Origin of the sequence: Polyangium fumosum (assembly GCF_005144585.1) — a bacterium.
Lineage (GTDB): Bacteria > Myxococcota_A > Polyangia > Polyangiales > Polyangiaceae > Polyangium > Polyangium fumosum.
The window spans coordinates 1-57251 of the sequence record NZ_SSMQ01000008.1 but is presented as its reverse complement, the minus strand read 5'-3'; the positions used below and the strand labels follow the sequence as shown (position 1 = coordinate 57251).

Annotated in this window: 48 protein-coding genes; 27 read left to right on the top strand and 21 right to left on the bottom strand. The window is 68.4% G+C overall.

The window, feature by feature from the left end; genetic code table 11:
• Positions 1–39: 39 nt before the first annotated feature.
• Both E8A74_RS09980 and E8A74_RS09975 read left to right on the top strand, forming a co-directional pair.
• Entirely contained in the window at positions 40–987 is a 948-nt protein-coding gene (locus E8A74_RS09980; protein ID WP_170229011.1) for a formylglycine-generating enzyme family protein, read from the top strand.
• 151 nt (positions 988–1138) lie between these two features.
• On the top strand, positions 1139–6139 hold the full coding sequence (locus tag E8A74_RS09975; RefSeq protein WP_136928725.1) for an AAA family ATPase: 5001 nt from the start codon (positions 1139–1141) through the stop codon (positions 6137–6139).
• Positions 6140–6145: 6 nt separating this feature from the next.
• On the opposite strand, the gene E8A74_RS09970 is transcribed toward E8A74_RS09975, so the two are convergent.
• On the bottom strand, positions 6146–7573 hold the full coding sequence (locus tag E8A74_RS09970) for an SLC13 family permease (protein ID WP_136928724.1): 1428 nt from the start codon (positions 7571–7573) through the stop codon (positions 6146–6148).
• Positions 7574–7659: 86 nt separating this feature from the next.
• On the opposite strand from E8A74_RS09970, the gene E8A74_RS09965 reads away from it, so the two are divergent.
• Positions 7660–8706 carry a hypothetical protein gene (locus E8A74_RS09965; protein WP_136928723.1) on the top strand — a complete coding sequence of 349 codons (1047 nt, stop codon included), beginning with the start codon at positions 7660–7662 and terminating at the stop codon, positions 8704–8706.
• 482 nt (positions 8707–9188) lie between these two features.
• On the opposite strand, the gene E8A74_RS09955 is transcribed toward E8A74_RS09965, so the two are convergent.
• Together E8A74_RS09955 and E8A74_RS09950 are read right to left on the bottom strand one after the other, a co-directional pair.
• Positions 9189–9866 carry a hypothetical protein gene (locus E8A74_RS09955; RefSeq protein WP_136928722.1) on the bottom strand — a complete coding sequence of 226 codons (678 nt, stop codon included), beginning with the start codon at positions 9864–9866 and terminating at the stop codon, positions 9189–9191.
• Positions 9863–10321, bottom strand: a complete 459-nt coding sequence (locus tag E8A74_RS09950) for a hypothetical protein (protein ID WP_136928721.1) — start codon at positions 10319–10321, stop codon at positions 9863–9865. Before E8A74_RS09950 ends, E8A74_RS09955 begins: the two co-directional genes overlap by 4 nt.
• Positions 10322–10973: 652 nt before the next feature.
• Between E8A74_RS09950 and parA the strand changes: the two genes are divergently transcribed.
• The 4 genes from parA to E8A74_RS09930 all read left to right on the top strand — a co-directional run bounded on the left by parA (position 10974) and on the right by E8A74_RS09930 (position 14520).
• The gene (gene parA / locus E8A74_RS09945) at positions 10974–11657 is read left to right on the top strand and encodes a ParA family partition ATPase (RefSeq protein ID WP_136928720.1); all 684 of its coding nucleotides are present in this window, start codon (positions 10974–10976) and stop codon (positions 11655–11657) included.
• Positions 11608–12303, top strand: coding sequence for a hypothetical protein (locus E8A74_RS09940; protein ID WP_136928719.1), 696 nt, complete (start codon positions 11608–11610; stop codon positions 12301–12303). The genes parA and E8A74_RS09940 overlap by 50 nt, the downstream gene beginning before the upstream one ends.
• A gap of 215 nt (positions 12304–12518) precedes the next feature.
• Entirely contained in the window at positions 12519–13910 is a 1392-nt protein-coding gene (locus tag E8A74_RS09935) for a hypothetical protein (RefSeq protein WP_136928718.1), read from the top strand.
• A gap of 148 nt (positions 13911–14058) precedes the next feature.
• Positions 14059–14520 (top strand): VOC family protein, encoded by a 462-nt coding sequence (locus E8A74_RS09930; protein ID WP_136928717.1) that lies wholly within the window; start codon positions 14059–14061, stop codon positions 14518–14520.
• A 3-nt stretch (positions 14521–14523) separates the two neighbouring features.
• Here E8A74_RS09930 and E8A74_RS09925 read toward each other — a convergent pair whose 3' ends face one another.
• Complete coding sequence (locus E8A74_RS09925) at positions 14524–16353, bottom strand: TIM-barrel domain-containing protein (protein ID WP_136928716.1); 1830 nt, start codon at positions 16351–16353, stop codon at positions 14524–14526.
• A 681-nt stretch (positions 16354–17034) separates the two neighbouring features.
• Here E8A74_RS09925 and E8A74_RS09920 point away from each other — a divergent pair.
• The 4 genes from E8A74_RS09920 to E8A74_RS09905 all read left to right on the top strand — a co-directional run bounded on the left by E8A74_RS09920 (position 17035) and on the right by E8A74_RS09905 (position 21021).
• Positions 17035–17952, top strand: a complete 918-nt coding sequence (locus tag E8A74_RS09920) for an RNA polymerase sigma factor (RefSeq protein WP_170229010.1) — start codon at positions 17035–17037, stop codon at positions 17950–17952.
• Positions 17953–18014: 62 nt separating this feature from the next.
• A complete protein-coding gene (locus E8A74_RS09915; RefSeq protein WP_136928714.1) occupies positions 18015–19244 on the top strand; it encodes a hypothetical protein in 1230 nt (409 codons plus the stop codon).
• 2 nt (positions 19245–19246) lie between these two features.
• Positions 19247–20467: a hypothetical protein gene (locus E8A74_RS09910; RefSeq protein WP_136928713.1), complete on the top strand. Its 1221-nt coding sequence runs from the start codon at positions 19247–19249 to the stop codon at positions 20465–20467.
• Between the two features lie 158 nt (positions 20468–20625).
• Positions 20626–21021, top strand: coding sequence for a hypothetical protein (locus E8A74_RS09905; protein WP_136928712.1), 396 nt, complete (start codon positions 20626–20628; stop codon positions 21019–21021).
• A 59-nt stretch (positions 21022–21080) separates the two neighbouring features.
• On the opposite strand, the gene E8A74_RS09900 is transcribed toward E8A74_RS09905, so the two are convergent.
• From E8A74_RS09900 to E8A74_RS09880, 5 genes are all read right to left on the bottom strand, one after another.
• The gene (locus E8A74_RS09900) at positions 21081–21296 is read right to left on the bottom strand and encodes a hypothetical protein (protein ID WP_136928711.1); all 216 of its coding nucleotides are present in this window, start codon (positions 21294–21296) and stop codon (positions 21081–21083) included.
• A gap of 68 nt (positions 21297–21364) precedes the next feature.
• The gene (locus E8A74_RS09895) at positions 21365–21814 is read right to left on the bottom strand and encodes a hypothetical protein (protein WP_136928710.1); all 450 of its coding nucleotides are present in this window, start codon (positions 21812–21814) and stop codon (positions 21365–21367) included.
• A 223-nt stretch (positions 21815–22037) separates the two neighbouring features.
• Positions 22038–22484, bottom strand: a complete 447-nt coding sequence (locus E8A74_RS09890) for a hypothetical protein (RefSeq protein WP_136928709.1) — start codon at positions 22482–22484, stop codon at positions 22038–22040.
• A gap of 20 nt (positions 22485–22504) precedes the next feature.
• Positions 22505–23146: a hypothetical protein gene (locus E8A74_RS09885; protein WP_136928708.1), complete on the bottom strand. Its 642-nt coding sequence runs from the start codon at positions 23144–23146 to the stop codon at positions 22505–22507.
• A 328-nt stretch (positions 23147–23474) separates the two neighbouring features.
• Positions 23475–24278, bottom strand: coding sequence for a hypothetical protein (locus tag E8A74_RS09880; RefSeq protein WP_136928707.1), 804 nt, complete (start codon positions 24276–24278; stop codon positions 23475–23477).
• A gap of 175 nt (positions 24279–24453) precedes the next feature.
• Between E8A74_RS09880 and E8A74_RS09875 the strand changes: the two genes are divergently transcribed.
• From E8A74_RS09875 to E8A74_RS09855, 5 genes are all read left to right on the top strand, one after another.
• Positions 24454–25110, top strand: a complete 657-nt coding sequence (locus tag E8A74_RS09875) for a hypothetical protein (protein ID WP_170229009.1) — start codon at positions 24454–24456, stop codon at positions 25108–25110.
• Positions 25107–25700 (top strand): hypothetical protein, encoded by a 594-nt coding sequence (locus E8A74_RS09870; protein ID WP_136928705.1) that lies wholly within the window; start codon positions 25107–25109, stop codon positions 25698–25700. The genes E8A74_RS09875 and E8A74_RS09870 overlap by 4 nt, the downstream gene beginning before the upstream one ends.
• Before the next feature lie 183 nt (positions 25701–25883).
• On the top strand, positions 25884–26507 hold the full coding sequence (locus E8A74_RS09865) for a hypothetical protein (protein WP_136928704.1): 624 nt from the start codon (positions 25884–25886) through the stop codon (positions 26505–26507).
• 7 nt (positions 26508–26514) lie between these two features.
• The gene (locus tag E8A74_RS09860; RefSeq protein ID WP_136928703.1) at positions 26515–27078 is read left to right on the top strand and encodes a hypothetical protein; all 564 of its coding nucleotides are present in this window, start codon (positions 26515–26517) and stop codon (positions 27076–27078) included.
• Between the two features lie 119 nt (positions 27079–27197).
• Positions 27198–28409 carry a cytochrome P450 family protein gene (locus E8A74_RS09855; RefSeq protein WP_136928702.1) on the top strand — a complete coding sequence of 404 codons (1212 nt, stop codon included), beginning with the start codon at positions 27198–27200 and terminating at the stop codon, positions 28407–28409.
• A gap of 63 nt (positions 28410–28472) precedes the next feature.
• Here E8A74_RS09855 and E8A74_RS09850 read toward each other — a convergent pair whose 3' ends face one another.
• A complete protein-coding gene (locus tag E8A74_RS09850; RefSeq protein WP_136928701.1) occupies positions 28473–31244 on the bottom strand; it encodes a HEAT repeat domain-containing protein in 2772 nt (923 codons plus the stop codon).
• A gap of 119 nt (positions 31245–31363) precedes the next feature.
• Here E8A74_RS09850 and E8A74_RS09845 point away from each other — a divergent pair, with 119 nt between their 5' ends.
• Positions 31364–31915, top strand: a complete 552-nt coding sequence (locus tag E8A74_RS09845) for a TlpA family protein disulfide reductase (RefSeq protein ID WP_232379470.1) — start codon at positions 31364–31366, stop codon at positions 31913–31915.
• Position 31916: 1 nt separating this feature from the next.
• On the opposite strand, the gene E8A74_RS09840 is transcribed toward E8A74_RS09845, so the two are convergent.
• Together E8A74_RS09840 and E8A74_RS09835 are read right to left on the bottom strand one after the other, a co-directional pair.
• Positions 31917–33260 carry an alpha/beta hydrolase fold domain-containing protein gene (locus E8A74_RS09840; RefSeq protein ID WP_136928700.1) on the bottom strand — a complete coding sequence of 448 codons (1344 nt, stop codon included), beginning with the start codon at positions 33258–33260 and terminating at the stop codon, positions 31917–31919.
• Positions 33261–33422: 162 nt separating this feature from the next.
• Entirely contained in the window at positions 33423–34277 is an 855-nt protein-coding gene (locus E8A74_RS09835) for a class I SAM-dependent methyltransferase (RefSeq protein ID WP_170229008.1), read from the bottom strand.
• A 199-nt stretch (positions 34278–34476) separates the two neighbouring features.
• Here E8A74_RS09835 and E8A74_RS09830 point away from each other — a divergent pair, with 199 nt between their 5' ends.
• Positions 34477–35442, top strand: a complete 966-nt coding sequence (locus E8A74_RS09830) for a tetratricopeptide repeat protein (protein ID WP_136928698.1) — start codon at positions 34477–34479, stop codon at positions 35440–35442.
• 6 nt (positions 35443–35448) lie between these two features.
• Here E8A74_RS09830 and E8A74_RS09825 read toward each other — a convergent pair whose 3' ends face one another.
• Entirely contained in the window at positions 35449–36588 is a 1140-nt protein-coding gene (locus E8A74_RS09825; RefSeq protein WP_136928697.1) for a cysteine desulfurase family protein, read from the bottom strand.
• Positions 36589–36737: 149 nt separating this feature from the next.
• Here E8A74_RS09825 and E8A74_RS09820 point away from each other — a divergent pair, with 149 nt between their 5' ends.
• The 3 genes from E8A74_RS09820 (at position 36738) to E8A74_RS09810 (ending at position 39576) form a co-directional block, all read left to right on the top strand.
• Positions 36738–37334: a hypothetical protein gene (locus E8A74_RS09820; RefSeq protein WP_136928696.1), complete on the top strand. Its 597-nt coding sequence runs from the start codon at positions 36738–36740 to the stop codon at positions 37332–37334.
• Between the two features lie 70 nt (positions 37335–37404).
• Positions 37405–38331: a DHH family phosphoesterase gene (locus tag E8A74_RS09815; protein WP_136928695.1), complete on the top strand. Its 927-nt coding sequence runs from the start codon at positions 37405–37407 to the stop codon at positions 38329–38331.
• Between the two features lie 57 nt (positions 38332–38388).
• Positions 38389–39576 carry an NAD-dependent epimerase/dehydratase family protein gene (locus E8A74_RS09810; RefSeq protein ID WP_136928694.1) on the top strand — a complete coding sequence of 396 codons (1188 nt, stop codon included), beginning with the start codon at positions 38389–38391 and terminating at the stop codon, positions 39574–39576.
• Between the two features lie 6 nt (positions 39577–39582).
• Here the strand turns inward: E8A74_RS09810 and E8A74_RS09805 are convergent, their stop codons facing one another.
• Genes E8A74_RS09805 through E8A74_RS52075 form a run of 4 tightly spaced genes read right to left on the bottom strand, consistent with a single transcriptional unit; the run spans position 39583 to position 45097 of the window.
• Entirely contained in the window at positions 39583–41442 is a 1860-nt protein-coding gene (locus E8A74_RS09805) for a hypothetical protein (protein ID WP_136928693.1), read from the bottom strand.
• A complete protein-coding gene (locus tag E8A74_RS09800) occupies positions 41406–43289 on the bottom strand; it encodes an acyltransferase family protein (protein ID WP_136928692.1) in 1884 nt (627 codons plus the stop codon). Before E8A74_RS09800 ends, E8A74_RS09805 begins: the two co-directional genes overlap by 37 nt.
• Positions 43290–43349: 60 nt before the next feature.
• Positions 43350–44399 carry an aromatic ring-hydroxylating oxygenase subunit alpha gene (locus E8A74_RS09795; RefSeq protein WP_170229007.1) on the bottom strand — a complete coding sequence of 350 codons (1050 nt, stop codon included), beginning with the start codon at positions 44397–44399 and terminating at the stop codon, positions 43350–43352.
• Between the two features lie 17 nt (positions 44400–44416).
• Positions 44417–45097, bottom strand: a complete 681-nt coding sequence (locus E8A74_RS52075; RefSeq protein WP_170229006.1) for a hypothetical protein — start codon at positions 45095–45097, stop codon at positions 44417–44419.
• Positions 45098–45233: 136 nt separating this feature from the next.
• Between E8A74_RS52075 and E8A74_RS09785 the strand changes: the two genes are divergently transcribed.
• Entirely contained in the window at positions 45234–45950 is a 717-nt protein-coding gene (locus E8A74_RS09785) for a TetR/AcrR family transcriptional regulator (RefSeq protein WP_136928689.1), read from the top strand.
• Positions 45951–45954: 4 nt separating this feature from the next.
• Here E8A74_RS09785 and E8A74_RS09780 read toward each other — a convergent pair whose 3' ends face one another.
• From E8A74_RS09780 to E8A74_RS09770, 3 genes are read right to left on the bottom strand one after another with little or no spacing between them, the layout of a single operon-like run.
• On the bottom strand, positions 45955–49434 hold the full coding sequence (locus E8A74_RS09780) for a WD40 repeat domain-containing serine/threonine protein kinase (RefSeq protein ID WP_136928688.1): 3480 nt from the start codon (positions 49432–49434) through the stop codon (positions 45955–45957).
• A complete protein-coding gene (locus E8A74_RS09775) occupies positions 49431–49799 on the bottom strand; it encodes a hypothetical protein (RefSeq protein WP_136928687.1) in 369 nt (122 codons plus the stop codon). The genes E8A74_RS09780 and E8A74_RS09775 overlap by 4 nt, the downstream gene beginning before the upstream one ends.
• Positions 49800–49802: 3 nt before the next feature.
• The gene (locus E8A74_RS09770; protein WP_136928686.1) at positions 49803–50276 is read right to left on the bottom strand and encodes a hypothetical protein; all 474 of its coding nucleotides are present in this window, start codon (positions 50274–50276) and stop codon (positions 49803–49805) included.
• Positions 50277–50423: 147 nt separating this feature from the next.
• On the opposite strand from E8A74_RS09770, the gene E8A74_RS09765 reads away from it, so the two are divergent.
• The 5 genes from E8A74_RS09765 (at position 50424) to E8A74_RS09745 (ending at position 56687) form a co-directional block, all read left to right on the top strand.
• Complete coding sequence (locus E8A74_RS09765) at positions 50424–51407, top strand: peptidase associated/transthyretin-like domain-containing protein (protein ID WP_136928685.1); 984 nt, start codon at positions 50424–50426, stop codon at positions 51405–51407.
• Entirely contained in the window at positions 51407–53467 is a 2061-nt protein-coding gene (locus tag E8A74_RS09760; RefSeq protein ID WP_136928684.1) for an RCC1 domain-containing protein, read from the top strand. Before E8A74_RS09765 ends, E8A74_RS09760 begins: the two co-directional genes overlap by 1 nt.
• A gap of 2 nt (positions 53468–53469) precedes the next feature.
• The gene (locus tag E8A74_RS09755; RefSeq protein WP_232379484.1) at positions 53470–54864 is read left to right on the top strand and encodes a serine/threonine-protein kinase; all 1395 of its coding nucleotides are present in this window, start codon (positions 53470–53472) and stop codon (positions 54862–54864) included.
• A 6-nt stretch (positions 54865–54870) separates the two neighbouring features.
• A complete protein-coding gene (locus tag E8A74_RS09750; protein WP_211365327.1) occupies positions 54871–55365 on the top strand; it encodes an MmcQ/YjbR family DNA-binding protein in 495 nt (164 codons plus the stop codon).
• A gap of 152 nt (positions 55366–55517) precedes the next feature.
• Positions 55518–56687, top strand: coding sequence for an STAS domain-containing protein (locus tag E8A74_RS09745; protein WP_136928682.1), 1170 nt, complete (start codon positions 55518–55520; stop codon positions 56685–56687).
• On the opposite strand, the gene E8A74_RS09740 is transcribed toward E8A74_RS09745, so the two are convergent.
• On the bottom strand, positions 56681–57019 hold the full coding sequence (locus tag E8A74_RS09740) for a hypothetical protein (RefSeq protein WP_136928681.1): 339 nt from the start codon (positions 57017–57019) through the stop codon (positions 56681–56683). The two genes, E8A74_RS09745 and E8A74_RS09740, sit on opposite strands and share 7 nt — an antisense overlap.
• Positions 57020–57251: the final 232 nt, after the last annotated feature.

Here is a 57251-nt window from a genome sequence, read left to right as displayed (position 1 = left end):
GGTCCAACGGAGTTCCCAAAAGGAGCGAACGCGACGGGCGTGCCGAGCCCAACGCCGAGCGCGCCCCCGGCGGAGCTCGTTCCCACGGCGAAAACGGCCGCTCCTTCCACGAGCGCGAGCGCGGAGCTGATGTCCGCGGCGCCGGCGAGTGAGGCGAAAGCGAAGTCGCCTTGCCCGGAGGGCATGGCGTTCGTCGACACGACGTATTGCCCTGACGTCGAGCTCGAGTGCTTGAAAAAAGAGCACAACAAGCCGAACAAGATCATCATCTGCCACGAGTTCGCCGAGCAGGCGCAGAAGTGCAAGACGGAGCTCCGGCGCCAGCGATACTGCATCGACAAATACGAGTACCCGAACCAGGCGGGCGCGCACCCGCCCGTCATGGTCGACTGGTACGACTCGCTGCAGATGTGCCAGGAGCAGGGAAAACGACTCTGCTGGGAGAGCGAGTGGGTCGCGGCCTGTGAAGGGCCGAAAAAGACGCCATTCCCTTATGGGTACAAGCGCGACCCCAAAACCTGCAACATCGACAACCCCTGGTACCAACCCGTCCTCAAGAACATTTATTCGCGTGAGGCCTGGCTCCAGGATCAGGAGCTTTTTCGCCTCGACCAGAGCGTGTCGAGCGGCGAGATGCCCGGCTGCACGAGCGGGTTCGACGTCCACGATCAAACCGGAAACGTGGACGAGTGGGTCAACGCGGAGAAGAACTACGAAAAGTCGAAGTGGGCCGGGCTGAAAGGCGGCGCCTGGGGCCACGTGCGGAACGCCTGCCGGCCCATGACCGTCAGCCACGAGCCGGAGTTCACCTATTACTTCGTCTCCTTCCGTTGCTGCGCCGACGCCACGCCCGACCCTGCCGCCGACGCCGATCCGACGCTCTGGCGCCCGCCCCCCCAGCCCACGCCGAAGAAACACGGCGCGTACTCCAAGGGATGGACGCCGAAGACGCGCGCCCCCCACCAGCCCTCGCCGCCGAAGCCGTAACCGGGCCCAAGGTCGACCGGAGCCCCCAACGTCGACCAAGAGGGTTTTCCCCGGCGCGAGCAAGATCCCGGACCCTTCGCCCCTTCCATCCGCGCCCGAACCCGCCGTATCGTGCGGTCGAAACTCCACCTCCGGCGGAGGCTCCCCCCGCATGGTCCCCGAGTTCCCCGGCTGCACCATCATCGCAACCCTCGCTGAGGACGCGCGCTTCGCTCTGCACCGCGGCCAGCTCGAGGACGGCACGCCCGTGCTCGTCGAGACGGCCCGTGCCCGCGCCCGCGGGGAAGAACGCGCGCGCATCCGCCGCGCCCACGCCATCGCCAAGGACCTCGGCGAGACCATCGTCCCGCGCACGCTCGGCCTCGTCGAGCACGGCGACGTGTTCGCGTTGCTCCGCGCCGACCCCGGCGGATGCACGCTCGCCGAGCTGCTCACCTTGCGCCGGCTGCGCATCGAGACCGCGCTGGAGATCTCGATCGCGCTCGGGCGGGCGCTCTCCACGCTCGCGGCGCACGGCATCGTCCACCGCGACATCGCGCCGAAGAACGTCCTCTTCCGCGAGGACGACGGCGCCGTCTGGCTCCTCCACTTCACCTCGGCCGCGCGCGTCGGCGAGGAGTCGCTGCGCACGCCGAACCCGCAAGCGCCCGAGGGCACGCTCGCGTACATGCCGCCCGAGCAGACGGGCCGCACGAACCGCCCGGTCGACCACCGCGCCGACCTCTACGGGCTCGGCGCCGTGCTCTACGAGATGCTCACGGGCTCGCCGCCCTTCACCACGCAGGACCCGGTCACGCTCGTGCACGCGCACCTCGCGCGCACGCCGAAGCCGCCCCACGAGCTCGAACCGAACGTGCCGCCGGCCGTGTCGCGCCTCGTGCTCAAGCTGCTCGCGAAGGGCGCCGACGATCGGTACCAGAGCGCGCGCGGCCTCGTGGCCGACCTCGAGACGTGTCTCACGCGGCTGCGCAAATCGGGCCGCATCGATCCCTTCCCGCTCGGTGGTCAGGACCGGCCGACGATGCTGGCGTCAGCGGTCCGTCTCTACGGCCGCGACGCGGAGCGCGAGGCGTTCGCCTCGGCGATCGAGCGAGCGCGGCGTGGCGGGCGGGAGCTCTTCGCCATCCAGGGCGCCCCCGGGATGGGCAAGACCGCGCTCGTCCTCGACGCGGCCACGCGCATCGGCCCCGACGACGCCTACATCGTCACGGGCAAGTTCGATCCGATCGGGCAAGGCCTGCCGTTCTCGGGCTTTGGCCATGCGCTCGGCGAGCTCGTGCGCGCGGCGCTCGCCGAGAGCGAGTCCGAGCTCGCGCGCATCCGCAGCGAGATCGACGTCGCGCTCGGGCCGAACGCCGAGCTCGTCACGCGTGTGGTCCCCGAGGTCGGCCTGCTCTTCGGGCCTGCGGAGGCCGCGCCGGACCTCGGCCCGATCGAGTCGCAGAACCGCTTCGCGCTCGTCGTGCAGCGCTTCCTGTCGGTGTTCACGCGGCGCCGGCCGGTGCTGCTCTTCCTCGACGATCTCCAGTGGGCCGACCCCGCCTCGCTCAAGCTCCTGCGCGACCTGCTCTCGGATCCGCAGTCGAGTTACCTGCTCGTCGTCGTGGCGTTCCGCGGCCGCGAGGACGGAGACGGGTTCCGGGCCGTCGGGCGCGTGATCGACGAGGTCGAGTGGCAAGGCGTGCCCGTCTCGAAGGTCGAACTCCGGCCGCTGCGCCCGTCGGACGTGCGCGCGCTCGTCGCGGGGCTGCTCGGCTGCGACCTCGCGGACGTGGAGTCGCTCGGCGTGCTCCTCTGGAGCAAGACGAGCGGCAATCCGCTCTTCATCCGGCAGCTCCTCGGCACGCTCGTGCGCGAGGGCCTCGTCGAGGTCGATCCCGCGACGGGCACGGTGATCTCGGACGAGGCGCGGATCGAGGAGACGGTCACCGACGACATCGTGACGCTCCTGCTCGACAAGATCGGCGACCTCTCGCCCGCGGCGCAGCGGACGCTCGAGCTCGCGTCGGTCTTCGGGCACGAGTTCCAGATCGACGCGCTCGTGGCGCTCGCCGACAGGCCGGAGACCGAGGTGCGCGCGGACCTCGCCGCGGCGCTGAGCGAGGGGCTCGTGATCCCCGTGCGCGTGCGGCCTTCGACGTCGCGCGGCTCGGGCAAGTCGACCCCGCCCCGTCCGATCGCGCCGCGCGCGTTCCGGTTCTCGCACGACAAGGTGCAGCAGGCGGCCTACTCGCTCTTGCGCCCGGAGGAGGTGCCCGCGCTGCACCTCGCGATCGGGCGGCGGCTGCGCGACGAGATCGGCATGGAGGGCGAAGGGCTCTTCGAGCTGCTCTTGCACATGAGCCGCGGCATCGCGGTGATGAACGATCCGGCCGAGCGGCTGGAGGTCGCGCGGCTCGCGCTCGACGGCGGGCAACAGGCGAAGGGCGCGGCCGCGTACGAGGCGGCGATCGGCTACCTCGCGACGGGCATGGAGCTGCTCGGCGAGCGCGGCTGGGAGGAGCAAACGTTCCTCACGTTCGCGCTCACGCGGGACCGCGCGGCGTGCGCCTACCTGACGGGCCAGTTCCACGAGGCCGAGCAGCTCTTCGCGCTCCTCCTCTCGCATGCGAACTCGGCCCTCGATCGCGCGGGCGTGCACGACCTCTTGGTGGTGCTCTACGTGACGCAGGGCAGGTTCGTGGACGCGGTGCGCGTGGGCCGCGAGGCCCTCGCGCTGCTCGGCGAGGCGCTGCCGGACGAGGCGGAGCTCGAAGCGGCGCTCGCGAAGGAACAAGCCGAGCTCGTGGTCGAGCTCGAAGCCCGCTCGATCGATTCGATCACCTCGGCCCCGCCGCTCGACGACGCGCGGAAGCGCGCGACCTTGCGCACGTGGATGCACCTCGTGTCGGCGGCGTACGGCTCCTCGCCGTCGCTCATGTTTTTCGTGTGCGCGCGGATGGTGCGCGCGACGCTCGCGTGGGGGCCGACGGAGCTCTCGGCGTACGGCTTCTCCGCGTACGGCATGAGCCTCGTCGCGCAGCGGCGGTACGAAGAGGCGTACCGGATGGGCGAGATCGCGTTGCGCCTGCACGACCGGCTGCCGAGCCCGAACATCGCCTGCAAGGTCTACCTGAACCACGGCGTGACGCTGCACCCGTTCCGCCGCCCGCTCGCGGCGTGCCTGCCCTTCCTCGAACGCGCGCAACGCGAAGGGCTCGCGACGGGCGACTTCTCGTTCCTGTCGTATGCGTGTTTCTCGACGACGATCGTGCGGCTCGGGATCGGCGAGGACCTCGCCGTCGTCGAGCAGGAGGCCGAGGGCTTCCTCACGCTGATGCAGAAGACGCGGGACGCGGCGTCGGAGGCGTACCTGCGGATCACCTACCAGCTCATCCGTTGCCTGCGCGGCCGGACGCGGGGTCGGATCTCGCTCTCGGATCGCGAGTTCGACGAGGTGTCGTTCGTCGCCTCGCTGGTCGAGAAGAAGCTCCAGTTCATCGCGTGCCGCTACCACGCGGCGCGGCTCGAGCTCGGCCTGCTCTTCCACGACCTCGAGCTCGCGGAGAAGGCGGCCGCGGAGGCCGAGGCGCTTTTGCCCACGGTCATCGCGCAGTACTTCGCGACGGAGGTCCACTTCCACGGCGCGCTCGTCGCGGCGGCGCTGCTCCACGCGGGCACGCCTGCGGATCAGGCGCGCCGGAGGGCGGACCTCGATCGGCGCGAGGCCGAGCTCGTCGCCCTCGCCCGGAGCTGCCCCGAGACGTACCAGCACCGGCTCGACCTCGTCCGCGCGGAGCGCGCGCGCGCGGAGGGGCTCGACGCCGAGGCGATCGACCTCTTCGAGACCGCGATCTCGGGCGCGTGCGAGCACGGCTTGATCAAGGACGAGGCGCTCGCGAGCGAGCGCGCGGCCGTGCATCACATCCACCGGGGCCGAAAGCGCCTCGCGCGCGCCTACGTGCTCGACGCGCGCAAGGCCTACCTGCGCTGGGGCGCGCGCGCGAAGGTGGAGAACATCGCGGCGCGGTACGAGGACCTCTGGGAGAACGAGACGCCGCCCTGGGACATGCCGGCGAACTCGAGCCCCGGCGAGCGTTCGTTCGCGACGCTCGACACGGCCACGGTGATCCGCGCGGCGCAGGCGATCGCGGGCGAGATCCTCCTCGAACGTGTGCTCTTGCGCGTCGTGCGCGCGGTGATCGAGAGCGCGGGCGCGGACCGGGGGATGCTGCTCATCGAGCGGGGCGGCCGCCTCTGGGTCGAGGCGACGATGGTCGTGGATCCGGAGCGGCTGACGGCGGGCCCGAGCGTGCTCGCGGAGGAGACGGAGGAGCTGCCGCTCTCGGTGGTGGAGTACGTGCGGCGCACGCGCGAGCCGCTCTTGCTCGGCGACGCGCGCTCGGATCGTCGCTTCGCGAAGGATCGGTACATGGTGGCGCGCGCGCCGCGCTCGATCCTGTGCACGCCGATGCTGCACAAGGGCCGGCTCGTGGGGATCATCTACCTGGAGCACGCGCTCGCGACGGAGGCGTTCGTGCCGGCGCGGCTCGTGCTGGTGGACTTCCTGGCCTCGCAAGCGGCCGCCGCGGTGGAGAGCGCGTTGCTCTACACGGAGGTGCAGCGCGTGACGGAGGAGCTGCTGCGCACGAACGAGGGCCTCGAAGAGGAGGTCGCGCGGCGGACGCGGGAGTCGAACGAGACGGCGGAGCAGCTCCGGGTCGAGCTCGAACAACGCATGCTCGCGGAGCTCGAGCGCGAGTCGCTGCAAGCGCACATCATCGAGGTGCAGCGCGAGCGCCTGGCGGAGCTGTCGACGCCGATCATCCCGATCACGGACGACGTGGTGGTGATGCCGCTCATCGGGGCGATGGACCGGGCGCGCTCGGAAGAGGTGATGGGCGCGGCGCTGCGCGGCGCGTCAGAGCGGAGCGCGCGCGCGGTGATCCTGGACGTGACGGGCGTGAAGGGCGGCGACATCTACATCGCGGAGGCGCTCGTCCGAACGGCGGCGGCGCTGAAGCTGCTCGGGACGCAGGCGATCCTGACGGGCGTGCGCGCGGACGTGGCGCGGTCGCTCGTGGGAAGCTCGGCGGAGCTTCAGGGGATCGTGACGAAGGGGAGCTTGCAGGCGGGGATCGCGTTTGCGATGGGGGCGCGGAAGCGCGGCTAGGTCGCGTCAGAACACCAAAAACCGCGGAAACCAGAGCTTCGTGAACGCGGCCAGCGCCCCGAGGCCGACGATCGTGAGGAACGTACCCGGGACGATCATATCCCGCGCCGTGAACTCGCCCCGCCCGGCAGGGTCCACGCTGAACCCGTACGCCATCGCGTTCGGCGGCGTGCTCACCGGCAGCGGCATCGAGAGCGTGCACGCGAACGCCGCGACGAGCAGCAGGGGCGCGGAGGGCACGCCTTCGAGCCCGACCACCACGGGCGCGAGCAGGTTGACCGCGGCCGTGTTGCTCATGACCGACGAGACCACCACCGCGAAGACCGCCACGACGCCCATCACGACGAAGGGCGGCAGCCCCGTGGTCGGGAGCCTTTGTGTCGCCCACGCGGCGAGCCCCGATTGCTCGACGGCCGCGCCGAGCGCGAGCCCGCCGCCGATCAGGAGGATCACGTCCCACGGCAGGGCGCGCAGGTCCGGCGCGCGCAGGAGGTGCGTGCCGAAGAAGACCACGACCGGCAGGAGCGCGACCGTGCCCGAGCTGATCGAGAGCGCGCCGCCGAAGATCCAGCCCGCCACCGTCAACACGAACACGCCGAGCACGAGCGCCTGCGGACGTCCGAACGGAAGGGGCGGCTCGTCGTCGAGCGTGATCGCCTTCACGCCGCTCGGGTAACGACGCCCGAGGTAAACGAGCAGGACGAGCTGCAGCACCACCTGCAGCGGCACGGCGAGCGCCATCCACACCGCGAAGCTCGGCGCCTCGGCGCCGAGGTACCGGATCACGATCGCGTTGGGCGGTGAGCTGATCGGCGTGGCGAGGCCGCCGAGGTTCGCCGAGAACGCGATGCCGAGCAGGAGCGCCTTGCGGAACCCGTCGCCCGGCGGGACCCGCGCGAGCATCGACGCCGCTGGGCCGAGCATCAGCGCGCACGCGGCCGTGTTGCTCATCCACACGCCGATCACGCTCGTCGCGATCATCATGGCGAGCAGCACGCGTTGCGGGGACGTGCCTGCGCGGCGGAGCAGCGCGCGCGAAATGCGCCGGTCGAGCTGGGTGCGCTCGATGGCGACGCTGAGCACGAAGCCGCCGAGGAAGAGGAGCGTCACGTCCGAGAAAAACGCGTTCAGGAAGAGCGTCGGGCCATGGTGCGCGGGGTCGAGGGCGGGCGAGAGCCAGACGAGCTCGAGCGCGAGGATGACGAGGCTCGTGACGAAGAGCGGCACGGCCTCGGTGAGCCAGAGCGTGGCCGCGACCGTGACGATCCCGAGCGTGATCTCGGCCGGCCGCGTGAGCCCGAGCGACACGCAGAGCCAGCCGCGGTGCGTCACGAAGGCCGCGACGACCGCCAGGGTGACTCCGAGGATCGCGCGCGGATCGAGCCGCAACACGAGGGGCGCGAGGCTCGATTCCTTCGCCGGCTCAGGCGACATGGCCTGCTTATAGCCCGAGGGTCGGCCTCGACGCACGCGCCGTTGCCCTTTGCGCAGCGTGAGAATCAGCGCATTCTCTCGCCCTCGTGACCGACGCCCGCCCCGCCCACGACGCCCGGATCTGGCTCTACGCGTTCGGCTATTTCGCCTGCTATTGGCCCTACAGCGCGCTCACCAAGCTCGCGTCGCAGGGCCGGATCGCCGGCATGACGCGCGCCGTCTCGGGCTTCGAACTCTTGCCCGTCACCACGATCGCCTCGCTCGTGGGCATGCTCGTCTTCCTCTCGTGGCGTGGCCTCTTTCGGTACGCGACGCATCGCACCGTGCTCGGCCGCGTGATCCCCGTCCCCACGCGCTGGACCTTCCTTTCGGGCGTGGCCACGGCGGTCATCATCGCGACGACCACGCTCGCGTACACCTTCGACGGCGTATCGATCGTCCTCATGATGCTCCTCATGCGCGGCGGCGTGCTCGTCCTCGCGCCGTTCGTCGACGCGGGGAGCGGGCGCCGCGTCCGCATGGTCTCGTGGATCGCGCTCGGGCTCAGCCTCGCCTCGCTCGCCGTGACGCTCGCCGATGGGGCGAGGTACGACATGACGTGGGTGGCCTCGGTCGACGTCGCCGCGTACCTCGCCAGTTATTTCGTGCGGCTGCGCTTCATGAGCCATCTGGCGAAATCGGAGGACCCGCGCGACACGTATCGATATTTCGTCGAAGAGCAAATGGTCGCGACGCCGGTGGTGGTGTTTTTGCTGGTGGTGGGCGCGGTGATCGGAAAGGGCGCGGCGCTCGAAGAGCTGCGGGCCGGGTTCCTTTCGCTCGGGGGGACGGGCGCGCTGCTGCCGGCGATCGCCATTGGCTTGCTCTCGCAGGGCACGGGTGTCTTCGGCGCGCTCATTCTGCTCGATGGGCGCGAAAATGCGTTTTGCGTGCCGGTGAACCGCGCGTCGAGCGTGCTCGCCGGGGTGCTCGCCTCGGCCACGCTCGCGCTCCTCGGGCTCGGCCAGGCCACGCCGATGAGCGAGGTCGCGGGGGCTGGGCTCGTGCTTTCGGCGATCGTGGTGCTGGCTTGGCCGACGTTGACCGCGCGGCGGCGTGCAGGGCCCGCGTCCACGGCGCGGCCTGCGGGCTGATGTGGCGCGGTCGCTCGTTCCAGTGCCGCCGACGGTGCGATCCGCGAGATCGCCGATCCCCATCCACGCGGCCGCTCCGCGCAGCGCATCGTACGATCCGAGTGCGTGAATGCCCGCGCTTGAGCGACTCGTGTAGGGGGGACCGACTCCCGCTTCGAGGAGATCGCCGACCTTGTGGAGGAGGTCGCCGACCTCTGGTCGGAGGTCGCCGACCTCTGGTCGGAGGTCGCCAACCTCTGGTCGGAGGTCGCCGACCTTGCGTAGGAGGTCGCCAACCTCTGGTCGGAGGTCGTTGGACCTCTGGTCGGAGGTCGCCAACCTCTGGTCGGAGGTCGTTGGACCTCTGGTCGGAGGTCGCCGACCTTGCGTAGGAGGTCGCCGACCTTGCGTAGGAGGTCGCCAAACTCTGGTCGGAGGTCGCCGACCTTGCGTAGGAGGTCGCCGACCTCTGGTCGGAGGTCCTTGGACCTCTCGTACGAGGTCTACTCCCGCGGAGCCACGAGCGGCTCGCAGCAAAAGACGCTCGCATCCGTGGCGACCGCCTCGCCGATCGCCTCGCCGCGCGCCGCCACCGCCCACTGGGCCGGCCATGCCGTGGCAAACTGCGGTGTCGGCAGGGGATCCTCGACGACCTCGCAGCCCGCCGTGCCCACGGCGCCGACGTGCACCGAGCTGAACGCCCCAGGCCCGAGCGGCGGGCCCGCGAGGCACCCGCCTTCCCACGACGACGGCGGCTCGACCGCGCCGACGACACTCCCGCCACACGCGTCCCCCGCCGTCGCGCGCACCGAAGGCAAGGTGCACGAGGGCTCGGAGCATCGGCACGGCGCGCATGTCGGAGGCGCCGTGAGCCCTGCATACCCGTTGAAGACCGCCTTGGGCGCCTGCTTCGGGCATGCCGGCTCCTTGCCCTCGGGGCCCACCCACAAAGCGACGATCGTCTGCTCGAACGAAAGCGAAATCTCCTCGCAGCCCCCCATGCAAAGGGACTGCGGCTTCCCCTTCTCCTCCAGATGGCACGGGTCGGGTTTTCCCTTGGAATCGAAGTGGCCGATGTCCGGGTTGTCGCAGGAGTAAACGACGTCCTCGGTTTCCTCCTCGCAACCAAGGACGAACGTCGACATCGAGAGCAACACGAGGGCAAACCGTAACGTCTTCATTCCAGGGGTTCCTTCACATCATATTGCATGATGTCGTAAATGATCTGCACCGAGAGGACGCCGAACACAGGAAAAGGCGGGCCCCAGATCTGGTCGAACCTCGCGTCCACGCGGAGCGTGGGTTTGGCGAAGGTGTACCCCCCTTCGGCGAGCACACGAAAAGCGAGCTTGGGCGCGAACCGCCAGAAAAACTCGGCGCCGAGGAGCCCCGCCCCGGTCGCCCCCTTGGACTCCAGGGGGCCACTCGGCGTCTCGTTCCAGCCGTACCAGTCGCCGACCCGCGCGCCGGCAAAGACCCCGAAAAACGCCCAGGGTCGGACGCCGATGTGCGTGAAGATGGAGACGTCGTATCCACGCATCGGCGCGCGGAAGCGTTCCTCGGGGACCACGGCCACGGCGAACGTGGTGCCGACGTCCCACAGCCACAACGGGCTCCGGATGCTCAGGTTCAGCATGCCCCCCGCGTGGTAGAGGCTGGGGACAGGGCCGCCGATCTGCGCGAGCGGGCCAGCGGCGATGGCGAACGACTTGAGGCCCCGCGGGGTGGATGAGGATGAGGAGGGGGCCGGTGGCGAGGTGGGTCGGGGAGGGGCGCTGGGGGTTGTGTTCGCGGCGGAGGAAGCGAGGGCCCCGAGAAAGACGGCTCCTCCTGCGCCCAAGGCCAGACGTCGACAAACCCGCATCCTCCGGCCTTACCGGGGGTTTTTCCGGGGGTCAAGAGATGTTTGTCCCGTTCCTCGGCGCGGCGCTATCGGTCATTCGGACGGCGACGTCGCGTGGTCTCGACCTATCGACGCCCGTATTCATGCAGCGATCGGCGATCGGCGCGATTCGTGGGGAACGGTGGTCGGCGCAATCGTGGCGCGTGTATCGCGCAGAGCCCGGACGTTGCTGGACGTCCGGGCTGTGGCGCCGATGTCCCTTTACCGTCGCCGCGTTTTGTGCCCTACCGCCGCCAGCGTGCCCTTCGTGGTCGTCCCTCGCATCTCCACCCCGAGGTCGACCCGCGTCCGCGTGCGCGTACGCCCGTCCGGCATGGCGCGGCGCGTCCGAGGTGCGTCACCAAAAATTGGGCCCGGCGGCGTCGCTTCCGGTAGGGGGGGCTTCATGATCATCGCGCTCACCGGACAGAAGGGTGGGATCGGCAAGAGCACCACGGCGGTGAGCCTCGCCGTGGCGGCGCTCGCGCGGGGGCAGCGCGTGCTCCTCGTGGACGCCGATCCACAAGGCACAACGCGCACGTGGGGCGAGGTCGCGAGCGAAGCGGGGCACAAGGCGCCGACGATCGTGGCCATGGGCGCGCAGATGCATCGCCCCGGCCAGCTCGACAGCGTCTCGCACGCGTATGACCTGACGATCATCGACTGCCCGCCGCGCCACGGAGAGATCTCCCGATCGGCGCTCATGGTCGCGGACGTCGCCGTCTTCCCCTGCGGCCCGACCGCGGCGGATGCCTGGGCGCTGACGGCCGCGATCGAGGTGTTCCAGGAGGCGCGCGCGCTGCGGGACAAACTCGCCGGCTGCGTGCTGATCACGCGCAAGCAAGGCCGCACGGCGCTCGCCAAGAGCGCGCGCACCGCGCTCGAGACCTCGGGCCTGCCGGTCCTCGGCACCGAGCTCGGGTTTCGTGTGGCGTACCAGGAGGCGATCGCCGTGGGGAAGGGCGTCACCACGTACGCCCCGCGCGACGCCTCCGCGAAAGAGATTCACCAATTGCTCGACGAGCTCACGAGGTTCCACCATGGCCAAGAAGCAAGTCGCGGTTTCGCTCCGCAAGCCGCCGTCGCCTGAATCGATCGACGCATTTGTCAGCGGAGACGAGCCGCCCGCCGCCGCAGCAGCAGCGCCGAAGCGCGCGCGCCGCGCCCCGGCGAAAGCGGAGCGTGGGGGTTTGGGGGCGCAGCTCGGCTCGTCCGAGCGGAGCGAGGCCACGCCCGTCCCGGAGGACGTCACGCCCGTCCCGGAGGGCGTCACGCCCGTCCCGGAGAGCGCCGTCGTCGCCGTCGAGGCCCGTGTCGAAGCGCCGGCCGCGCCCGCGGCTGCGCCTGTCGAGCCCGTCGCCGCGCCCGAGCCTGCTGCGCCTTCGCCGCTGCCCGAGCCGACGGTCGTGGGCGGCGTGCCGCTGCGCCCCGTCACGATTTACCTGACGCCGGAGCTCGCCGAGCGCCTCACGATTCATTGCATTCAGCACGATCGGGACCTCAGCAACGTCATCGGCGAGGCCCTCACGAATCACCTCGCGCCGCGCCTCGGCGCCGGCACGGCCGAAGCCGCCGCCGCGCCCGGGGACGCCCCGCCACCGCGTCCCTCGCCGTTCTGGGGCCAGGCGCCCTTCCCGCACGTGGAATGGCCTCCCCGCCGCTTCGGGCAGATCGTGGAGATCGGCCGTATCCTGCTCGACGTCGTGCGTCGGCGCGGCTACGCCGCGACCGCGTAGTCCCGCGTGCTACGAAATTCCGTCCCTCGCGGGGGCTCCCCGCCAGCCGGGGAAATCTTGCACAGCGGTTGAAAGCGCCCCCCTTTGCGCCGAACATGACCGCTCGGCGGCGGCCCCCGTCGCCGTGACTTCGTTACCGACTCTCAACCCTTGGTGGCTCGACCTCGGACGTGCCGAGCGACGCCCCAAATCCCCTTCCTGAGGAGCTTTTTCCCATGCGAATGAGCCGAGTGGGTCTTCTGTCGTTGTCTCTCGTCACGCTGTTTGCGCTCGGTTGCTCCGGGGATGCCGGTCCGCAGGGGCCCGCGGGACAGCCGGGTGAGGAGGGGCCGAGCGCGGACCCGAGCATCAGCGCGATCACGCCGGGCAAGGCGTTCATCTCGCGCCGCGCGGACGTCACGATCAGCGGCTTCAACACGAGCTGGACCGACGGCGCGTCGATCGACTTCGGGCCGGGCATCACGATCGTCGAAAAGAAGATCGCGAGCCCCACGGCGATCGTCGCGACGATCGAGATCGACGCCTCGGCCGCGGTCGGCCCGCGCGACGTGAACGTCACCGAGGGCGACACGAAGGTCACCTACGCGGGCGCGTTCTCCCTCGATGCGCCGCTCGAAGTGTCGTTCCAAGGCACGCAGGCGCAGGGCTCGATCCTCGTCGGGACCGCCAAGCAGCGGGACCTCTCGACGCCGTTCGACCTGACGTACACCGGCGACGGGTTCTTCACGCCGATCGTCTACACGAACCTCGCGGTCTCCGGCTCGGCCGGCGTCTCCGGCGGCGTCGACGACGCGCAGCTCTACGGCGCCGATCTCACGGTCTTCACCGACGTGACCGCGGCCGCCGGAACGGCGGACATCACGCTCGCCAGCGGCCTGCCCGGCGAGGAGATCCTCTCGCCCGCGAAGGGGAGCTTGCAGATCGAGGCGCGCCAGCCGACCGCGCTCACGCCGGCCATGATCCTCACCAGCACGATCGATCAGCCGTTCGCCACGGTGCTCTACCAGTACACGCCCACGAGCGCAGGGAAGGTCATCACCGTCGAGGCGCTGGCCGACTCGCCCGACGCGTCGCCCCGCTTCGCGGTGCTGCCGGCGAGCGGCAAGTTCGCCGACCTGATCACGTTCGCAGCGGCGCCCACGGTCGAGGCCGGCGCGGATCCGATCTACTTCATCTACTGGGACAACACGGGCACGTCGGGCTACAGCATCAACGTGTCGGTCACGGAGATCGTCCCGGCGGAGACCGAGCCGAACAACACCTGCGGTGAGGCGCAGCAGGTGGCGTCGCTGCCGGCGGAGCTCGAGGCGTTCAAGCTGTCGGACAAGGACGACCAGGACTGGCTCGTCATCGACGCCGTGGAGGCGGACGTGGGCAAGGTCATCCACGTCGTCACGTCGCCGGGCGAGGCGCAGACGGACACGGTCGTCGAGGTCCTGGGCTCGGACTGCACCACGTCGCTCGGCGGCGAGAGCGAGGATTCGGACTACCACGAGGACTTCACGAGCGACCCGATCCCGGCGCCCGGGAAGTACTTCATCAAGGTCACGAACTCGACGTACGGCTACTCCGGCGCGCTCTACAACGTCTCGATCACGATCGAGTGATCCGAGGCTCCGGGGAGCGCGCGGCGCGCCCGCGTGCTCCCCGCCGTCCCGCCCATTTCCCGGAAAAACCTCCTCTGCGAGCCTTCGGCCTTGACGCATGTGCGGGCCTTGGGAAAGCTCTCGCGCGCTCCAAAGGAGGAGGGAACAGATGACCACGCAAGAACCGTCGAAGCCGGCCCCGGCGAACTGGCCCCGCATTTCGTGCTCGCTGTACTACGAGGATTCGAGGGCCGCGATCGACTGGCTCTGCCGCGCCTTCGGCTTCCAGGTGCGGCTGCTCGTCGAGGGGAAAAACGGGTCGGTCGAGCATTCGGAGCTCGTGTACGGCGAGGGGCTCATCATGGTGGGCCATCCCAAACCGGAGAAGTTTCCGTACATGAGGGCCCCGAGCCAGATCGGCGGCGCGAACACGCAGAACATCCTGGTGTACGTCGACGACGTGGAGGCCCACTGCGCGCGGGCCCGGGCCGCGGGCGCGAGGATCGTCAAGGAGCCCGAGACCGTCGATTACGGCGAGGAATACTGGTCGGATCGCGGATACGAGTGTGTGGACCTCGGCGGCCACCACTGGTGGTTTTACCAGCGGCTCCGCGACCCGAAGACGACCTGATCGTCAGGGGTTTTTCAGCTCGATCGCGCTCTCCCCGGCGCCCGCCGGGACCTTGACCCACGCCGAGCGCGTCTCCGCCTCGTAATAATAGCCCGAGGGGGCCGCATCGAACGCGGCCCGCGTGGCGTGTTTCGTCGCCGCGCTGCCGGCGACCGTGACACTCCCCGGCTCCTCTTCCACGCGGACACGGAGGAGCGTCTCCACGAGCGTACGTGAAATCGACACGGACGCGGCATTCGCGGTCGCGGACGCCTTCACGACGGTGACCACGTCATCGGTGTCGTGCAGGGAAAAGCTCGTCGACGTCGCGTCCGGGAACACGAGCACCGTCAGCTTGCCCGCGGACGCGGCATTGCCGAGCCCGGTGACGTCGTCGGCGACGTGCATCGGCACGATCGCGCCGGACCGGAAATAGAGCGGCACCTTCTGCAGATCGGTCGAGAAGTCGACGGGCACCGTCGTCCCGCCTTCGATCGGCGCGGCCGAGGGCGACCAGAAATCATAATAACGTACCCCCGCCGGGAGCACGACGTCCCGCTTGCCCGTGCCGTCGAGCAGCGGCGCGACGAAGAGGGCGTCGCCGATCGCATACCGATAATCCCCGGCCCAGCTCGCCTCTTCGCCCACGGGCCGCACGGGGACCGCGGCCCCGGCATACGCCTCCTCGGAGAGGCTGTACCAGAAGGGGACGAGCTCGTGGTGGAGCTTCGACCAGAATCGATAGATGTCCACGATCTCGGTCCCATTTTGCGGCACGGTCCAGGGCGTGATGTTCGCGCGGCCGTGGAGCTGCATGAACGGCGAGAGCGCGCCGATCGCGGTCCAGCGCGCGAAATTCACGGGGTCGAGCGGGATCTGCTCGCCGAGGAGGTCCTTGTCGTCCCGATCGAGATAGCCGCCGATGTCGGACCCGAGGACGACGTACCCCGCGGCGGCCGAGCGGAACGTGTGATCGAGCGCGTCCTCGAGGCCCACCCAATCGCGGCGGTTGTCGCCCATCCACGCGACGGGCGCGTGCTCCTTGCGGGCGAAGAACCGGCCCTTGAAATCGTACGACTCGTCCCAGGCGCGGACCATCGTGACGAACTCGGGCCCGCGCCGCGAAACGCCGTAGGCCAGGAAATCCTGGTAATAGGCCTCCGAGTATTCCTGGTGCGGGACGGGCCCCGCGGCCGTCGTGACCGTGTCGAGGCGGACGTAGCTGTCGCCGAAATCGATCTTCCAGCCGTCGATGCCCATGTCGAGCACGGCATTCTGCTGCTCGTGCCACCACGCCCGCGCCGACGGGTTCATGAAATCGACCGCCGCGCCCGTGCCTTTCCACCACGCCCATCGCAACGAGTCCTCGACGAAATATCCGCACGTTTCACCTTCCGCGAGGTTCGGCGAGGCGCCCACGTACCCGTCGCCCCCCTCTTCGAGGTCGTACGAGACGGCGTTCACGAGGTTCGTGATCCACAGGACGACGCGCACGCCGTCCGCGTGCATGTCCGCCACCATCTTGCCGAAATCGGGGTACCGCGTGGGATTGGGGATGAACGTGTTGTAATGGGTCTCCCACGGGCTATCGAGGACCACGGCGCCGACGGGGATGTCGCGCTCGCGAAAGCCCGCGACGAAGGCATACGTGTCCGGCCCGTCCGAGATGTCCTTCGAGATCCAGGGCTCGAAGGCCCAGCGCGGCGTGTGGGGCGTGGGCTCGGGCAGATTCTCGGCGGGCCGGAAGCAAGGGTCGACCGGGCCCGTGGGCGGTGGATCCAGATCCTCCGGGCACCCGAGGAGCGCGAGGAGCGACAACGGCAGAACACGGAGCGGGCGCGAAAGCATTCTCATTCTGCGAACCTATCGCGGCTCGTCCGCCCCTGTCACGCTCGTCTCGAAGAGGACGTCCGGCATCCACGGAGCGTATGCGGTTCCCCTCTTCCGCCCCACCTCGACCGCCGGATGCCCTCCACAAGCCAGGAGGTGAGCACATGGGGAAGGGGCGGCTTGCCGGGGCGACGTTGCTCGCTACGTGCATGGCGGTGTCCACGGTGCCGATGGGATGCGGGGCGGGCGACGCGTACGCCGCCGTGCCCAAGGCCCCGACCGGCTCGCGCGTGGTGGATGGAGCGCTCGGACGCAAGGGACCCCCCGGCGTTCGTCCCAGGGACCAGGGGAAAACCTACCGGTTTGGAAATCTGTAACTTTGTGCATTTATCGCTTGACGCGGCGCCTCGGTTTGGCAAGGATATTTGCAGTGGAGGATGTCCCCGCGCTCCGTGCGCAAACGCCTCGCGAGCACCCACCCGGCAGCACCGGGAGACGGGACCGGGGAAAAAAACACAGCCGGACCTCGCGGGGACCTCTCCTCCACGCTTTTTCCTGTGACTCGCTCTCATGGACCCACCTTCCAGGGACGCACCGTCCGTCCGTCGAAATCGTCACATCGAGCGAAGTTTTTACGTCACGAAATCTCGCCTCCGGTGAATACAGGTCATGAGCGCTGGTTCTGCCCCCCGCCATTCTGACCTCTTGGCTCGCGTCGTGGAGCTGCGTCCCGACGTCGAGCGCTTCCTCGCCAGCCGCCGGAAGGGCCGCGAGAACGACGACAGCCTCGAAGACGAGGTGCAGGTCGTGATGACGGAGGCCATCGCGAGCGTGCCGAGTTATCGCGAGGACGAAGGCGATCTGAAGTCATGGGTCCTCGGCATCGCCGCGAACATCGCGAAGCGCGCGGAACGGACGCGGCAGCGGGACGCCGTCCTCACGACGGAGGACGGCGCCGTTTCGGTGCTCTCGCCGCTCGCTTCCCCGGAGCGCCTCGCCCGGATGCATGAGCTGCGACGAAAGGTCGGGCTCGTGCTCCAGGCGATGCCGGAGCCGCTGTTCATCGTGCTCTACCTCGTTTGCATCGATGAAAAGTCACACCAGGAGGCGGCCGAGCTGCTCGAGATCACCGAAGAAGCCTCCCGCAAGCGCCTCCAGGACGCGCGCGCGTACGTCGAGAGGGAGAGCGGGATCAGCCGTGACGAGCTGCGCGTCGTGTTTCCGTTCTGCGTTGCGAGCGAAGAGGACGAGCTACGGGAGGGCGCCGCGGCGCTGGACAAGCTCTTCCCCTTCTTTTGGCGTGGCGGGGAGTTCCTGGTGGTGTGGATCATCGCGGCGCTCTCGTGGCCTTCGCCGTCGTTGCACACCGCGCGGGCGGGGCTCTCCGTGCCCGCGGTCCATGTGGCGACCGCCGCGAGTGCTCCCGCCGTCATCGAGATCGCGCCTGCGCCGCCTGTTGATGTCCCCGCGCACGCGCCCTCCTCCGCAAAGGAGAGCGCAAAGCCGCCCGCGGCTCGCCCGAAGCCCGCGGGGCCGGTCGAGACGGCACGTGGCGCCGCAGCCGCGACGACGGAGAAGCCCTTCCTCGACAAGGTCACGGACCTCGAATTCCGGCGTCGTTAGGGGTTCGTCGCATGGCCGCTCGGCCTCCTCAACGCCGCGCCGGCGGAGTACCCTGGCGCGGGATGCGTCCCCTCGTCGTCGTGGCCATCGCGCTTGTCGGCATCGCATCCCCCGCGGCCGCCGACGAGCCACGCGCCGCGCCTCCCGTTCCGCCGGACGCTCTCGCGGACGCAGCGACCCACGCGACGTTCGCGGCCCACGTCATCGATGGAGACGACGCGCGCGTAGCCGGCCGCAAGACGGCAGCCGCGAGGTCCTACGCCGCGGCGCTCGCGGTCCGTCATGACCCGTTGATCGCAGGCCGGCTCGGCGTGCTGCTCGTCGAGCTGGGTCGCCCCGTCGATGCGGCCGACCTCTTGCTCGACGCGATCCAGCGCGCATCGAGCGCGAGCTCCGACGAGCGACAGGGGTTCTTGAAGGCGTACGACGCGGCGCGCGCCGAGGTCGCGTGGATCGACGTCACGATCTCGCATGTCGGCGCCAAGCTCACGCTCGACAGCGAGCCGCGAAACAAGAGCGGGTTTTCAGCGCTCTCGATGTTCGTCACGCCGGGCGAGCACGAACTCCGCGCGACGCTCGACGGGTACGAGCCTGCGGTGGTGATCTTCACGGCGCGCAAGGGGGAGCAGAGGACGATCACGCTGACGCTGCGCGAGCTTCCGAAGCCGTTGCCGCCGCCGGAGCGGCTCTTGCGTCGGCGAGACGTCGATCGGGCCTACACCGTGGAGGAGCCGCGGGAGGACGAGCCTGCGCGGCGCGAGCCGATCGTCGGCGGCGTGGTCGGGCAGGAGAAGAAGCCCGGCTTGCGAGGGACGATCGGGGCGGGCCCCGTCGTCGTGTTCGGCGTCGCGTCGTGGAGCCCGGCGGTGGGCGGCGTGCTCGCGGGTAGTTTGAGGCCCAATGAGTACGTGTCGATCGGCGTGGAAGGACGCGCCGCGTGGCTGACGTCGGGCGTGCAAGGCGGGCAGATCAACGCGATGACGGCGGGCGGACTGCTCAGCGCGTGTGGACACTACCGCTGGTTCTACGGTTGCGTGCTCGGACATCTCGGCGTGATGAGCATCTCTGCGGAGTCTGCGAGTTACGAGGAGAAGTTGACCTTGTCGCTCCTCCCCGGAGCAGGTGCACGTCTTGGCGCAACGTGGAACGTCGCCGATCGCTTCGTGCTCACGGCAAGCGTCGACGCACTCGGGCTCACGCAAGGAAAGAAGATTGTTGTAGGTCAAACGGTTCTTGTCGATCAGCCGCCGGTGATGCTGGGTGCCCAGGTAGTTGGCGGATGGGAGTTCTGATCATGCGTGTCTTCGTTACAGCAACGGCCGCCCTCACCATCGGAGCGCTTGTTGCCGCATGCGGTAGGCCGGACGATGTGGACGAGTTCGTCTGCAAGGCTGACGCCCTCTGGCCCGATCCATGGTGCATCCCCGACGCCGGCCCCGACGCCGCCGACGCCGGAACCGACGCCGATCAACTCATCGATCCCGGCACCCCAGCGCCGCAATCCTACTGCTCCGGCCGTTGCCTCCCCGAGCCGAGCGACGACTTCGCGGGGAGCTGGCCTCGCACGCCGATGCTCCTGTGGGTCGGCCCTCGCGCCCTCGCGCCGACGAGCTGCGACGAGGCGCGCAAGGCCGCGGGCCTCCCCGAGGACGTCGTCTTCTTCGAGAAGTACCGCCGCTTCGCGGGCCTCATCGCTCCGCCCGCGGCGTGCGAGGCCTGCACGTGCGCCATGTCGGAAGGCACATGCACCGGGCTGCCCGCGGACCTCGAGGTCCGCGCGGGCACGTGCGCCGAGGGCGACGCGTCGTCGCTCCCGTTCGGCGGACCCGACGGCTGGGAGGGCGCGTGCACGAGCGCGAACGCGCTGCCTTCGGGCGCGCAGTGCGGCGGCGAGCCGTGCGCGCAGTCCGTCTACGCCTCGCCGCTCCCCGGGCCGACGAGCGAGGCTTGCCCGATCAGCTCGACGCTGCCCGCGTTCACGAAGACGACGGACTGGGAGACCGCCGGCGTCGCGTGCGAGGCGAAGGAGATCGACGAGCCCTGCGACCCGTCGTTCTACCCATCCACGTACCGCTGCATGCACAACGCGCCGCTGCCGTGGCTCCAGTGCGTCGCCCTTGACGGCAACCACGAGATGTGCCCTGGCAACTACACGTTCGCGCGGTACGAGCTTTACGGCGAGCAGCCGAGCGACACGCGTGGCTGCACGGCCTGCGAGTGCGGCGGGACGCCGGTGGGGAGCGCGTGCTTGGGTACACTGCGTCTGTTCCAGGACGGCGCGTGTGGATCGCAGTTCGCGGAGGTTCCGCTCTCCTCGACGGGCGAGCAGTGCACGAACGTCCTGCCTGCCGGCCGTGCCCTCGGCGGCAAAGCCATCACGGACCTCGCGTACAGTCCCGGCATCTGCGCCTCCACGGGCGGCGATCCGACCGGGTCTGCCGAGCGTGACCCCGCGCAGGCCGTGACCTTCTGCTGCCGGTCGCCGTTCGACGACGAGCCCCCGCCGCCCAAGTAGCCGCGGGCCCGGCCCTCCCTCCCGCCGGGAAAAATCGACCCGACACACCTCACGAAATGGTTCCTCCTGCGAATATAGGGGGAGGACGAACCCATGGTCGCGCTGCCCTTCTCGCGCGTCGGGTCGATCGAGAGGTGATGATGACAAGACGTATTGCCATGCCCGAGCCGAGATTGCCGACGGCGTATGCGCGCCGGAGCGACGGGAGGATCTACGTCAACAGCTTTTACCTTCGCGAGGGGGAGAACGGGGAGGCCGTGGGTTCCTGGTATGCGCTGACCCGTCGAGAATCGGAGCGATTCCTCGGAGACCTCGCAGAGCAGAAGCGGGTCGGTCTTCACCTCGTGGGCAGCGATCATCGTATCTATGTCCCCGAGGACAAGGTGGGCAATCGCCAACGTCGACGCGTCTTCCACGGAGCGCCGGCCGGCGACGAGCTGACAGCGCTGCTCATCGAGGAGATCCACAGGGTGGCCTCCGAGGTGGTCAGCCTCGCGCTGCGAGAAGTGCGGGCGCTCGGGCGCGGCGTGCTCCCTATTCGACTTCTGCCATGAGGAGGGCGACTCTCGCGCGGCACAAGCTGACCGAGATCGGAGGGATCCCCGTTCCCCGGTCACGCGATGTTGTCGGGCTTGAGATCTGGATACTCTTTGTAGAGTGGACACAGAACGTCCGTATAAAGATACCCGAGCGCTCTGCCGAACCCCATGATGTATTCTTTTCTTTCGGGTGCTGAGCTGCTCGCGTGCACGAGGGCGACGGCGTCGTGGAGCTTGAAATAGGCGTCGAGGGTCATCTGGTTCAGCTTTTCAGCCGTGTCTCGGTCCATTGTCTTCTCCCGCTACTGGCGATGGGTTTCGTGGGGGGGCGACCCTCGCCATTGCGTCGCCCTCGACATTACCCTTCCTTCTCCTCGATGTCAGCAGCCAGCACACATGCCATTGCATCCGCGACGTGAACGAGCACTTCGTGGGTCCTGCTACGGTACATCGCAGCCTCTACCTTATCGCAGTTCTCACGCACGATGCCCGCCATCGTCTCGATCTGCTCATAGAGCCGGTTCAGCAGCGCAAGCAGATCGTCCTGGCTCTCCTTCGTGAGTCGGAGTCTCGGCCGCTCGGTGTGCTGCATCGGCTTGAAATCCGGCGGCGCGAGTTCGAGGTGCTCGCTTTGAATCGGCGCAATGACCTCGGTAAAGAGGTAGCCCATGATCTTTCCGCCGTGCCCGCGATATATCTTGAACGTCCCTTCGTCGCAACATTCCATGACTCGCTTGATCGACTCGTTGGTGTCGCGCGAGCAATCCATCGATATTGCAAGCAGCTTCTCGGCGGTCTCCTTGTTCATTGCTCGTTCCTTGTGCGGCGTATTCGTCGCTCGCCCCGCATCCCATCGGTACCCAACACGCTGCCATGCACGTAGCGAACAACGCCGCCCCGGCAAGCCGCCCCTTCCCCATGAGCGCACTCCCTCGCTGGCGAAGCAGCGTATCGGACCGTCCGCGCGGGGTGGAAGCAGAAAGGGGGTTTCGGAGCCCCGGCGCGCCTGTGCATGACCAAGGGAGCGACCCCTATTCGACGTCTGCCATGAGGAGGGTGACCCTCGCGCGGCACAAGCTGACCGAGACCTGATGGATCCCCTGGGCGTACAGGGCGACTTCCAGGGGATCTGGAAGCTGGGACAAGCGGTGTCCGGCTGCTTGTACCTTTTCGTAGGCGGTCTCGAATGCGTCGAGCAGCGCCTGCCGAGCCTTCAGGGGTAGCTTCAAGGGTGTTATTGCCGGCCTTCCCCGTGGCGGTCCCTCGCGATACCAATCTGGCGCGAGGTCTGGGTGCTCGTCGTACATGGGCGCCATCACATTGTCGAACATGTCGGACATCACGTACGCCAGGAGCATGGCGCAAGCGTGGAAGGGCTCCTCTGGGCACGCACCCTTCAGTTCACCAAGGATCTTGTCGACGACGTAAGAGGATTCGTGGAGCGTGGCCAGGATCTCGTTCGCGATGATTTTTTCCATGGGGCGTGGGGCCTCGTCATTCAATGTAGTTTCATTCCCCAGCAATTTCCTGCTTCGAGGCAATCTCTGCGACATTTGAAGAACGGGTCGCCGCTCGGCGAACCTGAGGGTATGGCTTCCCTTGTACATTTCTCGATGCAACCCTCGAGCACCTTCTTGCACCGCTCCTTCTCGGCATCCTCGTCGGCGGCATCCTTCAACGAAACGGCCGCGGCCACGACCAGGACCGCGACGCCCACGACGATCGTCACGCCGGACGCCGAGACGATCAGCGGGGCGAGTCGGATCAACTGGGAGATCACCGACACGTTCGCCAGGAGGCCCCGCGAAGGCAAGAGGCCGCCATGCGAGATCAGCTCGTCGGGGTTTGGCGTGTAGCCCGCGTCCGCCATCGTCCGCAGCACATCGAGCATGCACCCTTCGAGGCCGGCATCGTCGAGCCGCGGCCCCTTGGGCGTCACCTTGGAGACCCGGTTGTCCGTCAGCTCGACTTGAAAGTCGACCTCGTATGCATGGCGCCCGAGCCGCCCCGCGTGTTTCTCCGCGCATGCTTGAAGCGCGTGGACGGTGCTCGCCGGGAGCGCCCCCTCGGTCGGGGGCGCGGGCACGGCGGCGTACTCGTCGCTCGCCCCGCATCCCATCGGCACCCAACACGCTGCCATGCACGTAGCGAACAACGCCGCCCCGGCAAGCCGCCCCTTCCCCATGAGCGCACCCCTCGCTGCCGAAGCAGTGTATCGGACCGTCCGCGCGGGGTGGAAGCAGAATGGGGGTTTCGGAGCCCTCGGGCGCCTGTGTACGACCCTGGGAGGGGGGTTTCGGAGCCTTGGGCGCCTGTGTACGACCCTGGGAGGGGGGGTTTCGGAGCCTCGGCGCGCCTGTGTACGACCCTGGGAGGGGGGTTTCGGAGCCCTCCGGCACCTGTGTACGACCCTGGGAGGGGGTTTCGGAGCCCTCCGGCGCCTGTCCGCGCCCTCCGGGAGGGGTTTTTCAGCCTCCGGTGGATGCTGCCGGGGCGGACTCGGGCTTTTTCTTGCTTCGGCCGCCTGCGCGGGCGCGAACGACGGTGAAGAGCGAGGGGAAGGTCTTTTCCGGCGTGGGCTCGTGACGCAGGAGCCACCGGCCGGCGGCGGCGACTTCCTCGTAGGTATCGAGCAAGAGCGTGAACGCGCGGGCGAGGTGATCGGCGGCCGCGCGCGCCTCCGGGCCGAGCCGCGCGCCCAGCGTGGCGAGGATCTCCTCCGCGACCTTCACGGCGTCGTCGGCGTCGGTCGAACGGAAGTGTTTTGTATCGGCGGAGAGCGCGTCATAATGGTCTCGATAGACGCTGGCATAACCGAGCAGATCCGCGGCGAGGTCGCGGTGGCCCGTGCCCCCGCGCAGCATGGCGAGGTAGGGGCCGACCTCGGGGTGATCGTTCAAATGGTACTCGCAGCAGGCCTGCATGCGCGCCTCGATGGCGATGGCCTTTTGCACGAACTCGACCGGGAGCTTTGCGTCCGTGGACAGGGCGCGCGCCTTTTGATCCTCGGTCGCGGCATACCAGCACGCCCAGGCGGCCGTGGGGAGCAGCTCGACGAGGTTCGCGTCGAATTCGCTCACGGGCAGGCTCTTGAAGCGCGCGAGGAGCTTCGGCTCGTTCGCCCGCGCGGAGAGTCCGAGCGCCGCGACCGCGACGAGGCCCGCGTCGGCATTGACGACGGAGAGGGCCTCCACCGGCATCACCTTGTAGTGAGGGAGGAGCGTGTCGAAGGCTTGTTTCCCCTGGATAGGATCGAATGAAGGGCTGGTCATGCGCGGCATGGGAGCACAGGAGGAGAAGCGGGCGCAAGGGGAGAAGGGTGTGGCCGCACTGTATGGGTAGGAACGACCTGCGTTGACGGAAGCCGGGGTTCTTGGTCGCATGGTCGCCATGAGGGTCCCGCGTGTACGAACCTTCCTGTCCTTTGGGCTCCTCGGCTGCGCGTCATTGGCGCTCTTGCCGCTCGGCTGCGGGGCGAAGATCACGTACCCGGAAGCGAGCGAGGGCCCGCGCGTGCCGGACGCGACGGCGGAGCGGCTGCGAGAATGCGTGGATGCGTTTGTCGGTGACCTTCCCCGAGTGCAATTTACGTTTGACGTCGTGTTGACGGTCGACGAAGACGGACACGTCGAGGGTGTCAAGAGCAAAGGCGTGCCCCATGAAGAGCTCGCGATATGCATGCGGATCGCGCTACGAAACATGACCGTGCCGGAGCAGCTCCTCAGGCTGTCCAAGGTGCGCGTGTCCGCATCGCCCGCGCCAGCGAACGGGCAGGCGGCGGCCGAGCGTGCGCTCGTCGGCAACCCCGGGTTGCTCGTGGCCGTGGCGATCACGCTGGCCGACCTCATCATCGAGGCGGGCCCCGTTGTCATCGTGATCGCCGCGTCGGTGGAGCTTGGCAAGTCGGATATTGCGAAGAGGTATCGGCAGAAGGAGGACGACCCGTGTCAAGAGCCCCTGAACGACTGCCTTGACTCGGCGCGACAAAGCAAACAAGGAAGTTATTGGAGACATTCGATCTGCGTGGCGTGCCACGCAAGATGTAAGAGGAACGGCGAATGGCCCGACAAGATCATGATGTCCAAATGGGAGACGTGTAAATGAGCTATGAGCGGGAATCCGGCGGAGAGATGGAGGGGGAGGAGCTGGCTTTCTGCAACGCCAGCGGCCGCCTCTTGGTCAAGTCTCTGGATAAGGAGCGAAGCTTCGCCGAGGCCGTGGATGATTTCCGTCGGCTCGAGGAGGAGTTCGTGGTGCGCGGATGCGACAGTGACTTTCACGTGCTCGAGACGAGGCGACGCATCGCCGAGCTGATCCTCACGCTCGCGCAATCGAAGCGCCCCCCCCTCGAGGTTTGCCGCGAGGCCTGGGAGGACATCGTTCGCCTCGGCTTCTCGGGCAGGGAACGAGAATATACCATGACCTGGTTTTTCGCGGATTGCTGTCGCTACGACGAGAACCCCGAGGAGGGGCTCGCCGTGCTTTTGCCGCTCGTCGCCGAGCTCGAGCGAGGGCTCGAAGAAGCGAGGGCGACGCAGAGCGACACGGATTTTTACGAATACCACCTCGAACCTCTGCTGAAGCAGCGTGACGAGCTCCTGGCCCAACAAAGGGGCGAACAGATCCCCGGGAAGAGGACACGTCGGATCGACGAGGCGCGCGACAGCGACCCGGATGAAGACGGAACGCCGTGAGCGCCGCTCGACGCATTCTCTGCGTTGACGGAAACCGGTGTTCCTGGTCGCATCTTGGCCATGGCGGTCCCGCGTGTACGAACCTTCCTGTCCCTCGGGCTCCTCGGCTGCGCGTCATTGGCGCTCTTGCCGCTCGGCTGCGGGGCGAAGATCACGTACCCGGAAGCGAGCGAGGGCCCGCGCGTGCCGGACGCGACGGCGGAGCGGCTGCGAGAATGCGTGGATGAGTTTGTCGGTGACCTTCCCCGAGGGCAATTTACGTTTGACGTCGTGTTGACGGTCGACGAAGACGGACACGTCGAGGGTGTCAAGAGCAAAGGCGTGCCCCATGAAGAGCTCGCGATATGCATGCGGATCGCGCTACGAAACATGACGGTGCCGGAGCAGCTCCTCAGGCTGTCCAAGGTGCGCGTGTCCGCATCGCCCGCGCCAGCGAACGGGCAGGCGGCGGCCGAGCGTGCGCTCGTCGGAAACCCCGGCGTGCTCGTGGCTGTGGCGGTCGTGCTTGCCGACCTCATCATCGAGGCGGCCCCCATCGTCATCGTGATCGCCGCGTCGGTGGAGCTTGGCAAGTCGGATATTGCGACGAAGTATCGGCAGGAGGACGATGACGACGACCCGTGTCAAGAGCATCTGAACGCTTGCCTGAACAAGCGCCTGGCGGACAGACCGGGTAGCGTCATTGGAGAAACGAGATGCAAGATGTGCTTCGACAGGTGTCGAGGGGAGAAAGAGTGGCCCAAATTTATTCCGCTGACGCGCGGCAAGGGATCCTGCGAGTATTGGTTGCCCGGATGGCCGCGGTAGGAAGAGCATGACGACAGAAGACGAAAGAATTGAATGTATTTTCCAGGATTTTGCAGAAGTGAGCGGCGCTCTCTTGGTTAAATCTTTGAAGCGAACTCGTAGCTTCGCCGAGGCCGTTGACGATTACTGTCGGCTCGAGGCGGAGTTCGTGGCGCGCATGGGCGACAGTGAGTTCGGCGTGCTCGAAACAAGGCGCCGCATCGCCGAAGATATCATCAGGCTGACAGAATCAAAGCACCCCCCCTTCCAGACCTGTCGGGACGCTTGGAACGCACGCGTTCTCCTCGGTTTCACGGACATTGATATCGAATGCAGGATGACGTGGTTCTTCGCGGAGTGCTGTCGCTACGACGAGAACCCCGAGGAGGGGCTCGCCGTGCTTATGCCGCTCATCGCCGAGCTCGAGCGAGGGCTCGAAGAAGCGAGGGCGACGCAGAGCGACACGGATTTTTACGAATACCACCTCGAACCTCTGCGGAAGCTCCGTGACGTGCTCCTGGCCCAACAAAGGGGCGAACAGATCCCGGGGAAGAGGACGCGTCGGATCGACGAGGAAGATCAAACCCCGTGAGCGCCCCTCCGCGCATCCGCCCCTCCTGAGCGGCGAGCCCGAAATGCGGCCCGTCCGCCCCTGTCGCTCGCTCCGGCGCCCACAGCCTTGTTCCTGCGTGCATGGTATGCTGGGGACCGATGCCTCCCCCCGCGTCGATCGACATCCTCGCCCCCGGATTCAAGGCGAATCCATTTCCGTTCTACGCCCGCCTCCGGGCCGAGGCGCCCGTCTTTCCCACGAAGCTCAAGGACGGCCGCACGGCCTTTCTCGTCACCCGATACGACGACGTCGTGGCCGTCCTCAAGGATCCGCGCTTCGCCAAGGACCGCAGCGCCGTCCTCACCCCGGATCAGCAGGCAAAGCAGCCGTGGGTCCCCGACTTCGTGAAGCCCCTCGAGCGCAACATGCTCGACGTCGACGAGCCCGATCACCGTCGCCTGCGGAACCTCGTCCACCAGGTGTTCACCCCGCGCATGGTCGAGGACATGCGCGAGCGCGTGCAGCGAATCGCCGACGATCTCCTCGCGAAGGTCGCGGCGCGCGGCCGCATGGACCTCGTGCGTGATTACGCGCTCCCGCTGCCGCTCACCGTGATCGCCGAGATGCTCGGCATCCCCTCCGAGGCTCGTTCGAGGTTTCATCGCTTCTCGAAGGCGCTGATGGAGACGACCTCGAACGTGAAGATGCTGCTCGCGCTCCCGCACTTTTACTTCATGGTGCGATACCTCCGCGCGCTCATCGCCGAGAAACGCGCGCGGCCCCGGGACGATCTCCTGAGCGCCCTCGCGCAGGCGGAGGAGGAAGGCAGCCACCTCAGCGAGAACGAGCTGCTCGCGATGATCATCCTTTTGACCGTCGCCGGGCACGAGACCACGGTGAACCTCATCGCGTCCGGCACGCTCGCGCTCTTGCAACACCCGGGCGAGCTCGATCGGCTCCGCCAGAATCCATCGCTGATCAAATCGGCCATCGAGGAGCTGCTCCGGTTCACGAGCCCCGTCGAGATGGCGACCGAGCGATATACCCGCGAGGACGTCGAGTTCGCCGGCGTCAGGCTCCCCCGCGGCTCGCTCGTGCTCGTGGTCCTCGCGTCCGCGAACCGCGACGCCTCGCAGTTCGTGAACCCGGACCAACTCGACCTCACGCGCGACCCGAACCGCCACGTCGCCTTCGGCCAGGGCATCCATTATTGCCTCGGCGCGCCGCTCGCGCGGCTCGAAGGCCAGATCGCGCTCGCCACGCTCTTGCGCACGCTGCCCGATCTCCGCCTCGCCGCGGCTCCGCACACCCTGCGCTGGCGCCCCACGTACATCGTGCGTGGGCTCGAAGCGCTCCCCGTCGCGTTCTGAAACACGAAACCCCCTCCCATCACGCGGATGAGAGGGGGTTTCGAGGTCACGCGCGGGCGCGTTTTACTGCTTGTCGCCCTTGGTGGGTTTGTTGTCCTTCGGCTGCGCCGCCGAGCGGTCCTCGGCTGCGATCGCCTTCGGGTTCATGAGCTCGAAGAAGGCGCGCTTCGCCATCGCGCCCGTATCGCCCTGCTCCTGACGGAGCGCCATCAGGACGCCACGCTCCTTCATGAACTTGAGCGTCTCGATCGCGCCCTTCTTCCGCGCCGCGTCGCCCGCCTTCGCGTCCTGCCAGAGGCGGTAACGCAAGACCACGCGCGTCTCGGAGTGCGGGCCATTGTCGAACTTGAGGTTGTCGAACTGCCCCTGCAGCTTCTGCCGCGACCACTCCTGCGGGACGTCGGCCACCTTGATGCGCGCGATCGCCTCGGCGTTCGCGACCCAGCGGTAGATGTTGCCGCGCTTGAAGTCCTCGTCCGACCAGTAGCCGAACGCCCGCTCGTAGTGGTCCTTCAGGTCGTTCAGCGCGTCCGGACCGAAGTCGCCGTACATCGCGACCGTGCGGGCCGCCGTCTCCGTCGTGCCGCCGAGGATGAGCGCGAGCGCCGCGGCGTTGCGGATCTCCGGGTTCTGCAGCTTCTCGAAGAGCTTCGCCTCGGTCGCCTGATCGAAGCCGCTGACCCCGATCGCGCGGGCGTAGGCCATGCGCAGGCCGATGTCGAGCTCGGGCGTGAGCAGGTCCGCGAGCTCGGGCGTGATCGCCGGCACGGGCTTGAGCGAGAGCGTCGAGGCGTAACAAGCGCCGATGAGCTGCTTGCGCGGCTCCTTCTTCGCCCCGTACTCCTTCGCCTTCTTCGCGACCTCGCTCATCGTCTTGTCGTCGGCGCACCACGCGAGCGCGTCACAGGCTGCCGTGCGCGCCTCCTCGTGCCACGACTCGTCCTCGATGAGCTCCATGAGCGGCTTCGAGGCGCGGTTGTCGCCCCACTGCCCGAGGCCCTGCGCGGCGCCGTAGCCCACCGCGCGGAGCGCCATGCCGAGCATCGCCAGGCCGGCGCCGTTCAGCGCCTCCTGCGTGATGTCCATCTTCTTGTCGGGCTTGCGCTTGAACTGCTCGAGCAGCTTCGGGAACGACGGCTCGTCCTTGATGAAACCGACGTAACGGAGCGCGCTCTGCGCCGTCTCGAATTCCGTGGGGAAGGGAGGCTGCGCGCCCTCCTTCGGCAGCGGAACCTTCGGGAACGCCCAGTCGCGCAGGTCGTTCTTGATCTTCTCGCTCTGCACGGCCGCGAGGAACCGGAAGGCGTTTGCGTGCGGCTGCGGGCGGTTCTTGAGCCAGAAGATCACGCCGTCCTCGGCCCCGGCCTTGAGCTCGTCGCGCTTGTCGGGGTGGATCATCGCGAGGTCCGCGAGCATGCGCGTCGCCACGATGCGCGGGTTGTCCGTGCGCGAGAGGTGGCCGCCCTCGTCGGCCTCCCAGAACCGCTCCTGCGCGTAGAGCTTGTCGGGATCGACGCGCATGCGTTCGCCGAGGAGCTTCGCAGCGCGGACGTCGCCGACCTCGGCGAGCCGCGTGCCGGCCTCGCCTTGCCAGTGCAGCGTGGGCTTCGACGTCTCGACCCACTTCACGAGCGAGTCACCGAGGCGCGGATCGGCGACGTTCTTCATCATCTCGAAGAGCTGCTTCGTCTGGAACCACTCGGTCTCGGGCGGATCCTTCTTCACGCTGGCGAGCGCGAGCACGAGGCCCTCGCCGCCGATGCCGTCGCGCAGCGCCTCCAGGAACTTCTGCCGGTTCTCCGAGTTCGAGCTGCTGAGCGCCGAGAGCAAGGGAGCGCGCGCGGTCTCGTCACCGATCTTGCCGAGGCCCGTGGCGGCCTCGCGGCCGACCTCGGAGTCGGGATCCTTCACGAGCGTGATGAGCGTCTGCGTCCACTTCGCGTTCGCGTCGCGCGAGAGCAGCGTGGCCACGAGCTGGCGCACCGACGGGCTCTGATCGTTCGCGAGCTTGGCGAACTCGTCGAGCGGCACGAGGGCCGCGAGCCGCTCCGGATCAAACGCGGCGCCGCCGCCGAGGCGCTCGACCTTCGACAGGAAGCCCTTCCTGTACTGGTCCATCGCGTCCTTGAAGACCTGCGGCTCCTTCAGCATGACGAGGGCCCACACGATCTGCGGCTTGTCGCTGTCGTCGGCCTCCTGCAGCGCCTTGAGCAGCGCCGCCTTGCCGGCGTCGCCCTTCGGCGATCCGTAGTAGGCGAGCACCTGCGCGGAGACGCCCTTCACGCGGTGATCGGGCTGTTCGAGCGCCTTGATCGCGTTCGTCACGCCCTCGGGATCCTCGGCGTAGGCGAGCTGGATCAGCGCCTCTTGCTGGAGGGACCACTCGTTCGGGTTCGCGGCCCACGTGCGCCAGCGCGGGATCTGGTCCTTCACGGGCAGGACGAAGATGTTCTTCTTCTCCTTGACGACCTGCTCGACCGTCATCTTCTCCTGGCCCTGCTTGATGCCGAAGAAGAGCGCGGCCGCGCCGCCGGCGACGATGAGCAGCGCCACGATGATCGTGACGGGATTGAAGCGGCCCTTCTTGAAGTCGCCGTCGCCGAAGTCGGCACCGCCGCCGCCGCCGCCGGTGGGCGCGGGGGGCACGGCGCCGCCGTCGGGCGTGCCGCCGGGCAGATCGGCGTCGTCCGGCGGCCACTTGGCGAGGTCGAGCCGATCGGGCGTTCGGAGCCTTCGCTTGATGGGTTTCGCTGTGCCCCCGAGGCCCTGGGGAGGAGGCTTTGGTCCGTTGGGAAGAGGAGACGGTTCGGGCTGTGGATTCGGACGATCGAGCATGGTTCCTCCCCGCGTCGCTCTCGTGCGACCGGCGGAGCGGCGGCGCCGCTTTGCGGGGAGCGAACATACCAGGGGACGCCTTTCGGGCGCAGCCGCAAAGAACTTGCTAAGGAGAACGGGTGCCGACGCCCGCCTCCGCCTCTTCCGACGGCAAAGTTCGCTCCTGGGTGTTCGCGGGCCTCCTCGGCCTGGGCGCGCTCGGGGTGCTTTCTCTGCTGCCGCGCGTTGTTGGCGGGGGGAGCCCGTTCGAGGGCAAGCCGGCGCCCGACGCGGTCTTCGCGGTCGCGGCGAACGGCGATCCCGGGGCGCGCATGCAGATCGAGAGCCTCAAGGGCCACCCGGTGGTCCTGGACTTCTGGGCGACCTGGTGTGGCCCGTGCGCCGCGCAGGCCCCGATCCTCGACCGCATCGCGCGGAGGTACGAGAAGCAGGGCCTCATCGTGCTCGGCGTGAACGCGCACGACCCGCCCGCGAAGGCGAAGAGTTATGCGGAGAAGAAGGGACTCTCGTATCCCATCGTGATCGACGCGGGCCAGGAGGCGGCGCAAGCGTACGACGTGCAGAACCTGCCGAGCCTCGTGGTGATCGATCGCGAGGGCCGCGTCGTTCGGTACATGACGGGCCTCGTGGACGAGGCTTCGCTCGACGAGATCGTCGCGGCGACGCTGTAGCTCAAGCGGCCGACGTCGCGTCCGCGGCCTCGCCGAGCACGCCCGCCGGGCGCTTCTCCTCGGCGCCCTCGGCATGCGCGACCTCGCGGCGATGTTGCGCCCACTGGTGCGCGAGGAACCGCTCCACCGCGGCGAGCGCGTGTCCCGTGCGCTCCGAGGGGAACACCTCGAAGGCGTGCTGCGCGCCCGGCAGCTCCGCGTAGAGCACCGGCGCGCGGCTGTGGGCGCGCAAGAGCTCCACGAAGAGCCGCGCCTCCTGCACGGGCACGAGCGAGTCGCGATCGCCGTGCACCACGAAGAAGGGCGGCGCGTCCTCGTGCACCAGGCTCATCGGCGAGGCCGCCTCGAACGCCGCGTGATCGTCGTCGAGCCGCTTCTTCATCACGCTCTTTTCGAGGATCGTCCGCAGCAGCGTGCCCCGCCAGATCCCGCGCCGGTCCGTGAAATCGTAGACGCCGTAGAACGGCACGCAGGCCTGTACGCGCGTGTCCACGTCTTCGAAGCCCGGCTGGTAGCGTGGATCGTTCGGCGTGAGCGTGGCGAGCGCCGCGAGGTGACCCCCCGCCGAGCCGCCCGTGATCACGAGGAAGCTCGGGTCGGCCCCGTACGCCTTGCCGTGCTCGCGGATCCAGCGGATCGCGCTCTTCACGTCGATCAGGTGATCCGGGAACGTGAAGCGCGGCGAGAGCCGGTAGTTCGCCGACACCACGACCCACCCGTGCGCGGCGAGCCGGTACGCGAGGGGTTTGCCCTGGTCGTCCTTGCTGCCGATCACCCACGCCCCGCCGTGCACGAACAGGACCGTCGGGCGTGGCTTCGTGTTGCCGCGCGGCCGGTAGACGTCGAGCCGCAGGTTCACGCCGCCTGCGCGCGAGAAGACGATGTCGCGCACGACCTCCACGCGGCCGTCGAGCACCGGCAGCGGGAAGAGGCGCTGCCGCAGCGAGAAGTGATCGTCGACGTGCGCGCCGATCTCCTCGGGGATCACGCTTCGATACTCCGTGCCGAGCCCCTCGCGCAGCGCCGATTCCGTCACGTCGCGCGCCTTGCGTGCGTCGAACACGATCCGCACGAGCCCGATCCACGACAGCGACACGATGAGCAGCGCGACCCAGCCGGGCCAGCCGTCGAGCCCGCCGGCCCACACGAAGAGCGCCGTCGCGACGACCTGCCAGAACAGGTGGTGCGCCGCGAGCTCGCCGGTCAGCCACGACGCGAAAAAACCTGCGCCGACCAGCGGCCAGAACTTCCGGGCGGGCCGGAGCGCGTTGAGCGTGAACATCGCTCCGACGGCCGCGGCCATCAGGAAGAGCACCGGCGGGGGGAGCAGGAAGGGCAGGGGCACGTCGCGTGGAAAATAACCGAGGCGCGTGGTGTTGTCCCGCGCCGAGACGGAAGGAAATGCGCCGTCGGGCGAGCGAGATGCCGCGTGGTATCCAAGCGCGAGCCCGAGATCGTTCGCTGCATCGAGCAGCTCAAGGCCGCGATCGAGAACAGCGGCGGATCCTCACGCCCACACGTCTTCGGCCACGCTCGCCACGACCGCGTGCTGGAACCGGAACGTCCGCGCCCGGTCGTACGTCCCCGTCAGGTTCAGCGCGATCTCGTCGAACGACGCGCAGCGCGCGCGCCGAAACCCTTCCTCGTAGAGCATCGGCAGCACGTGATCGACGCCGAAGACCACGGGCTCGCCCATCTCCGCGACGTTGTCGCGCGCCGCGATCGCCGACGCGTCGCGCACGTTTCCTTGGCCCATGCGTTTGCCCACGTGGTCGAAGAGGATCACCGAGCTCGGGTGGAGCTTTTCGGCGATGCGCCGCAGCGTCGCTCGGACGGCGGGTTCTTCCAGGTAATAGGTCACGCCTTCCCAGATCAGGAGGGCCGGCTGCTCTGCGAGAAAACCGCTCGAATCAAGCCGCTCCACGAAATCGTTCACCGCGAAATCGCAGGGCACGTACGTCGCATTCTCGAACGGATAGCCGGGCAGCGCGGAGAGACGCGCGAGTTTGTCCGCCTGCGTCGTCGGGTGATCCACCTCGAAGAACCGCACGCCCTTCTGCCCGAGCCGCGCCGCGCGGGTATCGAGCCCGGCGCCGAGCAGCACCACCTGGGTACACCCTCGCGCGAGCCAGCGCCGTGTCTCCTGATCGAACAGCGCCGTGCGCAGCGCCACGAAGAGCTCGATGTGCGGGTAGCCTTGCTCGTAACGCGCCGCGTCCTCGAACCCGCGGGGGCCTGCGAGCGCGCGGGCGAACGGATCGTCGCAGAGCGGCGTTTCTCGCTCCGTTGCTCGTGCTCGGAGGGCCGCCACCATCCTCGCCGTTCGGCTCGGCTGCTGCATCGCCTCAGAATGACAGGGCATGCCGCAGCGCGCAACGTTCACGTTCAACCAGGACGGACCACATACCGCGGAGATCCCTGTCGTGTAGGGATCCGACCGTGACAACCCTGCGCTGCGTCGGTTTTTGGGGACGACGTCCACGCCGAGGACGAACGGCTGGCGCGGGCCCTCGCCGTCCTCGAAGCCCCACGCCCTTCGAGATGCCGTAGGCTCGGACTTCATGCGCGCCGTCGCCTCGCCCCTCCTCCCGCTTTTCGTTCTTCTTTCCGCGTGTGGCGGCGGGCCTTCCGCGCAGCAGGAGCCGGCGAAGGCGCCCGTCGTCGAGGTCGGCGCGGGCCACGAGGCGCCGCCCGTGTCTGCGCAGGGACCCGAGGAGGACGGGGACGCCGAGTCGCGGGCCACGAACGACGTCGAGGCGCTTGATACCTGTATCGAGCACATGCGGGAGGGCCGGGGTTTGCCCGAGCGCGTGAAGGCCTCGCCCGAAGCGTCGCAATATGCCCAGACCCTCGCCGCCGAGCGAGCGGGCAACTTGGACCAGGCGAAGGAAGGGTACCTGAAGATCGTCCAGCAATACCCGGACTCGCCCTACATCCCGCTCGTTTATTTCGCGTTCGGCGAGCTCTTCTTCAAGGACGGCCAGAAGGACCCCATCAAGCTCGATTTCGCGGAGCAGTCGTACGACGAAGTGCTCAAATTCCCCATGCCGAACAACACCGCCTGGATCGCGGCGAACTTGCGGCTCGCCGAGGTCTACCGGCAAAATGGCGACCCTCCGAAGGCGCTCTCCTCGCTGAAGAAGGTCGCCGAGGCCGCGGCGAAAGAGCCGGGCGCGTCCTGTGCAGCCTCGCTCGTCCCTCCTGCCCGCGCGCGCCTCGTCGCCGTGTACGCCGACGTGGGCCGGCCAAGCGCCGCGTTCGATTTTTTCAAGACGGCGAGCGGAAGCAACAAGGGCGACGAACGCACGACGGCCCTCGCCATGGTCGCTTCCCTCGCGGAGCTTTACGTCCAGCAGCAGAAGCACGACGACGCGGCGACGGCGTTGATCTCCGCGCATGCGAGGTTTTACGACACGGCGTATTGCCAGCGGGAGGGCCAGCTCGTCACGAAGCTCGGGCCCTCGCTCACGGCCACGCGCCGGGACCAGCTTGCCAGCGCGCACTCGGTCCATTGTATCGCGCAGTGAGAGGTTTTACCGCGAAAGCTTCACCCACGCCGCCGCCAGCACCTCGGCCGCCCGCGTGATCTCCGCCTCCGTCGTCCCTCGCCCGAGCGTCAATCGCACCGAGCCGATCGCCTCCTCCGGCTTCACGCCCATCGCGAGGATCACGCTCGACGCCGACGCGTGTCCGTCGTGGCAAGCCGAACCCGTCGACGCCGCCACCTCCTCCGCCTGCGCGAGCAGCGCCGTCCCGCTCACCCGTGGGAAACGCACGTTCAACGTGTTCGGCAATCGCTTCTCGGGGTGCCCATTCAGCGCGAGCCCCGGCACCCGTTCGCGCAGCAGGACAAACAGATTGTCCCGTAAAACGCGCACCCGCGCGCCCTCCGCCGCGAGGTCCCGTTTTGCCGCCTTCGCCGCGACCCCGAGCCCCACGATCGATGGCACATTCTCTGTCCCGGGCCGGATCCCCCGCTCGTGCCCTGCGCCGAGCATGAACGGCGCGATCGGCATGTCTTTCCGGATGAAGAGCGCGCCCACGCCCTTCGGCGCATAGAGCTTGTGCCCTGCGATCGACAGGAGATCCGCGCCGAGCTCGCCCACGTCGATCGGCACCTTGCCCACCGATTGCGCCGCGTCCGTGTGCACGACCGCGCCCGCGCGCCAGGCGGCCCGCGTGATCTCTTCGATCGGCTGGAGCACGCCCGTCTCGTTGTTCGCGTGCATCACCGTGATCACGCCCGTCTCGTCCCCGAGCTTTGCGGCGACCTCCTCCGCGCGCACGCGCCCCTCCGCGTCGACGCCCACCACATCGACGCGATGCCCGTGCCGCGCGAGCCACGCGCAGAGCTTCGACGTCGCGGGGTGCTCGATCGACGACGTGATCAGGTGCGTTCGATCGGGCAGCGCGTCGGCCACGCCTCGGATCGCCAGGTTGTTCGCCTCGGTCCCGCCCGAGGTGAAGACGAGCTCTTCCGGCGTGCAACCGATCAGCGCCGCCACCTCTGCGCGCGCCGACTCGATCGCGGCCCGCGCGCGCCGCCCGTACACGTGGCTGCTCGAAGGATTGCCGAATCCGCCGCGCAGCCAGGGCAACATGGCGTCGACCACCTCGGGCAGGAGCGGCGTCGATGCGTTGTAGTCGAGGTAGATCGGATCTTCGGCGTGCACGATATCTGGCGGTACTCAGCCCCTGCCTTCGCGTCAAGCGCGCCTTTCGCCGTGGAGCCCGTGCGACCGCCTTGACGTGTCGCTCGTGCTCGTGCCTCCTGTCGTTATGGCCGCCGCGACCCGGCGCCTGCTTGATGGGGAGACACACGATGAAATCTCTTGGCATCCTTGGAATTCTGATCCTATCGGCGACCTCCTTCTTCGCGTGTAGCAGCGGCGAAGGATCGAGCGGGAGCGAAAATACGCCTCCGGCCTCCTCGCTCGACGTCACACCCTCGATCAGCGCGTGTGGCGGCTTCCTCGGCGCATCGGAGGGCGCGAAGATTCCGCCCTCCCCCGACCCGGCCACGTATTGCGAGGCCGAGCGCCTCCTCTGGAATTACGACGCCGCCACGCGCACGCTCGGCCTGCTCGACGCGCGCATCCAGCTCAATTGCTGCGGCCGGCACTCCATCGACGTCGCCGTCGAGGACGGCGTCCACGTCGTCACGCAGACCGACGCCCCGGAAAAACTCGAGAACGGCGACGAGGCGCGTTGTGGCTGCATGTGTGTCTTCGATTATGCGGCTGACGTCGCGCCCGTCGAGAGCTCCACGATATCGATGCGCATCCTGCGCAACGTGACGGACCAGAAGCCGCCCGTCACGCTCGTATGGGAGGGCACCGTCGACCTCACGGCCGGCGCGGGCGAGGTCGTCCTCTCCACGGCGAGCGCCGAGCCTTGGTGCAGCAACAAGGAACCTTGATCCTCGGGGCTTCCCCGCGCGCGCGGCCTCGGTTATCCTCCGGCGCGAAAAGCGGTCCGGAGGGCAGATCATGGCGGAAAAGTACCGGCTGGTGACGCGGAGCGACTTCGACGGCCTCGTGTGCGCCGTCCTCTTGAAGAAGCTCGGCATCCTCGACGAAATCAAGTTCGTCCACCCGAAGGACATGCAGGACGGCAAGGTCCCCGTCACCGAGCGGGACATCACGACGAACCTCCCGTACGTCGAGGGGGTGCACCTCGCGTTTGATCACCACGCGAGCGAGACGCAGCGGGTTGGCAAGCGCGACAACCACATCATCGACCCCCACGCCCCCTCCGCCGCGCGTGTCGTCTGGCGCCATTATGGCGGCAAGGAGAAGTTCGCCGACATCCCCGACGAGATGATGGAGGCCGTCGACAAGGCCGACGCCGCGCAGTTCTCCCGCGACGAGATCCTCTCGCCGAAGGGCTGGGTCCTCCTCAACTACCTGATGGATGCGCGCACCGGCCTCGGTCGATTCCGGCAGTTCCGCATCTCGAACTACGACCTCATGATGCGCCTCATCGACGCGTGTCTGGAGTTATCCGTTGACGAGATCCTCCAGATGCCCGACGTGAAGGAGCGCGTCGACATGTATTTCGAGCACGAAGAGCGCTTCAAGGAGCAGATCCAACGCTGCTCCACGGTGCACAAGAACCTCGTCGTGCTCGACCTCCGGAACGAGGAGACGATCTGGGCGGGCAACCGTTTCATGATCTACGCGCTCCACCCCGAGACCAACATCTCGATCCACGTCATGTGGGGCCTCAAGAAGCAGAACACCGTCTTCGCCACCGGCAAATCGATCCTCGACCGGAGCAGCAAGACGAACGTCGGCGCGTTCATGCTCGAATACGGCGGCGGCGGCCACGAGGCGGCCGGCACCTGCCAGATCGACAACGACAAGGCCGACGAGGTGCTGAAGACCCTCATCGCCCGCATCAACGCCGACGGCTGATCGCCCCGCGGGTGATCGTCGTTCACAACCCTCCGGCGCCGTCGTCCATCCCTCGCTATGATCAAACGTCGCTCATTCCTCGTCGGGTCGCTCGCCGCGGCCGCGTCCACGACCTTCGGCTGCGCGTCCCAGCCGCCCCCGCCTCCCGCCGATCCCGCGGGGGCTGCGGGCGCGGGCGCGGCGCCTCCGCCCCCGACGAACCAGAAAAAGAGCCTGCTGATCCTCGGCGGCACGGGGTTCGTCGGTCCCGCCGTCGTCGATGCGGCGCGGGCGCGCGGGTTTTCGATCACCCTCTTCAATCGCGGCAAGACCCGCCCCGAGCTTTTCCCCGACATCGAAAAGCTCCGCGGCAACCGCGACCCGAACAAGGACGAGGGCCTCAAGGCCCTCGAAGGCCGGAGCTTCGACGCGGTCATCGACACCTCGGGCTACGTCCCGCGTATCGTCCGCGCCTCGGCCGAGCTGCTCTCCAAGAACGTCAAGCAATACATCTTCATCTCCAGCATCTCGGTCTACAAGGACACCTCGACGCCGAACATGGACGAGACCGCGGCGGTCGGGACCATGGCCGATCCCACCGTCGAGACCATGGGCAAGGAGTTCGAGAATTACGGCCCCTTGAAGGCCCTCTGCGAGCAGGCCGCCGAAAAGGCCATGCCGGGTCGCGTCGCCAATGTGCGGCCCGGGTACATCGTCGGGCCGGGCGACGGAACGGATCGATTCACGTACTGGCCGCTCCGCGTCGCGAAGGGCGGCGAAATGCTCGTCCCCGGCTCGGCGAACGATCCCATTCAGGTGATCGACGTCCGCGACCTCGCCGAGTGGCTCGTGAAGCTCGTCGCGGACGGCACGAACGGCGTCTTCAATGCCACGGGCCCCGGCACGCCCCACACGATGGGGAGCGTGATCGAGGCGAGCAAAACGGCCTCGCCGAAGAGCGACGTCAAGCTCACCTGGGTCCCGGCCTCGTGGCTGAAGACGAAAGAATCGGGCGGCGGCGAGCCGATCGATCTGCCGATCTGGGCGCCGGCCGAGGGCGAAACGGCGGGCTTCCACCGCGTGAGCGTCGCTCGTGCGCAGAAAGCAGGCCTCACGTTCCGCCCGCTCGACACGACCCTGACGGACCTCCTCGCCTGGTTCAATGCCTTGCCCGCGGAGCGCCAGGCCAAACGCCGCGCGGGCCTCTCGCCCGAGCGCGAGGCCGAGCTGCTCCGCGCATTCCACGAAGAATCGAAGAAGAAATAGGCCGCCTCAGCGCGGATCGAGCGCCTCGCAGACGGGGGGCTTCACGTCCGTGTTCCAGCGGAACGATTGAAGCCACTCGTCGAGCGTCCGCTGCGCCATCGGCTCCTTGAACGATTGCAAGAACACGAGCGACCCCGTCCCGCCGCAGATCGGGACCATCACGGCGCGCACGGAGACCGACGTATCGCCGATCGTCCACCATCGCTCCAGGCCGGCCCCGAGCGGCGTCGCCACGGGCCCGGTCCTCGCGGGCACCACGGGTTTTCCCTCCGCGCCTTTGGCGAGCCCGCCCGCGACGTCGGCGAAGAGTTTTTCCTGGAATCGCGGCGTCGTCACGAGGTCCGAGACGAACAGGGCCCCGCTGACGAGCACGTCGGGGCGGCTGATCCGGAGCTCGATCCCCTCGTATCCGAGGACGGCATTCACCCCGAACGGGATACGCCCCGCGACGCCGAGCCACCGGCTGAAATAATCGTGCCCGACGAGCCACCCGCGCTCGCGCTGCGGCAAGGGCGCGCGCGGCGAGAGCTGGTAGGGGTGCACCACCGGCGGGCCCGCGGGCGCAGCGACCGGCGCATCGAGGATCTGCTTCGCGGCCGCCTCGGCGAGCGTCCCTGACAACCCACGGACCACGGCCACGCGGGTTTTCTCGGCGCGCACCACGATCCCGCCCTCGATCGACGTGGCCCCGAGCGACAGCGCGCGCAGGCAGCCGGGCTGCGATTCCATGGCCGCGACGAACTCCGCCGCGTCGCTCTCCGAATCCCACGCCGTGCTCCAGAGCAGCCCCACGCCGCCGTTCGGCGCCGCGACCAGCGTGTATCGATCGCCGCCCCAGCCCGCGGCCGCCGCCGCGGACAAGGGCGAACATCGATCGAGCACGACCCGCGTCTTCAGCTCGCCGAGCGTCCCTTCATCGAGCGTCCGGTATCCCTCGGGCGCCCGCGGCGCGGCCAGCACGACCGGCCGCTCCCCGGCGAGGTATTTTTCGGGATGGATCACCTGCTCGGTCGAAACGGGCGGCGACACGAACATGCGATTGACGAGATCGAGCCCACCTGCGCGATAAAGCTCCGCGACCATGGCCGTGCCGGCGTGATACCGGAACAAGAGGCGCTCGCGCACGATGGGCAACGCGCGAAACAGCGCCGCGTCCCCGTCGCCCGCGACAAACCGCTCGGCCGGCACGTCGTGCATCACGTCGGCGGCCCTCCGCACCATGCGCTGGAACGGCACGCCACGCTCCGACGCGAGATACGCGAACATCGTGAGCATCGCGTCGCCTTCGAGCAACGACCCGTACGCGAGGACCTCGTCCGCGCCCATCGTCGCCTGCTTTTGCACATCCGGCCGACCGAAACTCTGGTCCTGCAAGGCGTGCTCGATCTCGTGCGCGAGGATCGCCCGCTCCTTTTCGGCCTCGGCCTCGGTGCGCGGCCGCGACGCGCGCACCACGATGATCCGCTGTTCGTGATCGTAAAACCCGCGCACCTGCTCTTCGAGCACCTCGCGCGTGCTGCTCGGCGGCGCGTCGCCCGGCTTTCCGTTGGGCAGGAGATCAAATGCAAGGTGAAATGCCGTGCGCGCCTCGTTCTCGGCCGCCGCCGCCTTCCGCTCGGCCCGCGCGCGCAGCGCCGCGAGGAACGCCGGCTCGTCGAGCAAATACACCGGCACGGGCGCGCGCTGGGGCAATCCACGCAGATGCGCGACCTCGGCGACGAGCGCCTGGATACGCTCCTGTGTGAGCGGCGCCGGAGGAGTGGGCGCAGCGGGGTTTGCCGGCGCAGGCGGCGGCGACCCTGCGCACCCGGCGAGGGCGAGGAGAAGGCCTACCGCCGCGGTTCTTTGACCTGCTCGATTACCCATCGCGCGATCTCCTTCGCCCCTGGGCCCCCGAAATGCATTCCATCCGGCCGGATCGGCTCGCCTTCACTCATGAGCGTGCATTGCCCGCCGGGGCAGAGGTGCGCCGCGAGGTCCAGCAGGTGGATCCGCGGCTCCCCTTGCACTGCCTTTTCGATCAGCGTGTTGTAGCAATCGACCTGCGCGTTCAGCGTCGGCTTTTGCCATCCGCCCACCGGATAAGGCACGCGCGCCACGTAGACCCGGCCGCCCTTGTCCGCGAGCATCGCGAGCTTGCCCCCGAGCTCCTTCGCATACGCCGCGTCCCAGCCCGGCTCGCAGATGTGCTGCCAGCGCCCCTCGACCTCCACCCGCGCGAAATACCCGCCGCCGAGCACGACCAGCGTCACGTCCGGGTGCATCTCGTCCACGTCGCTCCCCCAGCGCGCGTCGCAATCGCCGCCGTCGTGTGGCACGTTCGTCAACGAGCGCGTCGGCAGCGTCCCCTCCATGATGCTGCAATCGGGCGTCCCCCGCTCGATCACGAAAGCCCCCGTGCCGCTCTGCACCGCTTTCATTCGCTCGCCGAGCGCCTGCGCCACGGAGTCGCCCACGATCAGGATCTTCACCGTGCCCGGCGGCACGGTCTCCGGCCACGGCAAGAGCTGCAGCCCGATCTGCATCACCCTCCGGCTCTGCGTGCCGACGAGCAGAGCGCCGATGCAGAGCGCCACCGACGACGAGAGCATCACCGCCGGTCGCCTGAATGGCGCGCCGCGCTTGCGGATCGGCTGCTCCAGGAAATGGTAGGAGATCAACGCCACCGCGAACGTCGCCGTATACCGCAGCGCCGAGAGCCCGATCCCGGACAAACCAATCCGCTCCGGCCGCAGCACCACGTAGATCGGCCAGTGCCAGAGGTAGAGCCCGTAGCTCACGAGCCCCACCCACGCGAACGGGCGGAACGCGAGCGCCCGCGCCACGAGGCTCTGCTCGCCGTGCGCCGCGCAGGCGATGAGCACGAGCACGCAAAGCTCCGTCCCGAAAAATCCTCCGCGGTAGAGCAGCGGATTCTGCCCGTCGAGCTTCACCCAGGCGAGCGCGAGCCCGATCGCCGCGAGCACGCCGAGCCCATCGAGCGCCCGCACCACCTGCTTGTCCTTCGACGTCCCGCGCTCGGCCATCAGGCACGCGAGCGAGGCGCCGAGCAGGATGGCCACGCCGCGTGTATCCGTGCCCATGTAGGCCCGTGACGTGTCCGTCCGGTTGCCCAGCCAAACCATCGCCGCGCCCGAGACCACCGCGAGCCCGAGCGACACGGCGAGCATCACGCGCCGCGAGCCCCGCGACAGGTAGAGCACGCCGAACGCGAGCAGCGGCCAGACGACGTAAAACTGTTCCTCGATCGCGAGGCTCCAGGTGTGTTCGAGCGGCGAGGGCACCTGGAACATGTCCCAGTAGCTCCGCCCCGAGAAAATCGCGCGCCAGTTCGCCACGTAGGCCAGCGTGGCGAGCCCGTCCTTGCGGATCCGATCGAGCTCTTCGGGCTTCGCGAGCTTTTGCGCGTACGCCGCGACCACGGGCAGGAGCGCGAGGAGCGCCGGGAAGAGGCGGCGCGCGCGGCGAACCCAGAAAGCCTTGAGATCGATCGTCCCGGCCTTGGCCCACTCTGCGAGCAGCAGCGAGTGGATGAGGTATCCGGACAGGACGAAGAACAGGTCGACGCCGAGATACCCGCCGTCGAGCCTGCCATCGTGGAACAGGAGCACGCCGAGCACGGCGAGGCCTCGCAGGCCGTCGAGCGCGGGCAAATGCGGGATGGTGGCGCGGCGGAGCGGATTCGAGGTTTGTTCGAGGGCAGGCGGGCTCACGGGCAGCCCGGGAGATAGCGCATTCCGGGCGCCCCGGACATGAAGAATGTGCGGGTGAGGTCAGTGGACGACGGCGGCGCCGTCGGGCATGCCCGCTTCCTCGGCTTCGGGCTGAGCATCGGGCCTGCGGACGAGTCGGCCCGTGGGCACGAGCGTCGACGTGGAGCTGCGCAGCTCGCGGAAGTAATACTTTCGGAAAAACAGCGTCGGCGCGTCGGTCGCGACGGACGGCTCCTCGCCCGGCGGCGGCACCTCGGGCGGGTTCGAGGTCTCCAGCACTTCGCGATCCTCACCGAGGATGTTGTTGAACTTCGTGGCGAACCACGTGATGAACTCCGCGCCGAAGAACGTCCGCGCCGAGATGAGCATCATCTTCGTGTGCGCCTCGTCGACCGGAATGCAATACACCTGGATGCACATCCGGCGCTTGGGCTCGTTCATGATCTGGAGCTCCATCGCGTTCGGCTTGCGCCACTTCAAAATCTGCTTCTCCTCCGCCTCGTAATCCCATTTTGCGTAAACGAGGCCGCCGAAGGGAGCAGGCTCGATGCGCATCTCGAGGGTCGTGTCCGGTCGGAGCTTTTTCCTGACGTCCTTGCCGATGCTCTTGCCGTGGATGTAAGGCAAATGCGGCGTGTCGAGCATGTTCTCCATGGCCCGCGTCCAGTGCGTCTTCCAGATCTCCTGGGTGTACCCGACGTGCCACCCCGGCTCGACCAGCGCGGGCGGCGGCTCGGGCTCCGTGCCGGCGGGATCCGGGCCCGTGAAGATCCAGACGAGCCCGCCGATTTCCCGCACGGGGACGGCCGTCGCGCCATAACGCGCGCGTTTCTCCGGGGCGACGGTGTTCAGGGGGATCTTCGCGCAGGCGCCGTCTTTCTGAAAGGACCAGCCGTGAAAAGGACATGCGAGACAGCCGTCCGCATCGACCTGACCCAGCGAGAGCGCGACGCCGCGATGCGGACATCGATCGAGGAGCGCGCCCACGCCGCCCTTTCCATCCCGGAAGAGGGCGATCGTCTCGCCGGCCACCTTCACCGAAAGCGGCTTCTTCCTGAGCTCTTTGGCCGTGATGACCGGAGTCCACACGTTGGCGAAGCTCTCGAACACGTTTGCCTCCTGTTTTGTTACACCAAATGTTCTAGAAAACAGGAGGCGGTTGTCAAGCCCTCGCTCGGCGAGATCGCGGGGGCCACGGCCGCGGAGGCACGCTCGCGGGCGAGATCCGTCGCCGCAAGATACTCGGTGATCCAGGTGGGAACGTCGCCCTCGCCCGGCGCGTGTGTAGTGCAGAAAAGGACACGCGTCGTCCCTTCGGTCTCGGGGAAACAGTAGAGCAGCGTGCGCTTTTCGGGCGTGCGCGGCGGGAGAAACAACTCGACGCAGCCGGGCGCGCGAAACACGAGCGCGGGCTCTTCGGGCGTGTCGCCGAGGGCCCATGTGAAGGGCAAGTTCGCCGGATCGAGCAAGGCCTCGATCACGCGCGTGAACGGCGCGGACCAGGTCTCGGCGTGGACCACGAGAGGCCGCACCGGATCGAGCGAAGGCAACGCCGGACCCTCGGCCGGGGCCTCGTGGCCCGTGAAGATCCAGACGAGCCCGAGGGCCTCGCGCGCGGGCAGACGAGCTTGTAGCGTGATCACCTCGGGCAGCGCCGAGGACGCGTGATCGACACACGCCCCGGGCTCCCCGCGCTCATCGCGGAAGAGCAAGATCGGCTCCCCGGCGACCCGTACGCGTCTGGCTTCCTCCCGCAGATCCAGCGCAGGCAAGACCGGCGTCCAGACGTTCGCGAAGCCCTCGAACATGGAAGCCTCCATTTTATAGAACGGTGAGTCTAGGAAAATTCCCCCGTTCGTCAAGGCGGCCAGGCCGGGCTCGTGCCTGCGGCTGCGCCCGAGTCTTGAACTGCAAGATGGATGTTCTAGAGTTCCGGACGACGAGATGGGCAGGCCCGCAGGATCACGCAACCCGGACTTCGAGGCGACGCGCGCGTCGCTCGTCGCGTCCGTGCAGAAGCGGCTCTCGGAGCCCGACGGCCCGCGGGCGAGCTTCCGCGAAATGGCGGCGGCCGCGGGGGTGAGCGTGGCGACGCTCCGGCACTATTTCGGCTCGCGCGAGGGCGTGGTGTCGGCGGTGCTCTCGCATTGGCACGAGCGCGGCCAGAGGTACATGCTGGAGGTCGCGACGGGCCCGCTCTTGCCCGTGCGCGCATCGCTCCGAGGGTTTTTGTTTTATCTGGAGCTCGGCTTCCGGGCCGGCGTCGGGGAGGTGCACGCGATCGGCATCGCCTGCGGCCTGCGCGAGCCCACGCTCGGCCCGAAATACCTCTGCGAAGTGCTCGATCCGACGCTCGAATCCGTGGAGGCGCGGCTCGCCCGGCACGTGGCGCGGGGCGAACTTCGCGCGGGCGACGTGCGGCTCATGGCGCTCGCGCTGGTCTCGCCGCCGCTGCTCGTCCTTTTGCATCAACACCCGCTCGGCGGGACGACGGCGCGCCCGCTCGATTGGGACAAATTCGCTGACGAGCACCTCGACGCCTTCCTGCGCGCCTACGGTACGGGCCACGAGGCGCCGGCCGAGCCGGGCGCCGAGGCGTCCTTCGGCGGCGGCGGCGGGCCCCCGCCCCGAAAGCGCCCGCGCGGGCAACACGACGCCTGAGAAATCAGCGTTTGTCCGAGTGAATGCCGAGCGACGTGACCGTCTCCGGCGTCGCGGCCTCGACGAAGGCGCGCAGGCTCGCCGCTTCCATGGGGAGATCGTCCATCCAGCGCCGCACGGTTCGGTCTTTTCCGGCCGTCACGAGGGAGCGGCCTCCTTCGGCGAACCGGACGGCGAGGACGTTGCCCTCGTGGCCTTCGAGCAGCCGGCTCTCGCCCGCTTCGAGGTCCCATAACCGCACGATGCCGTCCGCGCCCGCCGTCGCGAGTCGGCTGCCCTCGGGCGAGACGTCGAGCCCTTCGACGACGCCTCGATAGCCGCGCAAGACGTCGAGCAGCCGGCCATCCACCGCGCTCCAGAGTTTTACGTTGGCCTCGCCGCCGAGCGTCGCGAATCGTTTGCCGTCCGGGAAAAACACGAGCCGCGTGAGCCCTGTCCCCGCGGCGTCGATCACGTGGCGCAGGGCGCCCTGGGGCACGTCCCAAAGCCGCACGGAATGGTCCATTCCGCCGGACACGAGCAGGCCGCCGTCCGGGGAAAACACGAGCACGTGGACCGCGTCGTGGTGGCCGGCGAGGACCGTCTCCCGGCCCGTCGTCACCTCGTGCAAGACGACCCGGCCATCGGCGAAGGAATACGCGATTCGCGCGCCGTCCGGGGAAAACGCGAGCGCGGTGGCCTTGGTCGAATGCCGCGCGAGGACCTTTCCCTCGCCGCCCTTCACGGGAAAACTCCGAAGGACCCCGTCCGCGCCGGCCGAGACGACGCGCGCGCCGTCGGGCGAAAACAGCACGCGATTTGCTGCGCCCTCGTGGGCGTCGAACGAGATCGCCGCGCCCTGCGTGCTGAAGATACGCACGCGGCCGTCCGCGCCGGCCGAGGCGATGGCCGTGCCGTCGGGGGAAAACGCGACATCATGCACGTCGCCCGCGTGCTGGCCGAGCGTCCGCGGGGTGCCGTCCGCGAGGTTTGTCCAAACGACCGTCCCGTCGGCGCCGCCCGAGGCGATACATGCTCCGTCGGGGGAGATGGCGATCACGCGCGCCGCGCGCTCGTGCACGGCCATGACGCGGTCGCGCAAGGCTTCGAGCGAATAGACGCGCAGGCTGTTGTCGTAACTCGCGACGAGCGCACGTTTGCCGTCGCGGGAAAACTCGACATCCGAGATCGAGTCGTTCGGGCCCCGCAAGGTGCGCGACATGCCGGAGGCCACGTCCCACACCCGCGCCGTCTGGTCGGCGGCGCCCGTCATCAAGGTCTTTCCATCCGGAGACACGGCCACGGTATAGACCGATCCTTCGTGTCCCCTGAGCACGCGCGCCTCGCCCGTGTGGACGTCCCAGATTCGCACGGTGCGGTCGAGTCCCGACGACACGAGGCGGGAAGAATCCGGGAGAAATACGACGGCTCGCACCTTCCCGGTATGACCTTCGAGGCGCCTCGACACACCCGTCGCAATGTCCCACAACCGAACGATGCCTTTTTGATCACCCGTGGCCACGAGGGCACCGTCGGGGGAGAACGTGAGCACCTCCGGCTCGTGCGCCTCGCCCTCGAAGTGGCGCTCGGTCCCGGCGTCGACATCCAAAAGAACGAGCGAGCCTGCCGAGACGAAGGCGAGGGTGCGTTCGTCCGGGGAGATGGCGAGCTTTCGCTCCGCGCCGCCCGCAGGCCACACGGGTTTGCATTTCCCCGAGGCGATGTCCCACAAGCAGACCGAGCCGTCGCGGCCCCGGGAGGCCATGCGCTGCCCGTCCCGGAAATAATGAATCGCGCCGAGCGGCGCCGCGTGTCCCGCGAGGACCTTAATTTCGCTCGTCTTCACGCTCCAGAGCCGCACCGTGGTGTCTTTGCTCCGGCTCGCGAGCCATGCGCCGTCCGGCGAGAATGCCGCTTCCCAGACCTCGTCGGTATGCCCTTCGAGCACGCGCGCTTGGGTCGTGGTCAGGTCCCAGAGGCGGACGGTTCGGTCGTCGCTCGACGAGGCCACGAACCGGCCCTCCGGCGAAAACGACGCGCGGTTGATGCCCGCCGCGTGCCCACGCAGCAGCATCGGGACGCCCTTCGCAATGGCGTCCGCAGCCACGAGCCGCTTGCGCCGGTGCCCCCGGAACGAAGACGACAATGTCTTGAGCCAGGCCAGCGCTTCGAGGGGATCCCGCGAAGCCGCCGCGCGCGCCTCGACGAGCGTGAGCGTATCGGCGCGCTCCGATTCTCGCCGCTCGGCCTCCGCGGCCCTATCGCGCTCGCGCCGCGCCTCGTCACGCGCGTCGAGGACCCTCCCGACGGCGAGCGCGCCCGTGACCGCGAGCGCGGCGAGCGCGGCGAACGCCATGAGAAGCGTCGCGCGATGGCGACGGGCGAACCGGAGGAGCCGCTCGCGGGCCGAATAATGGTGCGCCTGGACAATCTGCCCCGTCTGGAACCGGCGCAGATCCGCGGCGAGTTCCCCGGCCGTCCGATATCGCTCGGCCTTCGCGCGTGCCATGGCCTTTTGCACGATCGTCACGAGATCGCGCGGCACGCCCGGCTGGAGTTTTTCGATGGGCACCGGCGGCTCGCGCAGCACGCACCGGACAATCTCCATCGGGTATTGGCCCTCGTAGGAAGCTTTTCCCGCGAGCAGATGATAGAGAATGGCGCCGATCGCATACACGTCGGCACGCTCGTCCACGCTGCGCCCCGCCGCCTGCTCGGGCGGCATGTACGCGGGCGTGCCCATGACCACGCCGAGCACGGTGAGCGCCATCGATCCCGGCGAGGACGGCGACGACGATCGCTGCGGCGGCAGCGACGAGGTACGTGACGGCTCGGGGGATTCCTCGTCGAGGTCCTTCGCGAGCCCCCAATCGATGACCACGGTCTCGCCAAACGGACCGAGCAAGATGTTTTGCGGCTTGAGGTCGCGGTGAATGATGCGCTCGTTATGCGCATACGCCATCGCCTCGGCGACCGCGAGCACGTGGGGGAGCAGGACGAGGCGCTGATCGAGCGTGCTCGCCTCCTCGATGAAATGGTCGAGCGAGCGCCCGGAGACGAGCTTCATCGCGAAAAACGGCTCGCCCGAGGGCCAGACGCCCGCCTCGTAGAGCGGCACGATCGAGGGGTGTTGCAGCCGCGCCGTGATCCGCGCCTCGCGAATGAAGCGCTCCTCGGTCTGAGGATCCCGCGTGATGAGCTCCTTCAGCGCGACGGGGCGGTCGAGGTGCGTGTCGTACGCCCGCAGAATCCGGCCAATGCCGCCTTTTGCGACCTCCGATTCCACCGCGTACGTCTCTGGATCGACGACGCGCATGCGCCGCGCGGCGGCGCTCTCCGGGGCTTCCTCGTCGTCGGCCTCGTCCCTCCCGGTGCGCGCGATGAGCGTCTCCATCGGGGGCGTGGGCAGCGTCTCGCCGAGCGTGCCGGGCCGGACACGTCTCCCCTCCGCGGGATCGAGCGTCGCGGCTTCGAGCGGGGAGGGGAGCGTGCGTCCGGCGGTCACGGCCAATCGAAGAGCGCGCGGCTCGCAAATCCCAGGGTGACGCTCGCCATGTTCGCGGCGAACGCCCACCCGAGCGTCTTTTTCTTACCAATGAACCGGAAATATCCGGCCTCCGCGGTCACGGCGAACGTCTCGGCGATGACCACCATGATCCAGTACCGCGGCGTCTGCGAGATCCATAACGAGGGATGGGGCGCGAACACGGCGAGGTAGAAGCGCTCCCACAGGCTCGGAATGACGAACCAGACGATCGGGTGCGTCAGCGCGCTCGCGCCGAACGCCTCGTACACGCGGACGCGGAGCCCGTAGACGTAAATGGGGATCTCGACGACCTGCGTGAAGACGAATGCCCAGAACCAGGCCACCCCTCACCCCGCCGGACGCGCGCGGCGTTTTGCCCGACAGAACGCGAGCGCGGCCAGGGCGACGGTGATCCCGAGCGGAGCCCCTTCGTTTGAGCTTCCCACCGCCGCCACGGAGCAGCCCTTTTTCTCGGCCACGGTCACGGTCGCGGCGGACGGCTGCGGGCCCGCGGTCTTTGTTTCCGGCGCCGGCGGGGTCGGCGTCTTTGCTTCGGTCGTTTGCGGGGCTGGAGCTTTTGCGCCCACCACGCAGCGGAGCAGCTCTCGACCTCGGAGGTCCTTCACGCCGGTGCACGTGCCGGCGGCGCCTGCGGGATCGGCGCACGCATCCCCGGCGGCCTTGTTGTAACAGCTCTCTTCCAGCGGCCCGACCTCGTCGGCGGCCGCGGAGGCGGGCCCGACGAGCGCGGCGACCGCGAGGAGAACGCCGGAAAGACGGCGCGGGAGGGAAGGTTTGTCCTGGGAAATGGGGGCGCGCATCAGGAACACCTCGCTCCTCCGCCTGGCGAAGTCAAGGGCGACGGGGCGCGCGCGGCGAAGCGGTGGAGGGCCGCGCACCCAAGGCCGGATCGAGCGCGCGATTCTTCCCCTCGACATCCGGCGCGATCGGGCGGCAGAATGGCGCCCATGTCTCGATGGGTCGCTTGCGCCGCGATCGTTCTCGGCCTCGTCTCGGGTCCGCTCGCGCATGCGGGCGAGCAGGAGAACGTCTCGAAGGCGCGCGAGATCGCGCTCTCGGCCGCCGACGATCTCGACGCGAAGCGGTTCGCCGAGGCGCTCGAGAAGGTCACGCAGGCCGAGGCGCTCTACCACGCGCCGACGCACTTGCTCATGCGCGCCGAGGCGCTCGAAGGCCTCGGCCGGCTCGCCGAGGCGCTCGAGACCTACGAGCGTCTCGCCGCCGAGCCGCTCGGCCCGACGTCGCCGCCTGCGTTTCGCAAGGCGCGCGAGGAGGGCAGCAAACGAGAACGAGCGCTGCTCGCGCGCGTGCCGTCGCTGCTCGTCGTGGTCACGGGCGCCGCGACGGAAGACGTGAAGGCGACGGTTGACGACAAACCCCTCGCGCTTGGGACCGGCATGGCGACGCGGTTCGATCCGGGCAAACACGTGCTGCGCGTCGAGGCGAGCGGGTTTTCCCCGGTGGAGCGGACGATCGAGCTCGATGAGCGCGGAGGCGTAATCAAGGTCCCCGTGCACCTCGAAGTCGCGAGCGCGTGGCCCGTGCGCGACGAGAAGGTGGACGTGATCGCGCCGAAGCCCGCGCCTTCGGGTCGGACGCTCTTTGTGCCGGCGATGGCGGCCTTTGGCGTGGGCGCGGCCTCGCTCGTGGCGGGCGCGGTGACGGGCGTGATGTCGCTCGGGCGCGTGGGCGAGCTCGAAGAGCTCTGCACGTCGGAAGGCCGGTGCCCGCCGTCGGCGCAAGGCCACATCGACGAGGCGGGTACGCTTGGCAATGTCTCCACGGCGATGTTCGTCGTGGGGGGCGCGGCGGCCGCGGCCGGCGTGGTGTTGCTCGTCATGGGCAAACCAAAGGGCCCACCGGCCGTGGGGCACGTCGAGGTCGTGCCCTGGGCCGGGCCTCTTTCCGCGGGGATCCGGGGGACGTTCTGATGGGACGAACCTTTCGTGTGGGGCTTTTCGGGACGCTGGCCCTGGCCGCCTTTGCCGGGCTTGCCTCACCGGCTTGCAATGCGATCACCGGGCTCGATCGATTCGAGGTGGATCCGGTCCTCGGGAGCGGGGCCGCGGGCGGGGTCGGGCAGACGTGCTCGACCGAGCTCGATTGTCCGGGTGAGACGAACGAATGCCAGACACGCGCCTGCGTCGCGGGCCGTTGCGAGCTCTCGATGCTTCCGGAGGGCGCCCCCGCGCAGGGGCAAACCCCGGGCGATTGCATGCGGAACGAGTGCGACGCGGAGGGGCAGACGCGCACGGTCGTGGATACGAACGACGTCCCCGGCAACGGGTTCGAATGCACCGTGGGGGAATGCAGCCCCGAGGGCGAGCCGTCGATCTCGCCGCGGAAGCAGGGCTCCGCGTGCACGCAGGGCGGCGGCGCCGTATGTGACGGCAGCGGCAAGTGCGTCGAGTGCAACTTCAGCTCGGATTGCAGCGGCGGCGGCCCCTGCTCGGCCGGCCTCTGCGTGCCGCCCGAGTGCACCGACGGCTCGAAGAACGGCGACGAGAGCGACATCGATTGCGGCGGCCCGGTATGTCCGCCCTGCGGCACGGGCAAGGGGTGTACGGCGATCGCCGATTGCGAGAGCAAGGTTTGCATCGCCGGCGTGTGCCAGTCGCCGACGTGCAGCGACGGCGTGCACAACGCGACGGAGACGGACGCCGATTGCGGCGGCGGCGACTGCCCTGATTGCCAGGACGGCAAGAGCTGCCTCATCGCATCCGATTGCGTGAGCGGCGTCTGCACGGCCGGCGTGTGCCAGGCGCCGACGTGCAGCGACGCCGTGAAGAACGGTGCGGAGACGGACGTCGATTGTGGCGGCGTGGGCTGCGCCCCGTGCGCGAGCGGCAAGACCTGCGCCGTGCACGTCGATTGCACGAGCGAGGCTTGTCTCGGTGGGACGTGCGCCTCGATCGTGCAGATTTCCGCGGGAAGCACGAATGCATGTGTGCTCCTCGGCGACGGGACGGTCCGTTGCTGGGGCGCGAACACGCAGGGGCAGATCGGGGACGGCACGGTCGTGGAGAAGCTCTTCCCGACCCCCGTGTCCGGGCTCTCCGGCGTCACGCAGATCTCGGTCGGCTCGAATCGGGTCGACACGCAGGGCACGCACGCCTGCGCCCGGACGGGCGACGGCAAGGTCTCGTGCTGGGGCCGCAACGCGACGGGGCAGATCGGGAATGGCTCGACGGCCGCCGCGACGACGCCGAAGGCCGTCAATTTGACGAACGTGGTCCAGGTGGCGGCGGGCGGCCGTCATACCTGCGCGCGCCTCATGACTGGCACGGTGCGGTGCTGGGGGGCGGGCACGGCGGGGCAACTCGGCAATAACGTCGCAGAAAACCGGACCACGCCCACGGGCGATCTGGCGAACGTGACGGCGACCGCGCTCGCCGCGGGGGACATGCACAATTGCGCGGTCCTTCAATCGGGTGAGGTGCGGTGCTGGGGCGACGGCAGCGACGGGCAGCTCGGCTCGGGCGTCGCGGACCGGTTGGTCCCGACGCTCGTGCCGAATTTGACCGGCATCAGCCAGGTGTCCGCGGGCAATCGGTTCACGTGTGTCGTGTCGGCCGGCGGCACGGCGCTCCGTTGCATGGGCGAGAATGCCGGAGGTCAGCTCGGGATCGGCAATACCACGCAACAAAACGCGCCGGCGCTCGTCCCGGGGCTCATGGACATCACGGGGCTCTCGCTCGGCACGGACGCCACGCTGGGCGGCCATTCCTGCGTGGTGCTCGCGGGCGGCGGGCTGCGCTGCTTCGGCGCGAACACGCGCGGCGAGCTCGGCACGGGGGACAAGACGAACCAATCGGCGCCGCAGATGATCAACGTCCCGCCCGTCGCCGAGGTCGCGCTCGGCTTGCAGTTCACCTGCGTGCGCCTCGTGAGCGGGCCCGTGCGTTGCTGGGGTCGCAATGACCTCGGCCAGCTCGGGACCGGCGCAAAAGGCGCCGATCAGACGGCCCCCGTGCCCGTGGTTTTCCCGTGAAGATGTGGTCGCCGCCCACGCAGGTCGCAAAGCCCGCCCCCGGTCTGGTGATCGCCGGAAAGGTTCGTCTCGACAAGCTCCTCGGGAAGGGGGGCATGGGCTCGGTCTGGGTGGGCACGCACCTCGACCTCGACATCCCGGTCGCCGTGAAATTCATGACGGGCTCGGCCGATGCGGCGCTCTCGCGATTCCAGCGGGAGGCCCGCGCGGCCGCGCAGATCCGCTCCTCGAACGTGGTGAAGATCCACGATTACGGGATCGACCAGGGGTTGCCGTACATCGTGATGGAGCTGCTCGAAGGGGAAGACCTCGCGGCGCGGATTCGTCGCGCGGGGCGGCTCTCGCTCGTGGACGCGGAGAAGATCCTGATTCCGGTCGCCCGCGGGCTCGAGCGCGCGCACGAGGCGAAGCTCGTGCACCGCGACCTCAAGCCGGAGAACGTGTTCCTCGTGCGCGAGGGCGACGAGGAGATCCCCAAGATCCTCGATTTCGGCATCGCGAAGACGCTCGCCGTAGCCGAGGAGGCGAAGGACGTCACGGAGGAGGGCGCGGTCCTCGGCACGCCCTACTATTTGAGCCCCGAGCAGGCGCGAGGGAAGACCGATATCGACCACCGCGCGGATCTCTGGTCGCTCGGGGTGATCCTGTTCCGCATGGTGACGGGCCGGCGGCCCTTCGAGGCGAATGCACTCGGTGATCTGATCGTGCGGATCTGCATGGATCCCGTCCCGCGCGTCGTCATGATCGATCCGACCTTGCCTCCCGAGCTCGACGCCTTCTTCGAGCGCGCGCTCGCCAAGGATCCGGCCATGCGATTCTCCTCGGCCCGCGAATTCGCGCGCGCGTTCTCCGACGTGGTGCGCCTCGCCGCGCCGGGGGCCGCGTTCGGGCCGAATTCCGTGCCGCCGCCTCGTTCGTTTGACGGCGCATTCGATGCGTCCGGCGGCTTCTTGGCCTCGCATACGGGCCGGACGGGCCCGCTGGGCGCGACGGGTCCGAGTACGCTCGGCCCCGCGGCGAACATTTCGATCGTCCAGGCGCCGGCCCCGAGCAGCGGGCGCGGCCTTCTCATCGGCGCCATGGCCGTCGTCGTGTTGCTTCTCTTCGGCGTGGGCGCGGCGTTCATGATGTTCGGGGGCAAATCGGCGCCGACCGCGGCGACGGGTTCGTCGAACACGACCATGGCCCCCGCAGCGGCGCCGCCGCCTGCGATTTCCACGGGCGCCCCGCGCGAGCCTGCGGCCGAGCCTGCGAAGGAGGTCGTGCTCGACGAGGAGGGCGCCGCGCCCGCCGTCTCGGCTTCGGCCGCGCCGGGGCCCCTGCCCGCGAGCGACGCAAAGACCACCAAACCACTGCCTTCCGCGACGACGAAAAAGACGCGCGACCTCGGGTATTGAGAGACCATGGCGAGCACGAAAGCCGGCACGACGAAATCGACGAAGACCACCAAGAAGACGGCCACGAAGAAGGCCAAGGCCCCCGCGAAGAAGGCAACTCCCCCGGCGAAAAAGGCGGCCGGACGAGCGAGCAAAATGGAGGGGCCCGGCGGGGCACTCGAGCGGTTCCGCGCCATTTGCATGGGGTTTCCCGAGGCGACCGAGGTCGAGGCCTGGGGGCACCCGACGTTCCGCGTCCGGGACAAGATCTTCGCCGCAATGGGCGGGGAAAACGGCGTGGGGTCGTTCGGCGTGAAGACCACGTTCGAGATGCAGGCCGGGCTCGTGGCGACCGACCCGCGGTTCACCATTGCGAAATACGTCGGCAAACACGGGTGGATCAACGTGCGGCTCGACGAGCCGAACGACGGCCCGATCGACTGGAACGAGGTGCGGGCCCTCGTCACGGGCAGCTACAAGATGATCGCCCCGAAGGCCCTTGCCGCGCGCGTGGACGACTGAACCGCGCCGCGTCCTTACGTCACGTCACGCGGTCGACCTATCCTTGATTATTCTTTTCGGGGTGTAATCAATTTTGCATATTTCCTGCTCGACGATGCTACGAGCGGCGTGATAGTCCCTTCGTTCGACCCCGTAGGTTCGTGGAGACTGTAATGGATTCGGCTTGGTTCCAGCATTGCCCGGGCATCCTCGTGGTCACGAGCCAGGAGGGCGCGATTTCCGGCTTCAATCCCGAGGCCGAGCGTGTCCTCGGAGCCGAGCGCGTGCGAGGCGGTTCCTTGTTCGAGTCCGTTCACCCCGATCACAGGGACGCGGTCGCGTCGTCGTGGGCGACGATGAACGAGGGCGATGCCTGGAGCGCCCTCTGTCAGATGCGTGACGTTGAGGGGATCTATCGCTCGTTCTCTTTGCATGCGCGGCGCGCGCCAGGGCGGGCCGAAGTGTATGTGACGATTGTCCCGACGCCGCGCGTCTCCTCGGGGCGGCTCGCCGTGCCCCCCGCCGAGGACCTCACTTTGCTGCCCGCGGCGTCACCCGAGCGTGTTCTCCGGGGGATCCTCGATAACGTGGATATCTCCGTGTACGTGATCGACCAGCAGGGTGATTACGTCGTGCACGACGGCAAAGGGTGCAGAGCTGGCGGCTTCGAGCCCGGGACGCTCATCGGGCAAAACCTCTTCGAGATTTTCGGCGGCGATGTGGGTTCCATGACGGATATCCGTCGCGCGTTCGCGGGCGAGGTCGTCCACGCGACGAGCGAGGCTCTCGATGTCCTGTGGGAGAGCTGGTTTTTGCCGATACGCAACGAGGCCGGCGACGTTACGCACATGCTTGGCTTGACGCTCGCCAAGAGCGACGTGAAGAAGGCCATGGTCGACCTCCGGACGAAGATGGATCTCATCGAGCGGCAAGAGGAGGTCATTCGGAACCTGGAGACGCCGGTGATCCAGGTATGGGAGAAGGTGCTCACGCTCCCGATGATGGGCGTGGTCGACAGCAAGCGCGTGGCGCGCGTGATGGACGACCTGCTCTCGGCCGTGGTGCGCACGTCGGCGCGGTTCGCGATCCTCGACATGACAGGCGTCGATATGGTCGACACGGCCACGGCGAGCCACCTCTTCAGTCTGATTCGCGCGATCCGGCTCCTCGGCGCGGAGGGCATCGTCACGGGGATCCGGCCGACGGTGGCGCAGACGGCGGTGACGCTCGGGCTCGATCTGTCGAGCGTGACGACGTGCGCGAACCTGCGCGAGGGGCTCCGGCTCTGCATTCGCCGGATGTCGGAGGAGAACCGCGTTCGTCGGAGCGAAATGGGTCAATAACCGACCATGTCCTCCTGCCGCGGCAGGTTCTCCACCTCGCGCGGGCCCTCCGCGAGCGAGGCGCGCCCGCGGCCGAGCGCGAGGTGGCAATCTCGCACCGTGGTGCAGTCGCGGATCCAACCGACGATTTTCGAGCGTCGCGCCACGACCTCGACGTCGAAGGCCCAGACCATGGCCATGAGCGGCCAGACGAAGAACCGGCCCGGGCTCACCCGGCTGCGCAGGGCCGGCGGGACGCTCTCACCGCCGAAATGGCCCTCGGCCGCCGAGAGGATGAATCCGGTGAGCGCCGAGCGGAACGTCTGGTTTGCATAGACGTGTTCGATGCGCATTCCGCTCCACATGGGCACCCGTTCCGCTGGCACCTGGGCACCCGTTCCGGCGCACGTGGGCACCCTCGGAGCGAAGCGACGTTCCCCTGGCCGTGCCCTCGGCGCATGGTGCTCGGGAGCACGATCGGAGCGGAGCGACGACTCCACCGCCGGCAGCCATCACCTCCTGGACCACCGACCCGACCAAGCCGGCTTCACGCCCATCGGAGCGAAGCGACGACACCTGGGTTCA

Coding starts and splice junctions, on each gene's coding strand:
- E8A74_RS09975 (WP_136928725.1), top strand. CDS start 1,139: ATGGTCCCCGAGTTCCCCGGCTGCACCATCATCGCAACCCTCGCTGAG.
- E8A74_RS09970 (WP_136928724.1), bottom strand. CDS start 7,573: ATGTCGCCTGAGCCGGCGAAGGAATCGAGCCTCGCGCCCCTCGTGTTG.
- E8A74_RS09955 (WP_136928722.1), bottom strand. CDS start 9,866: ATGAAGACGTTACGGTTTGCCCTCGTGTTGCTCTCGATGTCGACGTTC.
- E8A74_RS09950 (WP_136928721.1), bottom strand. CDS start 10,321: ATGCTGAACCTGAGCATCCGGAGCCCGTTGTGGCTGTGGGACGTCGGC.
- parA (WP_136928720.1), top strand. CDS start 10,974: ATGATCATCGCGCTCACCGGACAGAAGGGTGGGATCGGCAAGAGCACC.
- E8A74_RS09940 (WP_136928719.1), top strand. CDS start 11,608: ATGGCCAAGAAGCAAGTCGCGGTTTCGCTCCGCAAGCCGCCGTCGCCT.
- E8A74_RS09935 (WP_136928718.1), top strand. CDS start 12,519: ATGCGAATGAGCCGAGTGGGTCTTCTGTCGTTGTCTCTCGTCACGCTG.
- E8A74_RS09930 (WP_136928717.1), top strand. CDS start 14,059: ATGACCACGCAAGAACCGTCGAAGCCGGCCCCGGCGAACTGGCCCCGC.
- E8A74_RS09925 (WP_136928716.1), bottom strand. CDS start 16,353: ATGAGAATGCTTTCGCGCCCGCTCCGTGTTCTGCCGTTGTCGCTCCTC.
- E8A74_RS09915 (WP_136928714.1), top strand. CDS start 18,015: ATGCGTCCCCTCGTCGTCGTGGCCATCGCGCTTGTCGGCATCGCATCC.
- E8A74_RS09910 (WP_136928713.1), top strand. CDS start 19,247: ATGCGTGTCTTCGTTACAGCAACGGCCGCCCTCACCATCGGAGCGCTT.
- E8A74_RS09905 (WP_136928712.1), top strand. CDS start 20,626: ATGCCCGAGCCGAGATTGCCGACGGCGTATGCGCGCCGGAGCGACGGG.
- E8A74_RS09900 (WP_136928711.1), bottom strand. CDS start 21,296: ATGGACCGAGACACGGCTGAAAAGCTGAACCAGATGACCCTCGACGCC.
- E8A74_RS09895 (WP_136928710.1), bottom strand. CDS start 21,814: ATGAACAAGGAGACCGCCGAGAAGCTGCTTGCAATATCGATGGATTGC.
- E8A74_RS09890 (WP_136928709.1), bottom strand. CDS start 22,484: ATGGAAAAAATCATCGCGAACGAGATCCTGGCCACGCTCCACGAATCC.
- E8A74_RS09885 (WP_136928708.1), bottom strand. CDS start 23,146: ATGGCAGCGTGTTGGGTGCCGATGGGATGCGGGGCGAGCGACGAGTAC.
- E8A74_RS09880 (WP_136928707.1), bottom strand. CDS start 24,278: ATGACCAGCCCTTCATTCGATCCTATCCAGGGGAAACAAGCCTTCGAC.
- E8A74_RS09870 (WP_136928705.1), top strand. CDS start 25,107: ATGAGCTATGAGCGGGAATCCGGCGGAGAGATGGAGGGGGAGGAGCTG.
- E8A74_RS09860 (WP_136928703.1), top strand. CDS start 26,515: ATGACGACAGAAGACGAAAGAATTGAATGTATTTTCCAGGATTTTGCA.
- E8A74_RS09855 (WP_136928702.1), top strand. CDS start 27,198: ATGCCTCCCCCCGCGTCGATCGACATCCTCGCCCCCGGATTCAAGGCG.
- E8A74_RS09850 (WP_136928701.1), bottom strand. CDS start 31,244: ATGCTCGATCGTCCGAATCCACAGCCCGAACCGTCTCCTCTTCCCAAC.
- E8A74_RS09835 (WP_170229008.1), bottom strand. CDS start 34,277: ATGCCCTGTCATTCTGAGGCGATGCAGCAGCCGAGCCGAACGGCGAGG.
- E8A74_RS09830 (WP_136928698.1), top strand. CDS start 34,477: ATGCGCGCCGTCGCCTCGCCCCTCCTCCCGCTTTTCGTTCTTCTTTCC.
- E8A74_RS09820 (WP_136928696.1), top strand. CDS start 36,738: ATGAAATCTCTTGGCATCCTTGGAATTCTGATCCTATCGGCGACCTCC.
- E8A74_RS09815 (WP_136928695.1), top strand. CDS start 37,405: ATGGCGGAAAAGTACCGGCTGGTGACGCGGAGCGACTTCGACGGCCTC.
- E8A74_RS09810 (WP_136928694.1), top strand. CDS start 38,389: ATGATCAAACGTCGCTCATTCCTCGTCGGGTCGCTCGCCGCGGCCGCG.
- E8A74_RS09805 (WP_136928693.1), bottom strand. CDS start 41,442: ATGGGTAATCGAGCAGGTCAAAGAACCGCGGCGGTAGGCCTTCTCCTC.
- E8A74_RS52075 (WP_170229006.1), bottom strand. CDS start 45,097: ATGTTCGAGGGCTTCGCGAACGTCTGGACGCCGGTCTTGCCTGCGCTG.
- E8A74_RS09785 (WP_136928689.1), top strand. CDS start 45,234: ATGGGCAGGCCCGCAGGATCACGCAACCCGGACTTCGAGGCGACGCGC.
- E8A74_RS09770 (WP_136928686.1), bottom strand. CDS start 50,276: ATGCGCGCCCCCATTTCCCAGGACAAACCTTCCCTCCCGCGCCGTCTT.
- E8A74_RS09765 (WP_136928685.1), top strand. CDS start 50,424: ATGTCTCGATGGGTCGCTTGCGCCGCGATCGTTCTCGGCCTCGTCTCG.
- E8A74_RS09760 (WP_136928684.1), top strand. CDS start 51,407: ATGGGACGAACCTTTCGTGTGGGGCTTTTCGGGACGCTGGCCCTGGCC.
- E8A74_RS09755 (WP_232379484.1), top strand. CDS start 53,470: ATGTGGTCGCCGCCCACGCAGGTCGCAAAGCCCGCCCCCGGTCTGGTG.
- E8A74_RS09750 (WP_211365327.1), top strand. CDS start 54,871: ATGGCGAGCACGAAAGCCGGCACGACGAAATCGACGAAGACCACCAAG.
- E8A74_RS09745 (WP_136928682.1), top strand. CDS start 55,518: ATGGATTCGGCTTGGTTCCAGCATTGCCCGGGCATCCTCGTGGTCACG.
- E8A74_RS09740 (WP_136928681.1), bottom strand. CDS start 57,019: ATGCGCATCGAACACGTCTATGCAAACCAGACGTTCCGCTCGGCGCTC.